Origin of the sequence: Paenibacillus phyllosphaerae (assembly GCF_014192105.1) — a bacterium.
In the GTDB taxonomy this organism is placed as follows: Bacteria; Bacillota; Bacilli; order Paenibacillales; family Paenibacillaceae; genus Paenibacillus_Z; species Paenibacillus_Z phyllosphaerae.
Genome location: NZ_JACHXK010000005.1, coordinates 57,672 through 115,342, shown reverse-complemented (window position 1 = coordinate 115,342; position 57,671 = coordinate 57,672). Strand labels below are relative to the sequence as shown.

General features: G+C 48.8%; 56 protein-coding genes and 1 riboswitch (2 of these 57 cut by a window edge). Of the genes, 54 read left to right on the top strand and 2 right to left on the bottom strand.

The genetic code is table 11. The features are described 5' to 3' along the window. The 53 genes from FHS18_RS13010 to FHS18_RS12750 form a co-directional block, all read left to right on the top strand. On the top strand, nucleotides 1–251 hold the final stretch of the coding sequence (locus tag FHS18_RS13010; protein ID WP_183600501.1) for a manganese efflux pump MntP. It extends 310 nt beyond the left edge of the window; the window shows 251 of its 561 coding nt (coding positions 311–561); its start codon lies off the left edge, out of view; it ends in the stop codon at nucleotides 249–251. A 78-nt stretch (nucleotides 252–329) separates the two neighbouring features. Continuing rightward, nucleotides 330–908, top strand: coding sequence for an arsenate reductase/protein-tyrosine-phosphatase family protein (locus tag FHS18_RS13005; RefSeq protein ID WP_183600500.1), 579 nt, complete (start codon nucleotides 330–332; stop codon nucleotides 906–908). Nucleotides 909–967: 59 nt separating this feature from the next. Next, nucleotides 968–1,050, top strand: a riboswitch (ZMP/ZTP riboswitch). A 122-nt stretch (nucleotides 1,051–1,172) separates the two neighbouring features. Then, nucleotides 1,173–1,631: a ribose 5-phosphate isomerase B gene (rpiB, locus tag FHS18_RS13000; RefSeq protein ID WP_183600499.1), complete on the top strand. Its 459-nt coding sequence runs from the start codon at nucleotides 1,173–1,175 to the stop codon at nucleotides 1,629–1,631. 12 nt (nucleotides 1,632–1,643) lie between these two features. Next, complete coding sequence (locus FHS18_RS12995) at nucleotides 1,644–2,270, top strand: TIGR01440 family protein (protein WP_183600498.1); 627 nt, start codon at nucleotides 1,644–1,646, stop codon at nucleotides 2,268–2,270. A 43-nt stretch (nucleotides 2,271–2,313) separates the two neighbouring features. Beyond that, nucleotides 2,314–3,561, top strand: a complete 1,248-nt coding sequence (locus tag FHS18_RS12990) for a serine hydroxymethyltransferase (protein WP_183600497.1) — start codon at nucleotides 2,314–2,316, stop codon at nucleotides 3,559–3,561. Nucleotides 3,562–3,696: 135 nt separating this feature from the next. Then, nucleotides 3,697–4,794: a glycine-rich domain-containing protein gene (locus tag FHS18_RS12985; protein WP_183600496.1), complete on the top strand. Its 1,098-nt coding sequence runs from the start codon at nucleotides 3,697–3,699 to the stop codon at nucleotides 4,792–4,794. 254 nt (nucleotides 4,795–5,048) lie between these two features. After that, on the top strand, nucleotides 5,049–5,678 hold the full coding sequence (gene upp / locus FHS18_RS12980; RefSeq protein WP_183600495.1) for a uracil phosphoribosyltransferase: 630 nt from the start codon (nucleotides 5,049–5,051) through the stop codon (nucleotides 5,676–5,678). A 39-nt stretch (nucleotides 5,679–5,717) separates the two neighbouring features. Next, on the top strand, nucleotides 5,718–6,866 hold the full coding sequence (gene wecB / locus FHS18_RS12975) for a non-hydrolyzing UDP-N-acetylglucosamine 2-epimerase (RefSeq protein ID WP_281378735.1): 1,149 nt from the start codon (nucleotides 5,718–5,720) through the stop codon (nucleotides 6,864–6,866). Between the two features lie 177 nt (nucleotides 6,867–7,043). Continuing rightward, complete coding sequence (locus tag FHS18_RS12970; protein ID WP_183600494.1) at nucleotides 7,044–7,265, top strand: AtpZ/AtpI family protein; 222 nt, start codon at nucleotides 7,044–7,046, stop codon at nucleotides 7,263–7,265. Further along, entirely contained in the window at nucleotides 7,258–7,626 is a 369-nt protein-coding gene (locus FHS18_RS12965; protein WP_183600493.1) for an ATP synthase subunit I, read from the top strand. The genes FHS18_RS12970 and FHS18_RS12965 overlap by 8 nt, the downstream gene beginning before the upstream one ends. Before the next feature lie 22 nt (nucleotides 7,627–7,648). Continuing rightward, nucleotides 7,649–8,419, top strand: a complete 771-nt coding sequence (gene atpB / locus FHS18_RS12960) for a F0F1 ATP synthase subunit A (RefSeq protein ID WP_183600492.1) — start codon at nucleotides 7,649–7,651, stop codon at nucleotides 8,417–8,419. Between the two features lie 104 nt (nucleotides 8,420–8,523). Then, nucleotides 8,524–8,736: a F0F1 ATP synthase subunit C gene (gene atpE / locus FHS18_RS12955; protein WP_183600491.1), complete on the top strand. Its 213-nt coding sequence runs from the start codon at nucleotides 8,524–8,526 to the stop codon at nucleotides 8,734–8,736. Nucleotides 8,737–8,834: 98 nt separating this feature from the next. After that, nucleotides 8,835–9,317: a F0F1 ATP synthase subunit B gene (atpF, locus tag FHS18_RS12950; RefSeq protein ID WP_183600490.1), complete on the top strand. Its 483-nt coding sequence runs from the start codon at nucleotides 8,835–8,837 to the stop codon at nucleotides 9,315–9,317. Continuing rightward, on the top strand, nucleotides 9,314–9,862 hold the full coding sequence (locus FHS18_RS12945; RefSeq protein WP_183600489.1) for a F0F1 ATP synthase subunit delta: 549 nt from the start codon (nucleotides 9,314–9,316) through the stop codon (nucleotides 9,860–9,862). Before atpF ends, FHS18_RS12945 begins: the two co-directional genes overlap by 4 nt. 16 nt (nucleotides 9,863–9,878) lie before the next feature. After that, complete coding sequence (atpA, locus tag FHS18_RS12940; protein ID WP_183600488.1) at nucleotides 9,879–11,396, top strand: F0F1 ATP synthase subunit alpha; 1,518 nt, start codon at nucleotides 9,879–9,881, stop codon at nucleotides 11,394–11,396. A 132-nt stretch (nucleotides 11,397–11,528) separates the two neighbouring features. Beyond that, nucleotides 11,529–12,389, top strand: a complete 861-nt coding sequence (gene atpG / locus FHS18_RS12935; protein WP_281378733.1) for an ATP synthase F1 subunit gamma — start codon at nucleotides 11,529–11,531, stop codon at nucleotides 12,387–12,389. A gap of 48 nt (nucleotides 12,390–12,437) precedes the next feature. Continuing rightward, nucleotides 12,438–13,856, top strand: coding sequence for a F0F1 ATP synthase subunit beta (gene atpD / locus FHS18_RS12930; protein ID WP_183600487.1), 1,419 nt, complete (start codon nucleotides 12,438–12,440; stop codon nucleotides 13,854–13,856). Between the two features lie 24 nt (nucleotides 13,857–13,880). Then, the gene (locus FHS18_RS12925) at nucleotides 13,881–14,282 is read left to right on the top strand and encodes a F0F1 ATP synthase subunit epsilon (RefSeq protein WP_183600486.1); all 402 of its coding nucleotides are present in this window, start codon (nucleotides 13,881–13,883) and stop codon (nucleotides 14,280–14,282) included. 326 nt (nucleotides 14,283–14,608) lie between these two features. Continuing rightward, nucleotides 14,609–15,394, top strand: coding sequence for a tyrosine-protein phosphatase (locus FHS18_RS12920; RefSeq protein WP_183600485.1), 786 nt, complete (start codon nucleotides 14,609–14,611; stop codon nucleotides 15,392–15,394). An 87-nt stretch (nucleotides 15,395–15,481) separates the two neighbouring features. Then, nucleotides 15,482–17,701 carry an S-layer homology domain-containing protein gene (locus FHS18_RS12915; protein WP_183600484.1) on the top strand — a complete coding sequence of 740 codons (2,220 nt, stop codon included), beginning with the start codon at nucleotides 15,482–15,484 and terminating at the stop codon, nucleotides 17,699–17,701. Nucleotides 17,702–17,758: 57 nt separating this feature from the next. Next, the gene (locus tag FHS18_RS12910) at nucleotides 17,759–18,607 is read left to right on the top strand and encodes a YveK family protein (RefSeq protein ID WP_246427627.1); all 849 of its coding nucleotides are present in this window, start codon (nucleotides 17,759–17,761) and stop codon (nucleotides 18,605–18,607) included. Further along, the gene (locus FHS18_RS12905) at nucleotides 18,588–19,280 is read left to right on the top strand and encodes a CpsD/CapB family tyrosine-protein kinase (protein WP_183600483.1); all 693 of its coding nucleotides are present in this window, start codon (nucleotides 18,588–18,590) and stop codon (nucleotides 19,278–19,280) included. The genes FHS18_RS12910 and FHS18_RS12905 overlap by 20 nt, the downstream gene beginning before the upstream one ends. A gap of 139 nt (nucleotides 19,281–19,419) precedes the next feature. Beyond that, nucleotides 19,420–21,237 (top strand): polysaccharide biosynthesis protein, encoded by a 1,818-nt coding sequence (locus FHS18_RS12900; protein WP_183600482.1) that lies wholly within the window; start codon nucleotides 19,420–19,422, stop codon nucleotides 21,235–21,237. Between the two features lie 698 nt (nucleotides 21,238–21,935). Further along, nucleotides 21,936–22,820: a UTP--glucose-1-phosphate uridylyltransferase GalU gene (gene galU / locus FHS18_RS12895; protein WP_221401303.1), complete on the top strand. Its 885-nt coding sequence runs from the start codon at nucleotides 21,936–21,938 to the stop codon at nucleotides 22,818–22,820. Nucleotides 22,821–22,838: 18 nt separating this feature from the next. Beyond that, nucleotides 22,839–23,954, top strand: a complete 1,116-nt coding sequence (locus FHS18_RS12890; protein WP_183600481.1) for a DegT/DnrJ/EryC1/StrS family aminotransferase — start codon at nucleotides 22,839–22,841, stop codon at nucleotides 23,952–23,954. Nucleotides 23,955–24,001: 47 nt separating this feature from the next. Next, a complete protein-coding gene (locus FHS18_RS12885; RefSeq protein WP_183600480.1) occupies nucleotides 24,002–24,598 on the top strand; it encodes a sugar transferase in 597 nt (198 codons plus the stop codon). Next, the gene (locus FHS18_RS12880; protein ID WP_183600479.1) at nucleotides 24,591–25,574 is read left to right on the top strand and encodes an ATP-grasp domain-containing protein; all 984 of its coding nucleotides are present in this window, start codon (nucleotides 24,591–24,593) and stop codon (nucleotides 25,572–25,574) included. The genes FHS18_RS12885 and FHS18_RS12880 overlap by 8 nt, the downstream gene beginning before the upstream one ends. Beyond that, nucleotides 25,568–26,260 (top strand): HAD family hydrolase, encoded by a 693-nt coding sequence (locus FHS18_RS12875; protein ID WP_183600478.1) that lies wholly within the window; start codon nucleotides 25,568–25,570, stop codon nucleotides 26,258–26,260. Before FHS18_RS12880 ends, FHS18_RS12875 begins: the two co-directional genes overlap by 7 nt. Before the next feature lie 126 nt (nucleotides 26,261–26,386). Beyond that, the gene (locus tag FHS18_RS12870; protein ID WP_183600477.1) at nucleotides 26,387–27,598 is read left to right on the top strand and encodes a glycosyltransferase family 4 protein; all 1,212 of its coding nucleotides are present in this window, start codon (nucleotides 26,387–26,389) and stop codon (nucleotides 27,596–27,598) included. A gap of 23 nt (nucleotides 27,599–27,621) precedes the next feature. Continuing rightward, entirely contained in the window at nucleotides 27,622–28,665 is a 1,044-nt protein-coding gene (locus FHS18_RS12865; protein WP_183600476.1) for a nucleoside-diphosphate sugar epimerase/dehydratase, read from the top strand. Then, nucleotides 28,640–29,749, top strand: a complete 1,110-nt coding sequence (locus tag FHS18_RS12860) for a capsular polysaccharide biosynthesis protein CapF (RefSeq protein WP_183600475.1) — start codon at nucleotides 28,640–28,642, stop codon at nucleotides 29,747–29,749. The genes FHS18_RS12865 and FHS18_RS12860 overlap by 26 nt, the downstream gene beginning before the upstream one ends. 2 nt (nucleotides 29,750–29,751) lie before the next feature. Next, nucleotides 29,752–30,876, top strand: coding sequence for a non-hydrolyzing UDP-N-acetylglucosamine 2-epimerase (wecB, locus tag FHS18_RS12855; RefSeq protein WP_183600474.1), 1,125 nt, complete (start codon nucleotides 29,752–29,754; stop codon nucleotides 30,874–30,876). Between the two features lie 6 nt (nucleotides 30,877–30,882). Then, a complete protein-coding gene (locus FHS18_RS12850) occupies nucleotides 30,883–31,962 on the top strand; it encodes a glycosyltransferase (RefSeq protein WP_183600473.1) in 1,080 nt (359 codons plus the stop codon). A gap of 40 nt (nucleotides 31,963–32,002) precedes the next feature. Beyond that, entirely contained in the window at nucleotides 32,003–33,226 is a 1,224-nt protein-coding gene (locus FHS18_RS12845; RefSeq protein WP_183600472.1) for a glycosyltransferase, read from the top strand. Next, the gene (locus FHS18_RS12840; RefSeq protein WP_183600471.1) at nucleotides 33,223–34,470 is read left to right on the top strand and encodes a hypothetical protein; all 1,248 of its coding nucleotides are present in this window, start codon (nucleotides 33,223–33,225) and stop codon (nucleotides 34,468–34,470) included. The genes FHS18_RS12845 and FHS18_RS12840 overlap by 4 nt, the downstream gene beginning before the upstream one ends. Before the next feature lie 18 nt (nucleotides 34,471–34,488). Further along, the gene (locus FHS18_RS12835; protein WP_183600470.1) at nucleotides 34,489–35,517 is read left to right on the top strand and encodes a glycosyltransferase family 2 protein; all 1,029 of its coding nucleotides are present in this window, start codon (nucleotides 34,489–34,491) and stop codon (nucleotides 35,515–35,517) included. A gap of 5 nt (nucleotides 35,518–35,522) precedes the next feature. Beyond that, nucleotides 35,523–36,713, top strand: a complete 1,191-nt coding sequence (locus FHS18_RS12830; RefSeq protein ID WP_183600469.1) for a glycosyltransferase family 4 protein — start codon at nucleotides 35,523–35,525, stop codon at nucleotides 36,711–36,713. Nucleotides 36,714–36,780: 67 nt separating this feature from the next. Then, nucleotides 36,781–38,244, top strand: coding sequence for a flippase (locus FHS18_RS12825; protein ID WP_183600468.1), 1,464 nt, complete (start codon nucleotides 36,781–36,783; stop codon nucleotides 38,242–38,244). A 35-nt stretch (nucleotides 38,245–38,279) separates the two neighbouring features. Then, on the top strand, nucleotides 38,280–39,392 hold the full coding sequence (glf, locus tag FHS18_RS12820; RefSeq protein WP_183600467.1) for a UDP-galactopyranose mutase: 1,113 nt from the start codon (nucleotides 38,280–38,282) through the stop codon (nucleotides 39,390–39,392). Between the two features lie 31 nt (nucleotides 39,393–39,423). Continuing rightward, complete coding sequence (locus FHS18_RS12815) at nucleotides 39,424–40,773, top strand: UDP-glucose dehydrogenase family protein (RefSeq protein ID WP_183600466.1); 1,350 nt, start codon at nucleotides 39,424–39,426, stop codon at nucleotides 40,771–40,773. A 2-nt stretch (nucleotides 40,774–40,775) separates the two neighbouring features. After that, nucleotides 40,776–41,807, top strand: a complete 1,032-nt coding sequence (locus FHS18_RS12810) for an SDR family NAD(P)-dependent oxidoreductase (RefSeq protein ID WP_281378732.1) — start codon at nucleotides 40,776–40,778, stop codon at nucleotides 41,805–41,807. A 195-nt stretch (nucleotides 41,808–42,002) separates the two neighbouring features. After that, entirely contained in the window at nucleotides 42,003–42,965 is a 963-nt protein-coding gene (locus FHS18_RS12805; RefSeq protein WP_183600464.1) for a stalk domain-containing protein, read from the top strand. Between the two features lie 347 nt (nucleotides 42,966–43,312). Further along, nucleotides 43,313–43,684, top strand: a complete 372-nt coding sequence (locus FHS18_RS12800; protein WP_183600463.1) for an NADH-quinone oxidoreductase subunit A — start codon at nucleotides 43,313–43,315, stop codon at nucleotides 43,682–43,684. After that, complete coding sequence (locus FHS18_RS12795; RefSeq protein WP_183600462.1) at nucleotides 43,669–44,187, top strand: NuoB/complex I 20 kDa subunit family protein; 519 nt, start codon at nucleotides 43,669–43,671, stop codon at nucleotides 44,185–44,187. The genes FHS18_RS12800 and FHS18_RS12795 overlap by 16 nt, the downstream gene beginning before the upstream one ends. Beyond that, complete coding sequence (locus FHS18_RS12790; RefSeq protein WP_183600461.1) at nucleotides 44,184–45,092, top strand: NADH-quinone oxidoreductase subunit C; 909 nt, start codon at nucleotides 44,184–44,186, stop codon at nucleotides 45,090–45,092. The genes FHS18_RS12795 and FHS18_RS12790 overlap by 4 nt, the downstream gene beginning before the upstream one ends. A gap of 6 nt (nucleotides 45,093–45,098) precedes the next feature. Continuing rightward, nucleotides 45,099–46,199, top strand: a complete 1,101-nt coding sequence (locus FHS18_RS12785; RefSeq protein ID WP_183600460.1) for an NADH-quinone oxidoreductase subunit D — start codon at nucleotides 45,099–45,101, stop codon at nucleotides 46,197–46,199. Continuing rightward, nucleotides 46,199–47,209: an NADH-quinone oxidoreductase subunit NuoH gene (gene nuoH / locus FHS18_RS12780; protein ID WP_183600459.1), complete on the top strand. Its 1,011-nt coding sequence runs from the start codon at nucleotides 46,199–46,201 to the stop codon at nucleotides 47,207–47,209. Before FHS18_RS12785 ends, nuoH begins: the two co-directional genes overlap by 1 nt. Before the next feature lie 142 nt (nucleotides 47,210–47,351). Beyond that, nucleotides 47,352–47,807, top strand: coding sequence for an NADH-quinone oxidoreductase subunit NuoI (nuoI, locus tag FHS18_RS12775; RefSeq protein WP_183600458.1), 456 nt, complete (start codon nucleotides 47,352–47,354; stop codon nucleotides 47,805–47,807). 2 nt (nucleotides 47,808–47,809) lie between these two features. Next, entirely contained in the window at nucleotides 47,810–48,325 is a 516-nt protein-coding gene (locus tag FHS18_RS12770; RefSeq protein ID WP_183600457.1) for an NADH-quinone oxidoreductase subunit J, read from the top strand. A gap of 1 nt (nucleotide 48,326) precedes the next feature. Next, nucleotides 48,327–48,629: an NADH-quinone oxidoreductase subunit NuoK gene (gene nuoK / locus FHS18_RS12765; RefSeq protein WP_183600456.1), complete on the top strand. Its 303-nt coding sequence runs from the start codon at nucleotides 48,327–48,329 to the stop codon at nucleotides 48,627–48,629. 3 nt (nucleotides 48,630–48,632) lie between these two features. Further along, nucleotides 48,633–50,513 (top strand): NADH-quinone oxidoreductase subunit L, encoded by a 1,881-nt coding sequence (gene nuoL / locus FHS18_RS12760; RefSeq protein ID WP_183600455.1) that lies wholly within the window; start codon nucleotides 48,633–48,635, stop codon nucleotides 50,511–50,513. Then, entirely contained in the window at nucleotides 50,510–52,135 is a 1,626-nt protein-coding gene (locus FHS18_RS12755) for a complex I subunit 4 family protein (protein WP_183600454.1), read from the top strand. Before nuoL ends, FHS18_RS12755 begins: the two co-directional genes overlap by 4 nt. Beyond that, the gene (locus tag FHS18_RS12750; protein ID WP_183600453.1) at nucleotides 52,132–53,703 is read left to right on the top strand and encodes an NADH-quinone oxidoreductase subunit N; all 1,572 of its coding nucleotides are present in this window, start codon (nucleotides 52,132–52,134) and stop codon (nucleotides 53,701–53,703) included. Before FHS18_RS12755 ends, FHS18_RS12750 begins: the two co-directional genes overlap by 4 nt. Before the next feature lie 87 nt (nucleotides 53,704–53,790). On the opposite strand, the gene rfbD is transcribed toward FHS18_RS12750, so the two are convergent. Continuing rightward, nucleotides 53,791–54,633: a dTDP-4-dehydrorhamnose reductase gene (gene rfbD, locus FHS18_RS12745; protein WP_183600452.1), complete on the bottom strand. Its 843-nt coding sequence runs from the start codon at nucleotides 54,631–54,633 to the stop codon at nucleotides 53,791–53,793. Between the two features lie 128 nt (nucleotides 54,634–54,761). Further along, entirely contained in the window at nucleotides 54,762–55,328 is a 567-nt protein-coding gene (gene rfbC, locus FHS18_RS12740) for a dTDP-4-dehydrorhamnose 3,5-epimerase (RefSeq protein WP_183600451.1), read from the bottom strand. A gap of 567 nt (nucleotides 55,329–55,895) precedes the next feature. Here rfbC and FHS18_RS12735 point away from each other — a divergent pair. Next, nucleotides 55,896–57,671, top strand: partial view of a S8 family peptidase gene (locus tag FHS18_RS12735; protein WP_183600450.1) — the 5' portion only. The gene runs 645 nt beyond the window's last position; the window shows 1,776 of its 2,421 coding nt (coding positions 1–1,776); the start codon lies at nucleotides 55,896–55,898; the stop codon falls past the right edge of the window.

Sequence of the window (57,671 nt, the reverse complement as noted above, 5' to 3'; positions counted from 1 at the left end):
ATCACCGGTCGTTGTTCGGGCTGCTCGTCTTTGCCCTTAGCGTCAGCATCGACTCGTTCTCGGTCGGCATCTCACTCGGGATGTTCGCGACCGACGTGCTGCTGACGGTACTGCTGTTCGGTTTCTTCGGCGGGCTTATGTCCGTTCTCGGCCTGCTGCTAGGGCGGAAGGTCAGCAAAGGGCTTGGCGAATACGGGGAAGCTTGCGGAGGCGTCATTTTGTTTACGTTTGGGCTGTTGTTTATCCTTTAATAACATCGATCTTCGGGGTGCTTGATAGCCTAGCGCAACAAAGCAGCATATCCCAAGATAGAAGGAGTTGTGACCACCGTGAAACGGATTCTATTCGTATGTACAGGCAATACCTGCCGTTCTCCTATGGCCGAGGCCATGCTGAGGGATCAGGCGAAGCGCCGCGGACTTGATGTGGAGGTGCGCTCCGCAGGCGTATCCACGGTCGACGGCCTGCCGGTTTCCGAGCATGCGCGGGCAGCCCTTCGTGAGCGGGGGGTGCCGGATAACGGCAGTTCCTCCGCGCTTGATGGAGGCGCTGTAAGCTGGGCGGACCTCGTGCTGACGATGACGACCGGGCATAAGCGTCATTTGCTGCAGCGGTTCCCGAATGCGGTGGACAAGACCTACACGCTGAAGGAATACGTGGAGAGCGACGAGGCGGTTCTTCGGGACATCGCGGAACTCGAGGCGCTATACACGGAGTGGCATATGAAGCAGGCACTCGGCCAACAGCTGACCGAAGAGGAACGCAGCAGGCTGCTCGAGCTTGAACGCCGCATACCTGGCTTCGATATCGCCGATCCGTTCGGCGGTTCGCTCGACATGTACCAGGAGTGCGCGGACGAGATCGGACAGGCGATGGACAAGCTGATTGTCAAGCTTTTTGGGCGCTGAAATTCGTACCTTGGTGATTGATTTTCGGCCTGCGATGGAGTATCATGAGAACAAATAACGGTTTCCGATGTAACTGGCGACGAGAGTGGATCAAACCACGGTGGAGCATCGGAATATACGGCCGGTCGCCTGGGCAAAGAGCATCGTGCTTTCGAGCACGCTATGCTCTTTTTTCGTCTTTTTAGGGGAAATCGGGTATAATGGGACCATTGTGATTCGACAATTCCCGCGTTCGCACGGGAGACAATCGGGAGGGTTCACCTTATGAAAATCGCTATTGGAGCCGATCATGCGGGCTACCGCTTGAAAGACGAAATCGTGCCGTTCCTTCAATCTTTGGGCCATGAAATCGAAGACTTGGGCTGCGACTGCAATCAATCCGTCGATTATCCGGACTATGCGCTGCCTGTTGCCGAGCGTGTCGCGCAAGGCAAAGCCGATCGCGGCATTCTGATCTGCGGTACGGGCATCGGCATGTCGATCGCGGCGAACAAGGTGCCGGGCATCCGCTGTGCGCTCGTGCACGACATGTTCTCCGCGCAAGCGACGCGCGAGCATAACGATACGAATGTGCTGGCTCTAGGCGAACGCATCATCGGACCAGGGCTTGCGCAGGAGATCGTCCGCATCTGGATCGAGACGCCGTTCTCCGGCGGCGAGCGCCATGCGGGACGGATTCAGAAAGTGATGCAGATCGAAGCTGCGGCATCGGTGCATCCGTAAGGGGGCGGCGCGATGAGCGATCAACAACTGCTTCAAGCGATTGAGTCGGATGTCGCGACTTGCGTGCAGGAACTCGTGCAAGCGGCGAATCTGCGCGCAGGACAGCTGCTCGTGATCGGTACAAGCACAAGCGAGGTGCTCGGCAAGCGGATCGGGACGTCGGGGACGCTCGAGACGGCTGCCGCGATCTTTCGCGGCGTGGAGACCGTTCGGGCAGCGCATGGTTTTATCCCGGTGTATCAATGCTGCGAGCATCTGAACCGCGCGCTCGTGATCGAACGCGAGGCGGCGGAACGGTACGGGCTTGAGCTCGTATCGGCGATTCCGGTTCCGAAGGCGGGCGGCTCGATGGCCGCATACGCGTACAGAACCTTGCAAGAGGCCGTGCTCGCAGAGTCGATCGCGGCGCATGCCGGCATCGACATCGGCGATACGTTCATCGGCATGCATCTGCGCAAGGTAGCCGTTCCGGTTCGCGGGACGGTGAAGTCGATCGGCGAAGCGCATGTCACCATGGCGTACACGCGTCCGAAGCTCATCGGCGGCGAGCGGGCCGTTTATACGCCTGCGGCTGCGGGACTTCCGGACGGCGCAAGTGCACTTAAGGCAACGGATGATTCAAGCAATACCTGCGACTAACGTATTTTGCCGAGCTTTACGATATAGAGGAGGAAGATGAACAATGGAGAATTTGCGTAAACAAGACCCTGCAGTACTGGAAGCGCTTGGCCTCGAGCTGCAGCGCCAGCGTGACAACATCGAGCTGATCGCGTCCGAGAATATCGTCTCCGAAGCGGTACTTGAAGCAGCGGGATCCGTCCTGACGAACAAATACGCAGAAGGCTACCCAAGCAAACGCTACTATGGCGGCTGTGAGCATGTCGACATCGTTGAGGACATCGCGCGTGACCGTGCCAAAGAGATTTTCGGCGCTGAACATGCGAACGTACAGCCTCACTCCGGCGCGCAAGCGAACATGGCGGTTTACCTGGCTGCCCTCAAGCCTGGCGACACGGTCCTCGGCATGAACCTGGCGCACGGCGGCCACTTGACGCACGGCTCTCCGGTTAACGCATCCGGCCTGCTCTATAACTTCGTCGCTTACGGAGTTGACGAGAACAGCTTCACGATCGACTACGAAGAAGTTCGCAAAGCCGCGTTCAAGCACCGCCCTCGCCTGATCGTTGCGGGCGCATCCGCTTACCCGCGCATCATCGATTTCGAGAAACTCGGCAAAATCGCGGAAGACGTAGGTGCGCTGTTCATGGTCGACATGGCGCACATCGCCGGTCTGGTTGCGGCTGGTCTTCATCCGAGCCCAGTGCCTCACGCGCATTTCGTGACGACTACGACGCACAAGACGCTTCGCGGTCCGCGCGGCGGTATGATCCTGTGCCGCCAAGCTTGGGCGCAAGCGATCGACAAGGCGGTATTCCCTGGTTCCCAGGGCGGCCCTCTGATGCACGTTATTGCGGCTAAAGCCGTTGCATTCGGCGAAGTACTGCAACCATCGTTCAAGTCGTATGCACAGAACGTCATCGACAACGCGAAAGCGCTGGCGGAAGAGCTGACGGCGCAAGGTATCAACCTTGTATCCGGCGGCACGGACAACCACCTGATGCTGATCGACCTGCGCAACCTGAACATCACAGGCAAGAAGGCGGAGCATGTTCTTGATTCCGTTCAAATTACGGTCAACAAGAACGCGATTCCGTTCGACCCGACGAGCCCGTTCGTAACGAGCGGTATCCGCATCGGTACGCCTGCGGCTACTTCCCGCGGCATGGACACGGCAGCGATGAAGACGATCGCGCAAGTCATCGCGCTGGTGCTGAAGAACCCGGAAGACGAAGCGACGCTCTCGAAGGCGCGCGGCATGGTATCCGATCTGACGGCGCAATACCCGCTCTACCCTGGCATCACGTACTAATCGCTTGATCACGGCCCCTTGCCTCCTGTTGGAGTGCGAGGGGCTTTTTTTAAGGGGGTTTTTACATAAAAAGGATGCTGCTTCGCGCGCTGCCATGATAGAATAGATGGACTAAACGACAAGCAGGTGATCCGTATGACCGTGATTATTGTCCTTCTAATCGTCGTATTCTCGCTTCTCGTCATTGCCCGATCAGCCGGGGGTTCGTCGCGCAAACAGACAAACGTCGGCGGCGGCGGGCGGCCGGGGAACGGTTCGTCCAGACAGAAGTCGGTACCGTTGTTCCGGGGCACACCGCCTGAAGCGTTGGGCATTCCGGCAGAGCATCCCGCCCGTAAGGCGGCGGAGAGGTTGGAGGCGGCGCTCTCCGGTGACTTCGAGGCGCGCGTCAAGGACCGCGTCATGAAGCCCGCTCTCGGCATTCGCGAGGAAGAGTGGCAGTGGCGCTGGTTCGAGCTGAAGCGATACTTTCTCATGTGCGGCTTACTGCGTTCCGTTCCGATGTACAGCGAGAAGGTCGACGATGTCTGGCATGAGATGCTCATGTTCACGCGGGAATACGAGCAATTCTGCAAGACGTTCTGCGGGCGGCTGATCCATCATGCGCCGCATGCCCCGGGGGCTCAGCCGGAGCAAGGCGAGCGCGCGTGGTTCGATTGGGTATACGGCGAGCTCTTCCCGCTGGCTTGGAGCAGCGAACGGCTGTGGGGCAGGTTCTACAAGACCCGGCTGCCGCGGCAGAGGATCGAGGAATTCGAGCTATGGGACCGCAATGAGTTGCTCCGCCAACGCTTCAATACGGAAGCGATTGAGGCCCATCCCGATCTGGCGCAGGCTGCGGATTACTTGCTTGATCGGGGCAGTAAGCTTGCCGTCTATGCGCGTGAGAACAAAGGGCGTCCATATAAGCGGCGGGATAACACGTGGGACAGTGATACGGTGCTCATGACCGGCGCGATGTCTGGCGTGTTCTTCGCCTCCTCGCTCGAGCCGGAGCATATTTTCGAACAGGAGATGAACCAGGCGCGCGAGGAAGGGCGGCAGCGGGATGATTCGGGAAGCAGCGGCTCGTATTATGCCTGCAGCAGCGGCGACAATGGCTCGAATGACGGCAGCCGTTGCGGCGGAGGGTCAGACTCGGGCGGCAGTTCCGGCGGCGACAGCGGCGGTGGAGGCTCTTCTTGCAGCAGCGGAGGCGGGTCTTCCTGCGGAAGCGGCTGCGGCAGTTCCTAGCGAGATCGCGGCATCGATCGAACCGTTCCGATTGCGGGACGGTTTTTTCTTGCTTCGATGATAGGTGGAACGGTATTTTTCGACAAAATAAGGCAATGAAAGAGAGTAGAGAAACGGGGAAATGACAATTTCGGAAATAATGGCGAACTTGTGCAATTCCTTCGCGTCTGGTGCTATAATATACAAGATTGCCAAGCGGCAACGATTAGGGGTGGACAACCCCCGCGAAGAAGCATCATCAGGAGGACGATATTTTGAGCAAGTTAACCATTTGCGATCACCCGCTTATTCAGCACAAGCTGACTTACATTCGAGACAAGAATACCAACACCAAAGACTTCCGTGAGCTTGTGGATGAGGTCGCAACGATGATGGCGTACGAGATTACACGCGATCTCCCGCTCGAGACGATTCCGGTGGAGACGCCTGTTACGCAGGCTCAAGGCAAAGTCATCTCCGGCCGCATGCTGGGCCTCGTGCCTATTCTGCGCGCAGGGCTTGGCATGGTCGACGGCATGCTGCAGCTGATTCCCTCGGCTAAAGTCGGCCATATCGGCTTGTTCCGCGATCCGGATTCCTTGCAGCCGGTCGAATATTACGTGAACCTGCCTTCCGATGCCACCGAGCGATTGCTCATCGTTATTGACCCGATGCTGGCGACAGGCGGTTCGGCGAATGCGGCGCTCGACATTCTGAAGAAGCGCGGCTGCCTCAACTTGAAGCTGATGTGCCTGATCGCGGCGCCGGAAGGCGTCGAAGCGGTGCAGAAGGCGCATCCCGACGTTGATATTTATATCGCTTCGCTGGACGAATGCCTGAATGACCATGGCTATATCGTGCCAGGGCTCGGCGACGCCGGCGACCGGATGTACGGGACCAAATAAAGCGCCATAAGTGTATGAATGAAATGGGAGTGACAGAGATTGGCTAAACTGAAGGTAATGACCATCTTCGGCACCCGCCCGGAGGCCGTGAAGATGGCTCCGCTCGTGCTCGAGCTGCAGAAGTATGAGGACGAGATTCAATCGATCGTCTGCGTTACGGCCCAGCATCGTCAGATGCTCGACCAGGTGCTCGATTTCTTCGAGATCGTGCCGAACTATGACCTGAACGTCATGAAGGAACGCCAGACGTTGATGGAGACGACGACGCGCGTGTTGGAAGGGCTGGATCCCGTTCTTCGCGAGGCGAAGCCGGATATCGTGCTCGTCCATGGGGATACGCAGACGACGTTCCTTGCGAGCTATTCCGCGTTCCTGCAGCAAATCCAGATTGGCCATGTCGAGGCGGGACTTCGCACGTGGAACAAAATGTCCCCGTATCCGGAAGAGATGAACCGCCAGCTGGCCGGCGTGCTTTCGGACATCCATTTTGCGCCGACCGATTGGTCTGCCGACAATCTTCGCAAGGAGAACAAGTCGGAAGCGACCATCTACGTGACGGGCAATACGGCTGCCGACGTGTTCCAGTACACGGTTGACCCGTCCTTCTCGCATCCGGTGATCGAGTGGGCCAAGGGCAAGCGTCTCATTCTGATGACCGCGCACCGACGCGAATCGCTTGGCGAACCGCATCGGAATATTTTCCGCGCCGTGAAGCGCATCGCCGACGAGTTCGAGGATGTGGCGTTCGTCTATGCCGTCCACCCGAATCCGGCGGTACGCGAGCCGGCCAATGAGATCTTGGGCGATCATCCGCGCATTAAGCTGATCGATCCGCTTGACGTGTTCGAGTTCCATAATTTCTACCCGCACACGTACATGATTATGACCGATTCCGGCGGCATGCAGGAAGAGGCTCCGTCGTTCGGCGTACCTACGCTGGTACTGCGGGATACGACCGAGCGTCCGGAAGGCATCGAGGCAGGCACGCTGGAGCTTGTAGGCACCGACGAAGAGACGGTATACAGCCGCGCGAAGGCGCTTCTGACCGAGTCCGCGCTCTATGAGAAAATGAGCAAATCGGCCAATCCGTACGGCGATGGAGAGGCTTCCGTGCGCATCGTACAGGCGATTCTGCATCATTTTGGCAGAAGAGAACGAAGGCCGGAACCGTTCACAAAACGTTCATAGTTGACGCGTTAAAGCGGGCAAGTCCTTGAAGTTCACAGCATACAGTTATGCTGTATGGTTTTGGTGGGGCGAAAACCCAGTGAAATCAAGGGTTTTCACCAAATGTTTCATTTTATCTGAATTGACAAACCTTCTCAAGCTTCGATAAAATGTTAGAGGATTGACAGGGGACAAACCATGAAACCAAAGAGCAGTGGGGATAACCCGTGGCGAGCACTCGCCTTGGTCGGTGCAATGGGCTTTCAGGTCGCAATCTGTACTCTGCTGGGTTACTTGATTGCCAATTGGGTCTTCGGAACAACGGCATGGTTGATCGTCGGGATTTTCGTCGGTCTTGCAGCCGGAATACTAGCCTCAGTTTGGCTCATCAAGAAAGTGCTGGTGGATTCAGATGGATGAAATGTTCAGGAAAGCAACGCGGATGGCGATTTATGTCATCGCAGTATCGCTCATGGCGTGGGCTTTCGCGCCGACGTGGCGTACCGTTGCGGCAGGCATTGTTTTGGGTGTGTCGGCAAGTTTGATGAATGCGCTGTTATTGCGCAGGAGAGTGGATTGGCTCGGGAAGATTACGGTGGAGCAAGGACCGCGCAAGCTGGGCCTTGGCATGGCCGGCAGGCTGGCTACCGTGCTGCTTGCTGTCTTGATCGCACATCGCTACCCCGACGATATTCACTTGCCAACGACGCTGTTCGCATGCTTCTTCATGCCCTTTGCAAGTTTGATATTCGCTTTGATTCAAAGCAAACGACAACTCTAGCGGAAAGGGGTGAAAACACGGTATGCATTTATTTCCGGTTATAACGATCGGAGGATTGAACATTGACCTGTCGTCGTTCATCGCGATTACAGTGTCTGCGATCATCACTTTTGTGCTCGCGCGGCTTGCAGTTCGCAACTTGTCGGTCGATAAACCGGGCCGATTGCAGAACTTCATGGAATGGGTTGCTGAATTCGTTCACAACACAATCGCAAGCGCGATGCCGCTCAACAAGGTCAAGCCATTCATGTCGCTCGGCATGACGCTGATCATGTTCATTTTCATCTCTAACTTGCTCGGTCTTCCGTTCGGTATTGTGACTGAGACCCATCACGTTAACGAGACTTTCGGCATTACGCAGGAAGTATTGGATGAGCACGAAGGACACGCGGAGATTGCGTGGTGGAAGTCGCCTACAGCGGATATTTCCGTTACGGCTGGTCTTGCACTTATCGTCTTCTTCCTCATTAACTTCCTCGGTCTGAAGATGAATACGAAAGGTTACTTGAAGTCGTACTTCGAGCCTTATTGGTTCTTCTTCCCGCTTAAGCTTATTGAGGAGATCGCGAAACCGCTTACGCTTGCGCTCCGGCTTTATGCCAACATCTTCGCAGGCGAGGTTCTGATCGCTACGATTCTGATGCTGGGCGTGATCGGTACGCCGTTCATGATCTTATGGCAAGGCTTCAGTTTGTTCGTCGGCGCGATCCAAGCGTTCTTGTTCACAATCCTTACGATGGTGTACATCTCGCACGCGATCGTATCGCATCACGACGAAGAGCACGAGCATTAAAAGCAGCTATGGCTCCGTTAGCGTTCGGCTAGCAAGCCGCAATCGAGCGGAGATAATGGTATAACCTTATTCAAATTTAATTACTCTTGAGGAGGATTTTAACAATGGAAGTATTGGCAGCAGCGATTGCAGTTGGTTTGGGCGCACTTGGCGCAGGTATTGGTAACGGTCTGATCGTCAGCAAAACGGTAGAAGGTATTGCTCGTCAGCCAGAAAACGCTGGTAAACTGCAAACTACAATGTTCATCGGTGTAGGTATCGTCGAAGTTGTGCCTATCATCGGCGTTGTTATCGGCTTCTTGGCGTTCTTCAGCTAATAGAAACAAATCGACTGCAACGATGGCGGGGAAGGCCTTAGCCCTCCACGCCATCGTTTTGATTAAGAGCAATCCGCGAACGGAAAGGAGTTGCAGCTATGTCCTTCCATTGGGAGTCGACAGTCTACGCGATCGTAGCGTTTTTAATTCTGTATTGGCTGTTGAATAAATACGCTTTCGGCCCGCTTTTCAGCATTATGGAAAAACGCCGCGAGCTGGTTCTGGAACAAATGAGTGCAGCCGAAACTGCACGTAAGCAAGCTGCAGTGCAAATGGAAGAGCAGAAGCAAGCCCTTCAAGAGGCTCGCAAAGAAGCTTACGACATCATCGAGAAGGCTCGTGCGACAAGCGCGAAGCAAGCTGACGATATCGTCCAGACTGCGAAGAACGAAGCAGGCCGCCTGAAAGAAGAAGCTGTGCGTGACATCGAGAGCGAAAAAGGCAAAGCAATCGCGTCGCTTCGCGGCGAAGTTGCCGGCATGTCCGTCGCTATCGCTTCGAAGATCATCGAGAAGCAAATCGACGAGAAATCGCAAGAGCAGCTTATTAATCAATACCTGAAAGAGGTTGGAAGCAAATGAGCCGGGCGAATGTCGTAGCTAAGCGTTATGCCCAGGCGCTATACGAGGTAGCGGCGCAACAGAACATCGTCGCAGAAGTTCTGGACCAGCTGAAACTCGTTGTGGACACCTTGAAATCGGATGCCGAGATCGAGAAATTCCTCTCGTTCCCAAGCATCGAGACGAACGTGAAGATCGAGCTCGTCCGTAAGGCCTTCGCCGACCGGATCTCGGCTACGCTCCTGAACACACTAGAGATGGTTATCGTCAAAGGTCGCCAGAATCTGTTGAGCAATATTTATTCCAGCTATGTCAAAATTGCGGGAGAATCGCTCGGCCAAGCGCAAGCGACGGTCTATACGGCGAAGCTCCTGAACGAAGAAGAGCTGAAGAACGTGGAAGCGACATTCGGCGCGCTTGCGGGCAAACGCATCGTGGCGGATCAAATCGTGGAACCTTCTTTACTCGGCGGTGTGCAGGTGCGCATCGGCGACCGTCTGTACGACGGCAGTCTCTCCAGCAAGCTGGCACGTCTTGAAAAATCGTTGAAAAGTCAAGCACTGTAGATAGGGGTGAGCGGAATTGAGTATCAGACCTGATGAAATCAGCACGCTGATTAAACAACAGATCGAACAATATAAATCCGAGATTCAAGTCGTCGATGTCGGTACGGTCATCCAAGTCGGTGACGGTATCGCTCGTGTACATGGCCTCGAGAACGCAATGGCAGGCGAGTTGCTCGAATTCTCCAACGGCGTTGTAGGCATGGCCCTCAACCTGGAAGAAAGCAACGTCGGTGTCGTTATCATGGGTCCTTACACAGGCATCCGCGAAGGCGACCAAGTAAAACGCACTGGCCGCATCATGGAAGTACCGGTTGGCGAAGCGCTCCTCGGCCGCGTCGTGAACGCACTGGGTGAGCCGGTTGACGGCAACGGCCCGATCAACACGACTTCCTTCCGTCCAATCGAATCGCCGGCACCAGGCGTTATGGCTCGTAAATCGGTATTTGAGCCAATGCAAACCGGCATTAAAGCGATCGACGCGATGATTCCAATCGGCCGCGGCCAACGGGAACTTATCATCGGCGACCGCCAAACAGGTAAGACGCAAATCGCGATCGACACGATCGTGAACCAAAAAGGCAACGGCGTTATTTGTATCTACGTTGCTATCGGTCAAAAGCAATCCACCGTTCGTACGGTTGTTGAGTCCCTTCGTAAACAAGGCGCTCTCGATTACACGATCGTCGTAACAGCAAGTGCTTCCGAGCCTTCGCCGCTCCTGTACATCGCGCCTTACACAGGCTGCTCCATGGGCGAGTACTTCATGTACAACGGCAAGCACGTTCTGGTTATCTATGATGACCTTTCCAAACAAGCGGCAGCATACCGTGAGCTTTCCTTGCTGCTCCGCCGTCCTCCAGGTCGCGAAGCTTACCCTGGTGACGTATTCTACCTGCACTCCCGTCTGCTGGAGCGCGCAGCGAAGCTGAACGACGAGCTTGGCGGCGGTTCCCTGACAGCTCTGCCATTCATCGAGACGCAAGCGGGCGATATCTCCGCTTACATCCCGACGAACGTAATCTCGATTACGGACGGCCAGATCTTCCTTGAGTCCGACCTGTTCTACTCCGGTCAACGTCCAGCGGTTAACGTTGGTAACTCCGTATCCCGCGTAGGTAGCTCGGCTCAAATCAAAGCGATGAAGAAAGTTGCGGGCACGCTGAAGTTGGACCTTGCGCAATACCGCGAACTTGCGGCATTCGCCCAATTCGGCTCCGATCTCGATAAAGTAACGCAATCCCGTCTGAACCGCGGTGAGCGTACGCTTGAAATTCTGAAGCAAGGCGTTAACCAACCGCTTGCTGTAGAACGCCAAGTCGTATCCCTCTACACGGTAACAAGAGGACATGTCGACGATATTCCGGTACAAGACGTACGCCGCTTCGAGCAAGAGTTCCTTGCTTATGTGGATGCGAACAAACCAGAAATCTTCGCATCGATCCGCGATACGAAAGACTTGACTTCCGATAACGAGAAAGTGCTTGTTGATGCGATCAGCACCTTCAAAAGAGGCTTCTCCGTTTCGGCTCAATAATACCAGGGAATGAAACGCGGCTGGCCGTCGCTGACGATGACAGCTCGTTTCACCTTGATTAAGGCGTCTAATGTGCCGGGGCAAGCCCTTCTCGCCAGAGGGGAATCCCCGGTAATAAGGTGGTGACAACGATTGGCTAAAGGAATGCGCGAAATTAAACGCCAGATTAAGAGTAAGCAGAACACGAAGCAGATTACGAAGGCGATGGAGATGGTCGCAGCCTCCAAGCTGAGACGCGCGCAAGAAGCTGCGGTTGCGGCTAGGCCGTACACCGACAAGATTCTTGAAGTGGTCTCCGGCATTGCGTCGAGCGGCGGTTCCGTGAAGCATCCGATGCTTCAGACCCGCGAAGTGAAACGCACCGCTTACCTCGTCATCACTTCGGATCGCGGTCTCGCTGGCGGTTACAATGTCAACGTGCTTCGTAAAGTGACGACTGCTCTGCGCGAGAACCACAAGTCGGCCAGCGAGTACGCAATCTATGTAGTTGGACGCAAAGGCCGTGACTTCTTGAGTCGCCGCGGCATCGCCATTGCAGAAGAAGTAACCGGTCTATCCGATTCGCCGAAGTTCTCCGATATCAAGCAGGTTGCCGCTTCCGCGGTACGCGGCTTTGAAGAAGGAGCCTTCGACGAACTCTATATCGTTTATAACCAGTTCCATAATGCCATTACGCAAACTCCAGTGCTCAAGAAGCTTCTGCCGCTGGGCGAGATCAAATCGACGGGCGAGAAAGCGGACTACGAGTACGAGCCTTCACCGGAAGAAGTGCTGAACGTGCTGCTTCCAAAATACGCGGAGACGGTGATCTACAGCGCGATTTTGGAAGGTAAAGCAAGTGAGTTCGGAGCGCGTATGACGGCAATGGGCAACGCAACGAAGAACGCGACGAAGATGATTGCAGGACTTACGCTCACGTACAACCGTGCACGTCAGGCAGCAATTACGCAGGAAATCGCGGAGATCGTCGGCGGAGCGAACGCACAGCAATAAACTACAGTTTGGCCCTCGAAGCCAATCTAACATATAGGAGGGACATACATGAGCAACGGACGCGTTGTCCAGGTAACAGGTCCAGTCGTCGATATTGCTTTCGACAATGGCCATTTGCCGGACATCCTTAATGCGATCAGAATTGAGAAGAAAGCTCAAAGCGCTAATGAACGCGATATCCAACTGACTGTCGAAGTGGCAACCCACCTCGGCGACAACACGGTTCGCTGCGTAGCGATGTCTTCCACGGACGGTCTGGTTCGTGGTACAGAAGCAGTCGATACAGGCAAGCCAATCACAGTACCAGTAGGTCCATCAACGCTTGGCCGCGTATTCAACGTACTGGGTGAGCCGATTGACAACAACGGTGCGGTGGATATGTCGGTTGCAAATCCGATCCACCGTCAAGCTCCAGTATTCGAAGAGCTGTCGACACAGCAAGAGATTCTGGAAACAGGCATCAAGGTTATCGACCTGATGGCTCCATACTCGAAGGGCGGCAAGATCGGTCTCTTCGGCGGCGCGGGCGTAGGTAAAACGGTAACGATGCAAGAACTGATCCACAACATCGCACAAGAGCACGGCGGTATCTCCGTATTCGCCGGCGTTGGTGAGCGTACTCGTGAAGGTAACGACCTTTACCACGAGATGAGCGACTCCGGCGTTATCGCTAAGACGGCGATGGTATTCGGCCAGATGAACGAACCGCCAGGCGCGCGTCTTCGCGTAGCCCTGACAGGTCTGACAATGGCTGAATACTTCCGTGATGAAGAAGGACGCGACGTTCTTCTGTTCGTCGACAACATCTTCCGCTTCACGCAAGCAGGTTCTGAAGTATCCGCCCTCCTCGGCCGTATGCCATCTGCCGTAGGTTACCAGCCAACACTGGCAACTGAGATGGGTCAGCTGCAAGAGCGGATCACTTCGACGAAGAAAGGTTCCGTAACGTCCATCCAGGCGATCTACGTTCCTGCCGATGACTATACGGATCCGGCTCCAGCAACAGCGTTCGCTCACTTGGACGCTACGACGAACCTTGAGCGTAACATCGCTGCTATGGGTATCTTCCCAGCCGTTGACCCGCTCGCATCGTCCTCGCGTATCCTTGCTCCAGAGATTCTGGGCGATGAGCATTACCAAGTCGCGCAAGGCGTTAAGAAACTTCTTCAACGTTATAAAGAACTTCAAGACATCATTGCGATCCTCGGTATGGACGAGTTGTCCGAAGAAGATAAGCAAGTCGTACTTCGTGCGCGCCGCATTCAGTTGTTCCTGTCGCAGCCGCTGCACGTTGCCGAAGCGTTCAACGGTATCCCGGGCGTATACGTACCGGTTAAAGAAACTGTACGCAGCTTCAAAGAGATTCTCGAAGGTAAGCATGACGATCTTCCAGAACCGGCATTCCACAACGTCGGATCGATCGAAGAAGCAGTGGAAAAGGCGAAGAAGCTCGCTCAAGGGCTGTAATACGCCGCTGATGGAGGTATCCGCATGAGCACCTTTACATTAGAAGTCGTTACGCCTGAGCGTAAGGTATACGCTGAGGTTGTCAATATGGTGATCGTGAAAGGCACAGAGGGCGAGATGGGCATCCTGCCTAACCACGTTCCTCTCGTATCGCCGCTCAAGATCGCTCCAATTATCATTAAGAAAGACCGTTCGGAGGAAGTTCTCGCCGTTGGCGGCGGGTTCGTCGAGATCCGGAAGGATAAAGTGGTTATTCTAGCCGAGAGCGCTGAACGTGCGGCAGACATCGATGCTGCACGCGCACAAGAAGCGAAGAAACGCGCTGAGAAGCGTCTCTCCGGCAAGAGCGACGAGTACGATTTCCGCCGCGCTGAGCTTGCGCTCCAGCGTGCGATGAATCGTCTCAACGTGAAGCAAGGCCGCTAAGCTTTCATCAATAGCACTGTCGCCATGTTATGTGCGCACATAACTTGGTGGCGGTGCTTTTTTTGTTTTGTGTATTTGTTTTTTTGTACACATGTGGATAGAGGGGAGATGCGCTAGTTATCCGCAGGTAATGTGGATATTGTGGGTATAGTGTGGATAAAGTTGTGGATAAGTTAGTGAAGATGCAGTGTCTGTTAATCTCCCGAAGCAAATAAGCAAAATTTATAAAGGGAGGTAATATGTTTAGATCAAGTCTAGATCTAAACAGGACTACCGAAAGCATCGCTGTGATATAATCATGAAAAAATAAAGTTTCCGGAGGTATCATGATAGATATTCATACGCATATTTTACCGGGAATCGATGATGGAGCTGTAAATTGGGAGATGGCCATGAAGATGGCTGAAACTGCGGTGGGGGAAGGCATAACAGACGTCATCGCGACACCACATCATGCGAATGGTAAATATGATAACTATCCAAACGATATTCGAGCACTTATTATGGAGATGCAACAGCGACTGAAGGGAAATGCAATACCGCTTAACATTCATCCGGGTCAAGAAATCCGGTTTCATGAAGGTTTCCTAGATTCATGGACAGAGCAAGAACTGCTTACGTTAGGGCAATCCAACTATGTTCTGATCGAAATGCCTACATCTAATATTCCGAGCCGACTAATTGAACTTATACACGAGTTAAGAATAATGGGCATACAGCCTATTATTGCGCATCCAGAGCGGAATGCAGAAGTCATTAAGCATCCAGATCGCTATCGTGAGCTCATTCATGCGGGAGCATATGGTCAGGTTACCTCTCACTCATTGCTTGGTGAATTTGGAAATAAGATTGAAAAGATATCTTGGGAACTGTGTTCAGAGGGACTTATACATTTCGTGTCTTCAGATGCTCATAATTTGAATGCAAGAGGCTTTCGCTTAAAAGATGCCTATGAAAAAGTTACTATGAAATTAGGTAGCGAAGTTACCGATATATATAGATATAATGCAAAGGCTATACTTGGTGGAGAGGAGGTTAAACTGGTCTCAAATACCTATAACAAGGAACCTATTATCAGGAAGTTTTTCCTAAAGTTAATTGGTAAACATTGACCTTATTCGACGAAAAGTGATAAAATCACTAGAGATTTTAAGCAATTGTTAAGCGTATGTCGATATTACAACCGAGGTGACTATTTAATGACGTTTAAGAAGAAGATTCTCGTCTCTACAATGGCTGTTAGTGTAACAGCTTCCGCTTTTGCAGGAATTCCTTTTAGTGAAAAAGGACTAGCAGAAAAGCTAGGTCTTGCTACAGTTGCATCAGCTGCAACTGTAAGTTTCTCGGATGACACGACACTGAAGTATTTGACAGAACTGCATGATAAGTTGGCAGAAACATCTGGTGCTCTCGATAAAGTAGGCGCAGCTCGCGATTTGATCCGTACTGAGATCAACAAGCAAATCGATGCAGGTAATGCGGATCTTGTTCAACCGCTTATCGACAAAGTAAATGCTAAGCTCTCCGATGACATCACAACAGAAGAAGCTAAGACGCTCCTTCAAATTATTCGCGATACAGTTTCTCTGAACTATGATCCGAACGCAGCTAGTCTGGAAGAACTTCGCACGGATGAAACGGTAAGAGCGCTTATCCAACGTCTCGCTGAGGCGGCTAGCGTCTCTACGGTTACAATGACGGACTTCACGACATTCCTTTATGGCAATGGAAGTCTGAAAGGTATCAAAGGCGAATTTGAGTCGCGCATCGAAGGCAAGAGCCTGACTGCGCTGCTTACAATCGCTTCTGATTCGACACAACGTAATGCACTCATTGAGGATTCCTTGAAAGCGGTTCTTGATAACTCTTCTTATAAGTTCAGTAATGTTGCAAGCTATTACGCTATTGATAAAGCTACACTGGCTTCTGTATACAACTCCGTTCTGGATGCCGTTGTTAGCGGCGCGACTCCATCGGAGATCACGACGAAGAAGAACGTTATCAAGCAAGCGGCATTGCTTGTTGCGGGTGCTTACTACGAGCTTTACCTTGCTGAAGACGACGATGATGACAACAATTCGGGCGGTGGAAGCAGCAGCGTCGTTGTGACTACGCCTTCGACTGCGGATACAGCAGTTAAAGGACTAGAGGCGTTAAAGGATGCCATAGCTAAAGCGACAGGCGCAGAAAAGGACAAGCTTATTGCTGAGGCTGTACAACAAGCGGCAAAAGCGATCGCTACGTTGTCGAGCCTGGATCTCTCGAAGAACGTAACTGTAGCAAACGGGAAAGCTTCGCTTACCGTTACAAAGGCTCAAGTAGAAAAAGCACTGGCTGACATCGAAGCGGTTAAAAAAGCACTTGAGTCTGCTGCTGCTGGTTCGTCGTCCAAGCTTCCGAAGCTTATCATCAAAATTAATGCAGGTACTATTGCGGTAAACGAGACTAATGTGGCTCTCGAGAAAGATTTGGTTGATCTGGCTGCAAGTAACGGCGTATCCGGTTTTGACCTTCAGATCTCGAGCCTGAGCGTAACCGTTCCGGTCGGCGGATCGTTCACTGGTGCTATCGGCTTTGGCGTGAAGAATGAAACGCCTGCAGCTGGCACAACAGGAACACTTACATCTGTTTCCGACGTTTACGATTTCTCCCTAACAGTTGACGGTAAAGCTGTCTCGGAATTTGATCAGCCGATCGTCGTTAAGATTCCACTCAAAAACGCGAGCGGTGTAGATAAAGAATTGCTTTCCGTTGCAAAAATCGTTGATGGCAAGCTGCTGTTCCAAGGCGGAGTTGTGGAAGGCGATACAATCACTGAACCACGCAGCTCCTTCTCCTCGTATGTGGTTGTGGAGAACAAGGTAAACTTCAATGACGTAGCATCTGTTCAGGCATGGGCAGGTCGTCAAATTCAAGTTATGGCTGCAAAAGGTGCAATCGAAGGTCGCGGTCAAGGTAACTTTGATCCTAAAGCAACCGTAACGCGTGCTGAGTTCGCTGCTATGCTCGTTCGCGGTTTGAATCTGGATAGCAACAGCACAAAAGAAAACTTTGCGGACGTACAAGGTACAGAATGGTTCGTACCGTTCGTAGCTGCTGCAGTAGAGAAAGGCATCATTAACGGTCGCAGTGCCGATCTGTTTGCGCCTAATGCAACGATTACTCGTGCAGAGATGGCTACTATGGTATCGCGCGCACTGAAGTTCTCGAAAGACGCTCAATTGACAGAGGACGTTAATACAGCTCTGCAATCTTTCTCTGACGCTGATACGATCCAGTCTTCCCTCAAAGAAGGCGTAGCATTCGCGGCAGAAAAAGGTTTGGTTGTTGGAAACAACGGTAAATTCTCGCCAAGCGCAACCGCAACTCGTGCGGAAGCAGCAGTTATTATCTATCGTGCGTTTAACTTCGCTGAATAATAGCAGTATTGTTTATTGATATGTATATACATCCTCCTGCTCTACTGGGGCAGGGGGATGTATATTGCTTTTTTAAGTCGAATTTTAGCAAAAATTGCTGATACATCTAGAAATTTGGGGGTTAATAGCGTGCAAATGGAATTGGAACTCCGGGATTACGTTCGAATCGTACGCAAGCACATTTGGAAACTGATCAGCATTGTTCTTATCAGTACAGTTGTGGCCGGGGTATACAGCTTTTACTTCGTGGAACCTACGTATGAAGCCAGCACCAAAATTATCGTCAATCGGACAGCGACTCAAACTTCAGTTACCACACTTGATTTGAATGAAATCAACTCGAACTTGAGACTAATTGATACGTACAAAGAAATCATTCGCACACCTGCTATCATGGATGTCGTTGCTGAGCGTTATCCGCAATTCGGAATGACGGCTGAAGAACTGACGAATAAAGTTGTCGTGAGCTCTGTGAATAACACGCAAGTTATGACGCTCGTTGTCCAAGATCTTTCGTACCAGAAGGCAGCTCAAATCGTTAACGCGATATCGGAAGTATTCAAAGAACAAATTCCTTCCATTTTCCAAGTCGAGAATGTTTCGATTCTTAATTTAGCTAACGAAAATCCGGAGAAGCAGCCGGCACCTGTAAAGCCAAACAAAATGCTGAATATGGCATTGGCGTTCATCGTCTCTCTGATGCTTTCGGTCGGTATTGCCTTCCTTATCGAATATATGGATGACACGATTAAAAACGAAGCAGACGTGAAACGGCTCTTGGACCTGCCTACGGTAGGGCAAATCGCAAGGCTTAGTGCGGAGGAGCTTCAATCAGGCCAGGAGAAAGAGAAAAAGCCGCAACAGCTGAGAGGAGAAATGAAGAGCAATGTCCAAATTGGAAAATAAACGCCCGCTCATTTCGCTGCTAAATCCCAAATCACCTGTCGCTGAAGCCTATCGCAGCGTGCGTACGAATATCGATTTCTCATCGCTGGACACTTCCATGCAAGTGGTTATGGTCACATCAGCTACACCGGGAGAGGGTAAATCTACGACGATCGGAAACCTGGCCGTCGTATATGCTCAAGCCGACAAACGGGTTTTGCTGATCGACGCCGACATGCGAAAACCTACTGTTCATCATACCTTCAGGCTTTCCAATCGGGTTGGCCTCTCCTCTGTCATCTCTCGTCAGGCAGAGGTGAAGGCGGCTATTCAGGAGACCGATATTCCGAACTTATTCACGCTCCCATCGGGACCGATTCCACCGAATCCATCCGAGATGTTAGGTTCCAATCGAATGACGACATTAATCGATGAGCTAAGAGGGCAATTCGATCTTATACTGATCGATACTCCTCCAGTCCTTGCGGTTACGGATGCGCAAATAATGGCAACCAAAAGTGACGGTGTATTGTTGGTACTCGAGGCAGGCAGAGTGAAAAGGGATATGGCACTCAAAGCCAAACAGCAAATGATGCAAGTAAAGGCGAACATTATCGGTGTCGTACTTAATAATGTGAAAAAGAAAAATAGCGAAGGTTACTACTATTATCAGTACGAAAGTAGTGAATCTTAAACGACATTTTAGGTATTTCGATCGAATTGGCGCGAAATTTGTCCCAATTGGGTATGTCCAGTAATGTCGAATGTTGGTACAATTGCATATGGAACAACTTCTCATTACTAGGAACTTTATCATCCGGGGGCTTGAATTCATGAGGACAAGAAGACGGGCATTATTAGTACTGCTATTAGATCTATCGATCATCTGGTTTAGTATAGTTACGTCCTATTTATTTCGATTTGATGGGCAGATTCCGGAACATTACTTCAACCAGATGATCATCTACAGTGTCATCAGTTCCGTTATCAGTGCGGCTACGTTGCTTTATTTTCGCCTGTACTCACGGTTGTGGCAATACGCCAGTATTGAAGAGATTCTTGCCATCATCGCTGCGGTTCTCTCAAGTTGGGGAATTTCGCTTGTGTGTATGATGCTGCTCTTCGGAGAGCGGATACCGCTATCGATATCGATGCGAACCGTAGAGACGATGCTGCTCTGTATTGGCGGCACACGTTTCGGCTGGAGACTTATTAATCGATATCGTATTAAGAAGCATCAAAAGCGTAAAGCACTTATCTTCGGAGCTGGTGATTGTGGCGTTCTCATTGCAAAGGAAATCATGAACAACCCTAACTCTGATCTCAATATAGTAGGCTTTATTGACGATGATATTGCTAAGTATAGAAAACGCGTTTTTGGGATTTCTGTACTTGGCAATCGCGATGTAATTGAGCAAGCTGTGCTTGAAACCAAAGCGGAAGAGATCATTATTGCAATCCCATCGGCAGGTAATCACAGCATTACGGATATTATTAATATCTGTAAAAAAACACCGGCTAAAGTCAAGATCATACCTGGTCTAAGCGATCTGATCTCTGGCAAAGTATCGGTCACTTCCATTCGCGATGTCGATGTTGAAGATTTGCTCGGGCGAGAACCTGTACGCCCTGATTTGGATGGAATCGCAAGTTATGTTTCGGGGAAAACCGTAATCGTAACTGGTGCTGGCGGATCGATTGGTTCAGAGTTGTCGCGGCAAATTGCTTCCTTCAAGCCGGACAAACTTCTGTTGCTGGGACACGGTGAAAACAGTATCTATTCGATCGAAATGGAGTTGCGGTTTAATTACCCTCAACTCGCGCTTGAGACGATTATTGCGGATATTCAAGATCGTCAGCGTATTGACGAAGTGTTCCGTGTCTTTAAGCCGCATGTCGTATTCCATGCAGCTGCGCATAAGCATGTTCCCTTAATGGAACGCAATCCTGCAGAAGCGGTTAAAAACAATGTTTTCGGTTCGAAAAACGTTGCGGATGCGGCCGATAAATATGGGGTAGATCGATTCGTATTGATATCTTCCGATAAAGCCGTTAATCCCTCGAGCATCATGGGGGCAACGAAGCGGATTGCAGAGATGTACATTCAAAGCTTGGATAAAACGAGCAAAACGAAATTTGCTGCCGTACGCTTCGGTAATGTATTGGGCAGTCGGGGCAGTGTGATTCCTCGCTTCCGTGAACAAATTGCAAGCGGCGGTCCGGTAACAGTCACGCATCCTGATATGGTGCGATACTTCATGACGATTCCAGAGGCGGTTCAGCTTGTTATACAAGCTGGGGCATTCGCAGAAGGCGGCGAAGTATTCGTTCTGGACATGGGCGCGCCAGTAAGGATTCTTAACCTTGCAGAGGATGTAATCCGATTGTCGGGTTTTGATCCGTATAAGGACATTGATATTGAGTTTACGGGTATGCGTGAAGGGGAAAAGCTCTTTGAGGAGCTGCTTCTGAGCGAAGAGGATATCAAGAAGACGAAGCATGATCGTATTTTCATCGGCCAACCACTTGTCATTAACAGAGGTGAGTTGGAACTACAGTTTAAACGTTTAGACCGCGCTATCGGGGAGAATGCTCAAGTTGTTCGAGAGGTAATTGAATACATTGTACCTTTGTATAAGCACGTCTCGTAGCACGAGAAATGTCGATTTCGGCAGTTGATAAGCCATGGTTAAAGGTGAATAGTGGTTAGAGATCATGCGATGGAAAAAGGTTATGCTTTGGTTTTGTTCGATCATCGTTATACTAGGGTATAGGCGGAATAATTGCCGACAACTATGTCGTTTGTAAATTACCCAAGTTGATGGCTTAGAATCAAGCAAGGGTTGATAATGTACTTTTTTGACAAAGCCAACTGGGACTGCGAAAGACGTGGGAGATAACCTAGCAGACAGCTCGAATGACAAAGCAAAGGATATATAAGCCGATGTTACGATTTTTGTAGACACAGCCAAGGTTATATCTATTCTAGCTAGGCAGCTGATAGATTCTGCTATGAAGAAGCTGTAGCAGCTTACAGTGGATGGCAGAGCGTAGATGAAACGAGTGAAGCGCACAGCCCTCTGTTGTTGGATAAGCTTTCACCAAGTGAATACATTTCACTATCCTCTTTTGTCTAAGTATGGGGCAAACGAAGGACGGACGCATGAGCAGGTATCGGAAGAGGAAGCTGCAGTTAAATAGAGGCGTTGTGATAAGGATTCGTACTGCCACGTGCATGGTACAGATGATGAGAGATCCTGTTTGACGTCTGCAAATTAACAGAGACGTCACCAGGGGTGACGTTTTCGTTTTATATTGAACTGTAGAGAAGAGATTGGAGATAGATATAATGAGCGTCCGAAAAGCGATCATCCCGGCAGCGGGATTAGGTACGCGTTTTTTACCGGCAACAAAAGCGATGCCAAAGGAAATGCTGCCCATTTTAGATAAACCAACGATTCAGTACATTGTCGAGGAGGCAGTGGAATCAGGTATTGAGGATATTATCATTGTAACGGGAAAAGGTAAACGGGCTATCGAGGATCATTTTGATAATTCTTTTGAGTTAGAACATAACTTACTCGAGAAAGGTAAGCTCGAATTGCTAAGCGAAGTTCAAAAATCGTCGAAGATGGTAGATATTCATTATATTAGGCAGAAAGAAGCCAAAGGGCTGGGTCATGCAATATGGTGTGCACGCAAATTTATCGGAGACGAGCCATTTGCTGTGTTATTAGGAGATGACATAGTTAAGGCTGATAAACCCTGCTTAAAGCAAATGATCGAACAGTACGATAGATATAAGTCATCGATTATTGGTGTACAGCAGGTTGCTGATGATGAGATTCCAAGATATGGAATTATTGATGGTAAGGAATTTGATGATAGGCTTTTTCGCGTCAGTAACTTGGTTGAGAAGCCCTCTAAGTCGGATGCTCCATCAAATATTGCAATTCTAGGACGGTATATCCTCAGTCCAAGAATCTTCGGGATTTTGGATAACCAAGAGCCAGGGGCTGGGGGCGAAATACAACTAACTGATGCGATCGCGCAATTGAATCGTCATGAGGCGGTATATGCCTATAATTTTGAAGGTGTACGATATGATGTGGGTGAAAAGCTGGGTTTTATTAAGACAACATTGGATTTTGCCCTACAGCATGAAGAACTTAAAAAATCAGTATTAGAATATATTGAGAAGTTAGTCGATGCAGAACGTATGCTCCGCAGCTAGAGGAAGGAAGAATTAACGATGGCAAACCGAATATTCCTATCATCGCCGCATATGAGTGATGAAGGCTATGAAATGCAATATGTAAAAGAAGCTTTCGATACAAATTGGATTGCTCCGTTAGGGGAAAATGTAAATAGCTTTGAGAAGGAATTGGCAACAAGGGTTGGCTCGAAAGCTGCTGCTGCACTTTCCTCAGGAACTGCAGCCCTCCATCTTGCATTAAGAGCTGCTGCTGTCGGAGAGGGCGATATCGTCTTCTGCCAGTCGCTTACATTCTCGGCGACAGCAAATCCGATTATATATCAACAGGCAATCCCTGTATTCATTGATAGCGATTATGCAACTTGGAATATGTGCCCGAGCTCATTGGAAGAAGCCTTTGAGAAGTATCCCAATGTGAAGGCTATTATCGTTGTGCATCTGTACGGACTATCTGCTGATATGGATAAAATTGTGGAACTCTGCAATAAATATCAGGTTACACTGATTGAAGATGCTGCGGAGTCACTTGGAACTTATTATAAAGGCAAGCAAACTGGCACTTTTGGGGATTATGGTATTTTTTCGTTTAATGGAAACAAGATTATAACGACTTCGAGTGGCGGCATGCTTGTCTCGAACAATGAGGAGCGAGTAGCTAAAGCAAGATTCTGGGCAACACAATCCAGGGATGCAGCCAGACATTATCAGCATAGCGAATTAGGCTTTAATTATCGAATGAGCAATGTTGTCGCTGGGATTGGGAGAGGCCAGCTTAAGGTACTAGATCAGAGAGTGAAGAAGAAGAATGACATCTATAATTGTTATAAGAAAGGTTTAAGTGACCTCGAAGGCATTAGTTTTATGCCTAATAACGAGTGGGATTCTCCTAATTATTGGTTGAGTTCAATTATATTAACCGGTCAAGTTCGACCAACCGATATTATGGATGTCTTGGAAAAGGAGAATATCGAGTCGAGGCCAGTATGGAAGCCCATGCATAAGCAGCCATACTTCGAACGATTTGATTATGTTGGATCGGACGTAGCAGAGACGTTGTTTGAGAATGGAATCTGCTTGCCATCAGATACAAAGATGAGCGATCGTGATATTGAACGCGTGATCGATATTATTAGAGGGTTGTGGGAAAAGTGAGTAAGCCATCTAAGGATGGGGTTTATAGAAGATTTGTAAAGAGGCCGATGGATATGGTATTAGCAGCGGTCGCTATCGTGCTCCTAAGCATTCCTTTGCTAGTAATTGCTATTCTGGTAAGAACGAAACTGGGAAGCCCTGTTATTTTCAAGCAGCAACGGCCAGGGCTTAACGGAAGAGTATTTATGCTATATAAGTTTAGGACAATGACCGATAAGAAAGATAGTAAAGGCGCATTGCTACCGGATCATGTCCGCTTAACTGAATTCGGTAAATTGCTTCGTGCCACGTCACTTGATGAACTGCCTGAACTATTCAATATCATCAAAGGTGATATGTCTCTCGTTGGACCTCGACCATTACTGGTACAGTACCTTTCCCTTTATAACGAGCATCAGCGACGCCGACATGAAGTGAGACCGGGTTTATCCGGGTTAGCACAGGTAAGCGGACGAAATACGATTAGTTGGGAAGAGAAGTTTGATCTCGACGTTACCTATGTAGACAACATGAGCTTCAAAGAAGACTGGCGAATTATAATTATGACGATAAAAAAGGTATTCATAAGAGAAGGCATCAACTCGACAAATGCAGCAACAATGGAGTATTTCGAAGGAAGCAAGGTGAAGATGGAAAATGAGTAATACAAATGTTTTATTGTTAAGTGCAGGCAGACGCGTCGAATTATTGAGATGCTTTCAAAAAGCGGCTAGAAGATTGAATCTTAACAATGCAATTATTGCAGGAGATTGTTCGGAAACAGCACCAACATTATATTTTTCGGATAAATCTTGTCTTTTGCCGAAAATAGATGATCCAGATTATATTGAATCCATTATTTCTATATGTCTTCAAGAAGAAGTTGCATTAATAGTGCCGACAATCGATACTGATTTATTACTTCTTGCAGAGAATAAGGAGTATATAGAAGAAAGAACAGCAGCAAGGGTATTAGTATCTGATACAAGAGTGATAACAATCTGTAGAGATAAAATTAAAACACAGAGATTTATGGAGGAAAACGGATTCGGTGTACCTGCAATGTACACAGAAGAGCAAGTTATTGGCGGAAATCTTACATTCCCTTTGTTTATTAAACCGAAATCAGGAAGCTCGAGTGTTAATGCGTTTAAAGTGAATAATTATAACGAGCTTGTGATGTATCAAAGTATAATCCAACAGCCTATTATTCAAGATTTTGTTGATGGTCAAGAATATACAGTAGATGTGTTTCTAGATTTTGAAAGTACTATTATTACTGTAGTTCCACGCTTAAGAATAGCGACTCGTAGTGGAGAAATATTAAAAGGAAAGATAGTAAAAGATCAGGAAATTATGGATGATGTGACTCGATTAATGAATCTACTTAAACCTGTTGGACATATAACTGTACAGCTCATGAAGACGAGCAAAGGAGTTAAGTATATCGAAATTAATCCAAGATTCGGTGGTGGAGCACCGATGAGTATCCAATGTGGTGCAGACTCCTGCGAAAATTTATTCCGCTTACTTTTGGGTGAGCGGTTAAAGTATAACGAGAATTATAGAGATAACGTTACGTTTATGAGATTTGACAGTAGCATTTGTATTGATGAGAATCAGGAATTAGTGCAATGGTAAAAGCCGTCGTCTTTGATTTGGATGATACATTGATTTCAGAAAGAAGATATATTGAGAGTGGCTTTCGGCATATTTCAAAAATACTAAGCGCAAGATACAGGTTGAATGAGCAGGAAATAAGCCAGCTATTAATCGAGTTATTTGAGAGTAGTCCTAAGAATGTATTTAATAGAGTTTTAGAACAGAACGGTATTCCTTATACACCAAAAGAGATAGCGGATCTCATTGAATCCTATCGTGAGCATACACCGGACATCTGTTTTTATGATGATGTACTTCTATGTCTAAGACAGTTGAAACAAAGTAATGTGAAATTAGGGATAATAACAGACGGTTACGCCAATGCACAATATCAAAAACTTCTAGCAATTAATGCCTTTGATTGTTTTGACGAGATTATTATTACAGATCAATTAGGCAGGGAATACTGGAAGCCGCATCCTAGAGCGTTTGAGATGATGAAAGAGAGAATGAATCTTAGTTATTCCGAAATGGTTTATGTAGGCGATAATGTTAGCAAAGATTTTGTTTCACCTAATAAGCTTGGGATGATGTCGATTCATATGCGTAGAGAAAAAGGTATTTATTCAACGACTACGTTGCAGTACGACGCAGAATATTACGCGAAGTACTCCATAAATAGTATGAATGAATTACTTATCATCTTAACGGAGTTAGCTCAGTGAATAAAGACCTAATTATGATATACATCAGATGTTGTGCCAATTGAATGAGCTAATTGTATCCTTGGCAGGAACAGTGTATATCGGATTCGCATCATAAGGTGGGATTCCGGTGAGGAGATTATGGCAATGAATATATTATTTTTAACCCTTTTAGATTTTTCCTCCATAGAGGAGAGTGGCATCTATACCGATTTGATACGTCAATTCATTGATAATGAGCATCGTGTTTATATTATATCCCCAACGGAAAAAAAGAAGAATCAGCCAACTCACATGGTTGATTGCGGAAATTATAAGGTGCTCAAATTGCAAATTGGAAACACACAAAAGACCAATGTGATTGAAAAAGGCATCTCCATGCTTACATTGGAGTCTTTATTCTTAAAAGGAATAAAAAATTATTTTTCGGATGTGAAGTTTGACTTAATCGTTTATACAACACCGCCGATAACATTGCAAAAAGCAATTGCATATGTGAAAAAACGAGATAAATGTAAAACATATCTTCTCTTGAAAGATATTTTTCCGCAGAATGCTGTCGATCTCGGAATGTTGAAGCGTTCGGGCCCTAAAGGCCTGTTATATGCTTATTTTAGATACAAGGAAAAAAAGTTATATAATCTATCCGATTATATTGGCTGCATGTCGCAAGCTAATGTGGATTTTATACAAAAGAATAACCCATACCTTCGTTCCAAAGTGATCGAGGTTTGTCCAAATAGCATTGAACCGCAATTGATAATAAATGATGAACAAGAGCTACTAAAGATTAGAAGTAAATACGGTATCCCTAGTGATAAGGTTGTATTTATCTATGGTGGAAACTTGGGAAAGCCACAGGGGATCGATTTTCTGATCGATTGCTTAAAGACAAATAAGGGGAATGACGAGGTGTTCTTCGTTATTGCCGGTTCAGGTACGGAGTTTAATAAACTAAAAGCTTTTTTTGAGTCAGAACAGCTTACCAATGCCCGATTATATAATTATATTCCGAAAGAAGATTATGATTTGTTAGTTAGTGCATGCGATGTAGGGCTGATATTTCTGGACAATCGATTCACCATTCCGAACTTTCCTTCCAGACTGCTTTCTTATATGGAAGCTTCAATTCCAGTGTTAGCAGCGACTGACGCTAATACTGATCTTGGAATCGTTATTGAAAAAGGTGGATTTGGTTATTGGTGTCAAAGCAATGATATTGAAAATTTCAGTACGAAAGTAAACCGTCTAGTAGACATCAATTTACGAAAACAGATGGGATTAAATGCAAGAAAGTATTTAGAAGACAACTATACAAGTCAACACTCCTACGAAATCATGATGAAGCATTTTAAATAACTAACATTGAAAGAGGTAACTATATGTTTAAAGATAAAACGTTATTGATTACAGGTGGAACAGGCTCTTTTGGGAATGCTGTTATGAAGAGATTTCTTGATACAGACATCAAAGAAATTCGTATTTTTTCAAGAGATGAGAAAAAACAAGATGATATGCGGAAGCTATATAAAAACGATAAACTTAAGTTTTATCTAGGTGATGTACGGGATCTGGGCAGCGTGAATAATGCCATGTATGGTGTTGATTATATTTTCCACGCTGCAGCGCTCAAGCAAGTTCCTTCTTGTGAGTTCTTTCCACTAGAAGCTGTCAAAACCAACATTATCGGAACGGATAATGTTTTAACAAGCGCAATTGAACATGATATAAAAAAAGTGATCTGCCTATCGACGGATAAAGCAGCCTATCCGATTAATGCAATGGGCATCTCGAAGGCAATGATGGAGAAGGTCTTCGTCGCGAAGGGGAAGACGGTTGACCCTAACAGAACATTGATCTGCGGCACCCGGTACGGTAATGTCATGGCATCGCGAGGCTCAGTCATTCCTCTGTTTATTGAACAAATTAAACGAGGCGAGCCGATTACAGTGACAGATCCGAATATGACTCGATTTCTTATGAGTCTTGAAGAGGCGGTCGAGTTAGTCGTATTTGCTTTTGGAAATGCCGAATCCGGAGATATTATGGTGCAGAAATCACCAGCATCAACTATTGGAGATTTAGCACAAGCATTGAAAGAACTGTTTGATGCTGATAATGAAGTTAAAGTTATAGGAACGCGTCATGGTGAAAAACTGTATGAAACGCTACTTACCAGAGAAGAACATGTAGTAGCACAAGATTTAGGAGGCTACTATCGCGTTCCAGCGGATAAAAGGGACTTGAATTACGATAAATATTTCTCGGAAGGCGACGAGAAATTGTCTTCTGAAATGGAGTATAACTCGCATAATACGAAGCGGCTAACGGTAGAAGAGATTAAGGATAAATTATTAATGCTCGATTATGTTCAGGAAGAATTGAAAGGGTGGAAGCAGCATGAACATTCTGATAACAGGTTCTAAAGGTTTTGTTGGACAAAACCTTATCGCGGAATTGAAAAACCGCAAGTATGAACATATTTTTGAATACCATCGGGAGACCGAACCAGAATTGCTTGAAGAATATTGCCAAAAGGCAGACTTCGTTTTTCACCTTGCCGGGGTTAACCGTCCCAAGGATCAAGCAGAATTTATGGATGTAAACTATGGTTTAACAGAAACACTTCTGGAAAAAATGAAGAAGTATAATAATAAAAGCCCGATTGTTATTTCTTCTTCCACACATGCAGCGTTTGAATCTTCATATGGTATTAGTAAGAGAGCGTCTGAAGATTTATTGTTCGATTATAGCAAACAAACAGGGGCTATCGTGCATATATACAGATTTCCGAACATCTTTGGGAAGTGGTGTAAACCGAATTATAACAGTGCTGTCGCGACATTTTGTCATAACATTGCGAACGGCCTTCCGATTACCGTTAATGACCCTTCTGTTGAGATGTCGCTCATCTATATTGATGATGTGGTCGAAGAGCTTCTTCAAGCGCTAAATGGAAAGCCGACTCAAGCAGGCGAATATTGCGAAGTCAGCACCATTCATAAGATCACGCTAGGTGAGATTGCCGATCTGATCTATTCCTTTAAGAATAGCCGAGAAGAGCGCTCGATTCCTGTTTTGTCTGATGCTTTGACAAAGAAATTATATAGCACTTATTTAAGCTATCTGCCGGAGTCACAATTTAGTTATGAACTCAAAATGAATGTAGATTCGCGCGGCTCCTTTACAGAGTTTATTAAAACCCCGGATCGGGGACAGGTTTCAATCAATGTATCGAAACCCGGTATAACAAAAGGGAATCATTGGCATCATACGAAAAATGAAAAATTCCTTGTCGTAAGCGGTAAAGGGGTAATCAGGTTTCGTAAGATCGATTCGGAGCAAGTCATTGAATATTTTGTGAGCGGGGATAAATTAGAGGTAGTTGATATACCCGTTGGATATACCCACAACATCGAAAACTTAGGCGATACCGACTTGGTTACCGTTATGTGGGCTAATGAATATTTTGACCCGAAGAAGCCAGATACGTATTATTTGGAGGTATAGCAGTGACCAAATTAAAAGTAATGACCGTAGTCGGCACTAGGCCGGAGATTATTCGATTGTCAGCTGTAATTAATAAACTGGAGGAATCCGAGGCAATCGAACATACACTGGTTCATACGGGGCAAAACTATGATTATGAACTAAACGAAGTGTTCTTTCGAGATTTCAAGTTAGGAAAGCCAAAATATTTCCTCAATGCAGCGACCGGCGGTGCAGTTGAAACGATAGGCAATATCCTTATTAATATTGATCCTATTTTAGACGCCGTTAAGCCGGATGCGCTGTTAATATTGGGCGATACAAATAGTTGTCTATGCGCCATTGCAGCGAAGAGAAGACGGATTCCAATTTTCCATATGGAAGCCGGCAATAGATGCTTCGACCAACGAGTACCGGAAGAAACCAATCGAAAAATTGTCGATCATATTGCAGATATGAACTTAACGTACAGCGATATTGCCCGGGAGTATTTATTAAGAGAAGGATTGCCGGCAGATCGGATTATAAAAACCGGAAGCCCTATGTTTGAGGTGCTTCATTCTAGAAAAGAGGATATCGCACAATCTGATGTGCTCGATAGACTTGAATTGAAAGAGAATGGTTACTTTGTTGTATCTGCGCATCGAGAAGAAAATATTAATTCCGAAACTAATTTTCTTGATTTAGTCGATAGTCTAAATACGATAGCTGAAATTTACAAACTGCCGGTTATCGTTTCAACGCATCCGAGAACAAGGAACATGATCGAAGCGAAAGGAATTACCTTTAACCCGCTGGTTAGAACGTTGAAACCTTTAGGATTCAACGACTATATCAAGCTGCAACTTCATGCAAAAGCCGTTCTCAGCGATAGCGGCACGATCAGCGAAGAGGCATCCATTCTTGGGCTGAAGGCACTTAATATTAGACAAGCCCATGAAAGACCGGAGGCAATGGAAGAAGCAAGTGTTATGATGGTTGGATTAAAGAAGGATCGGATATTGCAAGGGCTAACCATATTAGAAACACAGCACGAGACGATGTTAAGACTCGTCGGGGACTACAGTATGCCTAATGTATCGGATAAAGTCCTCAGAATTATCGTATCGTATACCGATTATGTGAAATCGACGGTTTGGCGGGAGTAGATGATATTGAATATTATTGTTTTTAATGTTCCTGCTGAACACGGAGGAGCACTTTCTATATTGAACGATTTCTATAAGGAAGTCTGCTCATACAGCGACAGCAATATAAAGTGGATATTTGTGCTCAGCAAACCCCAATTTGAGGAAACCGAAAATGTAAAAGTTATTCGGTTTCCTTGGATTAAAAAAAGCTGGATACATCGCAGCCTATTCGATTATGTTGTAGCACCATATTTGGTACGGAAAAATAAGGCGCATAAAATTTTTTCGTTGCAAAATCTAACCATTCCATTTACGAATGTGCCACAAACGGTCTATGTTCATCAGCCATTGCCATTTATCGAGCATCAGTTTTCTTTTTCAGAAAACAAGCTTTTTTGGCTTTATCAAAAAGTCATTGGAAGAAAAATAATCAAATCAATTAAACATGCGAATAAAGTCATTGTTCAAACAAAGTGGATGAAAAAGGCGTGCATGGAGCAATCAGAGGAGAGCAGAGTCAAATTTGATGTCATTCCGCCCAAAATATCGATGCATGCCGCATCTGTTTTTAAGCCGAGCGATCATGCTCAATCGACCTTTTTTTATCCAGCAAGCGCAATCATGTATAAGAATCATCGACTCATAGTAGAAGCATGTAAATTGTTAGATCGAGCTTTGTTGAACGAGATCAAGATAATTTTCACGCTGAATAAAGATGAGAGTGATTATTGCGCGAGTCTATATAAAGAAGTTGAGGAACTACAATTGCCTATAGATTTCGTTGGCCATTTGACAAGAGACGAAGTCTACGATCAATATACAAAATCCGTACTTCTGTTTCCTTCCTATATAGAAACGTACGGGCTGCCGTTAAAAGAGGCGAAAACACTTAAAGGGATGATTGCCGCATCCGATTGTGCTTTCTCTCGCGAAATATTAGATGATTACCCCAATGCTACTTTTTTTAACCCTTTTGATGCAAACTCGCTAGCAATTGTTATGGAGGATATCGTCAAGCGGAATATTAAATATGTTAAAGTTGAAGCTTCCCACGATAAGGATTTCGAAATTAATCAGTTAGTAACAGCGGTAATAAATTCTTAATCGGGATTGGCTGTGATGGTTAAGGATAAAAGGAGCATACATGAAAATCTTATATTATGGCAGTGCGTGCGAAAAAGAGTGGTTCGATAAGATTTCGAAGGAAAAGAATCTTTTACCCTTTAACGTTGCTCAGTATAATTTTGAAATGGCATTGTTAGATGGAATAGCCCAGATCGACAATGTGGATATGAAGATTTATTATCTTCCTCAAGAATCTTACTACCCTAAAGGTTCTTTATTCAAAAAAGTAAAAAAGGCGATGTTGAATTTAAAGTATTCTGTTTCACATATGTTTGTATGGAATTTGCCTTTAGCGAAAGAGTTATTGATGTTTTTTCAAGGCATGTACTTAACTTTAGTCTGGGCGTTGATGAATATTGGGGAAAAAGACAAGTATATTCTGACGCCGTTTAACTATCCGCCATTAAGTTTAGGCGTACTGATTGTTTCCAAACTATTCAACATAAAAAGAGTCAATATTTTCACGGATTTATCCAATGATATTTTAGGGACGGATCGACAAAACGATATGGTATGGGTGAAACGTAAAATTTTACCTATCTATAAAAACGTAGTGAAAAAAATAGATCAAAGTTATGATTATTATATTTTATTTACAAAGGCGATGAATGACGTTGTTAATCCGCATAACAGGCCTTTTATTGTAATGGAAGGGATATATAATAATAACCTTGATTTAACTTATAAATCTAAAGAAAAAGCTCTCATGTATGCCGGAACATTATCTTATGAATATGGCATAAAAAATATTATTAATGCATTTGACAAAATTGAAGATAAAGATTTGCAACTGTGGTTGTTTGGCAGCGGGGATATGAAGAAAGACATTGAAGAGCTAAGTGTCAAGAATCCAAGAATTAAATACTTCGGCTTTATGCCTAGAGAAGACGTGTTTGAATATGAAAAAAAAGCAAGTCTCTTAATCAATATACGAAATCCAAACGATCGGTATACGAAATATTCGTTCCCATCCAAAACTTTTGAGTACATGGTGTCAGGTACACCTTTCCTAACAACAAAACTGGAAGGAATACCGGATGAATATTATAACTATTTATTCACGCTCAATGACTTTGATATTGATGTTTTGAAGACAAAAATAGAAGAGATTTTTTCAAAGGATCAACAGGAATTAGACCATTTCGGAGAGCAAGCAAGACAATTTATTCTTCTACAAAAAGGAAGTCTTAATCAGGCTAGAAAGATTATGAATTTGATCACAATAAAAGGTGAAGGTAAATGATATCCACCATTGTTATAGTATTGCTAAGTTTTCTAATTATTTATTTCCCTCCTCTTGTCGGTATTAATACACTGCATATTGTCGGCGTATTATCCTGGATAGGAATTATCCATTACAATAAAAACATTCAAACGACGTTAAAAATCAATAAAGTAATTAGTCTGTTCAATTATATAGCTCTCTTCATGGTATATTTACTGTTCATAGCTGTCTTTAATAGTACATCCAGTTCAATTGTCTCAAGAATGTTGTTTTGGGCTATTGATGTGATACCAGCGTGTATTTTAATTTCCCATATTTGTTTAAAGAAGAAGTATCAATTGATCGATATGTTGAAGTTATTATTGATTGTAGGGAATATTCAAGGGCTTATTGCTTTGATTACTTTTATTTTCCCACCTGTGCAATCTCTGATTATTGAACGAATGGTTTCATTAGGTTTTCGGGATATCTTCTTGCAATTAGCCGAGCATAGGATGTATGGATGGTCTTCCAGTCTGACTTTTTCGACCCCAATTGCTCAAGGAATGTTTGCAGTTATTGCAGTGTATCTTTCTATAAATAAAAGTATGAAATACCTGTTATTTACCCCGTTGCTATTGTTTTCTGCGGTTATTAATGCACGTAGTTCGCTTGTAATTATTTTAATCGGACTGCTTTTGATCTTCCTGGTAGCCTTGAAGTTGAGAAAAATAAAAAGCTTTTACAGACTTTTTATTATCGGCGCAATCACAACGGTTCTGGTTTTAGTTATGTTTCAAATTATTAAAACAAGTGCCCCTCAGACTTATGAATGGATTGTTGAGGGAGGACAAGAAATCACATACTTTTTGCGCGGAGATAACGTAGGTTATTTTACCTATGTAACAGACAGCACGAAGTATACGATGCCTACAGGTACGGGATTTTGGTTTGGGGAAGGCGTTTCAAATATTAGTGAGTACCATTCTAGCTTGCAGTCTGACGTCGGGTGGACGAATGATATGTGGTTAGGCGGACTCTTTTATTCGGTATTAATTGGATTATTCTTCGTTCGAAAATTGTATCAAATTCAACTGCAGCGAAATGATGAAGATTTGAAATCTTTACAGTTGAATAAGTTCATTGCCTATTTCATTTTTGCTGTATTTATTACTGGCAATTTCAAAGGGATTATGTTCAGCATAAATGAGGTTGTTACGCTAGTCTTTCTATTTTATGTATTCATTGTTTGCAGGAAGGACGACAACCTAGTTGTTAGATAGCTGTGAAAGGATGTAAATATGGGCGAATGTCTAGTTTCGGTAATTGTACCTGTTTATAATGCCGAGAAGTATTTAGATAAGTGCATCAAGAGTGTTATTAATCAAACATTTACAAAGATTGAAATTATATTGGTCAATGATGGATCTACAGATGCCTCAATAAATATTTGTAATTCTTATTCTAATGATCCTCGCGTGAAAATCATTAATAAAAAGAATGAGGGTTTGAGCGCTGCTCGACAATCCGGGATAGACATCGCCGCGGGAACGTTTTTTTGTACGATTGATGCTGATGATTATATGGAAGAGCACTATATAGAGACTTTATATTCAAAGATCGTTGAAGAATCAGCTGATATTTGCGTCTGTGCTACTGTGCATCATAGAGGGGACAATAGTAAAATTTTCGGGTTTAATCCTCATTTATCAACAAAACAGATGACAAAATCAGATATTGAGAATGAATATTCTCAGTTACTGCAGACCTATTATATGAGTGACTCATGGAACAAATTATATAGAAAAGAGTTTGTAACTAAGAGTGGAGTTAAGTTTTGTCTGCCCAAAGAATATAAAGGCAATGATCTGTTGTTCAATCATTTATTAATGCTGCATTTACCTAAAATCGCTGTCGTGAATGAAGCATTGTATCATTACTTCGTACTGGAGGGGACTTTGTCCAGGCGTAAGAATGAACGGCTGCAACAAGGCTTTATGTTTATACTGGATAAGTTGGTAAAAGAAGTTGAACAGCTGGATTATTCACTAAAACTGGGCAAAGAACTTGGCAAACTATATGTTATGTACATGTATTTGGTAGTTCTGGAGCATTATAAATACGAGAGTGTATCAAAGAAAAGAAAAGATGCGATAAGGAATTTTCAACTCGTAAATGACGCATTTTTGAAAGCCAACAAAATGATTCTTATCGAAATAAGGAAACTCCATCATATCTCTCTAAAGATTGTAGCATTCTTCCTGAAGACGAAGAGCACGCATCTATTTCTATTTTTCTTGAGAGCGAGACAGTTAGGTAAAGGGGAGTAAGAGAGATGAAGACAAGAAAGATCCTCATCATCGCCGCGGATTTCTATCCCAACAATACTGGATTTTCAAATGCAACTTTGAATCTAGTCAATGCGGTGCAGGAGTATTCGAGTCATATAGAGGTTCATGTTTTTACAACCGTAGCTTTGAAGAATCATGAAGAGATTTCTACGGCAAAGGTAATCCGCTATGTAGATAAATATAGCAAAAAACAACCTTTCGCAACATTTTCGAAGTATGCGAAGTTTAATTTCTTGAAAAGCTATATTTATGAGAATCAGATTGATTTAATACTGCTCGAAACGAATACTTTTACAATACTGCAGAATTTATTGTATAAGGAATTTAAACATAAGTTAGCGGTAAGAATCCATTCGACAGCAGATACGGAAGTATTGATTCATGAGAAACCAAGCGGGTTGCCATCAAAGATTCAGAAGAAACTAGATACTCGTTTCATGGAACAAGTGAACAATATCATTTCAACCAATAATTATCATCTCGATTTTGTGAAAAAGTGGTTCTATAAGGACAATGTATATACCATTTGGGCGGACAAGGAATACTTCATACTTCCTAATACAATGCCAGTAAGTAAACGAGCTGATATAGGTTACCAGAGTGAAAATTATATACTCACTCTCGGAAAATTATCCAGGAACGGTTATGTGCAAAAGGGGCTTAAAGACTTATTGAAAGCGATCTATCATCTCAAGATTACGAAGCAAATTCCATCTAATTTTAAACTTAAATTAGTAGGCGATGGCGAGATGAGAAAGGACCTAATCGCATATGTAACTAAATTAGGCGTCACGGACTACATTGATTTTATTAAGGAAACCAAGCATGAAGAGACCTTGGATTTAATAAATAAAGCGAAGGCGATTGTTCTTCTTTCAAGATATGAGGGGCAATCTATGTTCATAACGGAAGCATTGGCACTAGGTAAGCCGATTATTATTACTCGAAACAACGGCATGAAGGATATGCTGGTACACGGTAAGAATGGTTTCGGCGTTGATGAAGGCGACTATAAGGAAGCCAGCGAAGCAATAATAAAGCTCTATCGTATGAACGCAGAGGAGCTAGCAGAAATGGGAAGAGAGTCCCTCGCTATATTTGATGAGAAATTCCATCCCGAAGAAGTAGCGCATACATTTGCTGCGATTTTAGATATGATAAACCCAAGAGATTGAGATTGGAAGCGGTCGTTTCTGTCTTCATTAACTCTAGACTCTATTTAGCAAATGAGGGAAAGAATGATTGACAAATCAAAGTACAGTAAGAAAGAATTTTCTGTATAATACGTTACTAAAATATCTTAATGTTTTATTTCCGCTGATTACATTTCCTTACGTAGCAAGGGTATTATCTGCAGAAGGTATTGGTCAAGTCGATTTTTCATTATCGGTCATTCAGTATTTTATTTTATTCTCTCAATTAGGCATTCCCACCTATGCGATACGCGAATGTGCCAGGTATAGAGATGACAAAGAGAAATTGACCAAAACCGTTCAAGAAATTTTGATTATAAATGCTGTCATGATCGGCTTATCCTATCTTATATTCGCATTTATGTTGTATAGGGTAGATGTTTTTGAAGCGAACAGCACATTGTTAATCATTATGAGCATAAGTATTATTTCTACAAGCTTGGGGATTGAATGGTTTTTCCAAGCGATAGAAGATTACCGCTATATAACGATAAGAAGCACGATGGTTAAACTCGTTTCACTAGTGCTCGTGTTTGTTCTTGTAAATCAAGAAAGCGATTATGTTATCTACGGGAGTATTAGTATAGTAGCTGTATCGCTGGGATATGTTTACAACCTGATTTATGCCAACCGAATAATTCCCCTTTTTAGACGGAGTTCTAATTATGATGTGAAAAGACACATTAAACCGATCTTGACATTCTTCGGTTTAAGTTTATCGATAAGCATATACGCGAATCTGAATAAGGTCATGCTCGGGCTGATCTCAGGTAACTATTCCGTAGGCTTATATACAGTGGCTGACAAGATGGTAAGGGTTGTATTGCCGTTGGTAACTTCGCTGGGGGTCGTGCTGGTCCCAAGAATTGCTTACAATATTAAAAATGGAAAGCAGAAAGAAGCTGACGAATTAATTGAAAAAGCTCTTCATTTTGTAACCATGATCTCAATTCCAGCCATTGTAGGTATATATTTGCTTGCAAAACCGATATTAATATTGTTTGCAGGGTCGACTTATTTAGAATCAGTTACAGCATTAAGAATTATTAGTCCGATATTGATCATCATCGCACTAAGTAACTTAATTGGGATTGCCATTCTCGTCGCACATGGGAAAGAAAAAATTACGTTACTCTCAACGACAGTTGGCGCTATAGTGAATTTTCTTATTAATTTATTCTTAATTCCACGGTTGAATCAAGATGGTGCAGCTATAGGGACGCTCGCTGCCGAACTCGCGGTTCTCCTAGTTCAACTGATCTTCGCCTATAGGTATATTAAAGGAAATATTAATTATAGGAATGTATTAAGTTATTTAGCTGGCGGATTATTGGTATTTATTAATTGTTCCTTATTGAAGCTGCTTCATTATAATGAAATTTTTGAGCTGCTTCTGGCGACCGCTACATCTGCCGTTATCTACTTTGGCTTTTTATATGTAATTAAAGATAGCTTTATATACCCGACTGTAAATCGATCCGTCTCAAAGCTGGGGTTCATTAAGAAATCGTAAGAGATGCTCAATATATGACAAGGATGAGGTAAGCCATGAACAAACAGTACGATTATTTGGTTATAGGTGCAGGATTGTTTGGAGCAACCTTTGCCTTTGAAGCAACTAAGAGAGGTAAAAAGGTATTAGTGATTGATCGCCGGAAGCATACAGGAGGAAATGTCTACTGCGAGAATATTGAAGGAATTAATGTACACAAATATGGCGCACATATCTTTCATACAAGCAGTAAAGAAATTTGGGATTACGTCAACCAATTTGCTGATTTCAACAGATACACGAATGCTCCGATAGCCAATTATAACGGTGAGATTTACAACCTTCCATTCAATATGAATACGTTCAACAAGCTTTGGGGTGTAGTTACGCCTAAAGAAGCGATGGATAAGATCGATGAGCAGAGAACAAATGCAAAGATCGGCAGACCTAGTAACTTGGAAGAGCAAGCCATCTCATTGGTAGGAACAGATATTTATGAAAAATTAATTAAAGGTTACACGGAAAAACAGTGGGGCAGAAAAGCGACGGAACTGCCTGCTTTTATCATTAAACGCCTGCCCGTCCGATTCAATTACGATAATAATTATTTCAATGATAAATATCAGGGTATTCCAGAAGGCGGCTATAATAAAATCATCGATAAAATGCTTGACGGTGTGGACGTGAAATTAAATATGGATTTCTTCAAACATCGCGAGACGTTAGAGTCTCAGACTGAAAAAATCGTATTTACAGGCATGATTGATGAGTACTTTAACTATAAATTTGGCAAATTGGAATACCGTAGCCTTCGATTCGAAAACGAAATTTTAGATGAAGAAAACTATCAAGGGAATGCCGTAGTTAATTACACGGACAGGGAGACCCCTTATACTCGAGTCATTGAACATAAACATTTTGAGTTTGGCACGCAGCAAAAGACAGTCATTACGAAAGAGTATCCAGTTGAGTGGTCTGCTGGCGATGAGCCATACTACCCCATTAATAATGACAGAAACGATCAAATCTATAAATTGTATAAAGATTTGGCCGATAAACAAGGCAATATCATCTTTGGCGGAAGATTGGCCACGTATAAGTATTACGATATGCATCAAGTCATTGCGGCTGCTTTGACTGCGGTAGAGAAAGAGTTTGTGAATAGATAAAGGCTTTGTATAGGAAGGTTGTGTGGATATCATGCACAAGTTAGCAGTTGCGGGCACAGGCTATGTCGGCTTAGTCGCCGGTGTATGTTTTGCAGAAGTCGGTCACCAGGTGACGTGTGTAGATATTGATGAAAACAAAGTGAAAACTATGAGAAACGGCATTTCTCCGATTTATGAAGCTGGGCTTGAGGAGTTAATGCGAAAAAATTATGCTACCGGAAGAATCGACTACACCACCGATTACAAGGCTGCTTATAAAGATGCCGATGTCATATTTATCGGTGTTGGTACCCCAGAACAACCGGATGGATCAGCCAACTTATCTTATATCGCTACGGTTGCAAGACAGATTGCCGAATCTGTTGAAAATGACTGTCTTGTTGTGGTTAAATCGACTGTACCTGTTGGAACGAACGATAAGGTTGAGCAATTCATTCAGGACTTTTTGGTTCATGATGTAAAAGTAGAGGTAGCATCGAATCCTGAATTTTTGGCTCAAGGGTCAGCTGTAAATGACACGCTGCACGCAGAACGAATCATTATCGGGACAGAGAGCAAATGGGCCGAGGAACGGCTGATGGCGGTTTATGAACCCTTTCATTTACCTGTTGTTTCGGTCAATAGAAGGTCAGCGGAAATGATTAAGTACGCTTCGAATGATTTTCTGGCCTTGAAGATTTCTTATATGAACGATATTGCAAATCTTTGCGAGCTTGTCGGTGCAGATATCCAGGATGTTGCCAAAGGGATGAGTTATGACGACCGCATCGGAAAAAAATTTCTGAATGCAGGGATTGGCTTTGGCGGCTCCTGTTTCCCGAAGGATACCAAAGCGCTTGAATATATCGCTAGGCAGCATGGTTACGAGTTAAAGACAGTTAAAGCCGCTATAGATGTCAACAAAGATCAAAAGCTGAGCTTGTATAAAAAAGCCAGTAAGCGGCTTATTACGTTTAATGGTCTCAAAGTAGCGGTTTTAGGGCTAACATTCAAACCTGGAACGGATGATTTGCGGGAAGCTGCCTCTCTTGAGAATATTCCTTTACTATTAGAACAAGGTGCCGATCTGTATGCCTACGATCCAGTTGGGGCTAATAATTTTGCAGCACATTATCCCGCAGGGAAACATGGAAAAGGCAGTATGACGTATGTTGCTAACGTAGAGCAGGCGTTAGAGGGGGCAAATGTTTGCTTTATTTTTACGGAATGGAGAGAAATAAAAGCGGTGGCTCCCGAAGCGTATAAAAGATTCATGCGAACTCCGTTAGTATTCGATGGCCGGAATATTTACCGTGTCGAGGATATGCAAGAAGCGGGAGTTGAGTACCACTCCATTGGAAGAAAAGTTACGGATCGAAAAGTGCTTAAAGGAGTCGAATGAGCTTGGATCACAGTCATCTAGATACAAGTAAAGTCTATCTTATCACCGGGGCAGCAGGCTTCATTGGATATTTCTTATCTAAGAGACTACTAGAACAGGGCTGTAACGTGGTGGGTGTCGATATTGTTAATGATTACTATGACGTTAATCTCAAATACACCCGATTGAAGCAATTGGAGTTTCATGATAACTTCACGTTTATTAAAGGGGATATATCCGATAAAGAGATGTTGAATAGCATCTTTGAAGCCCACAAGCCTAATGTCGTCGTGAATCTGGCAGCTCAAGCAGGCGTACGGTATTCGATTGATAATCCTGATGTGTATATGCAAAGCAACATTATTGGATTCTACAATATATTAGAATCTTGCAGAAACTATCCTGTAGATCATTTGATATATGCATCCTCTAGTTCGGTATATGGAGCGAACAAAAAGGTGCCATTCGAGGAAACCGACTCTGTAGATAATCCGGTATCCTTATATGCATCAACGAAGAAGTCCAATGAACTAATGGCCCATACCTATAGCCATCTTTATCGAATTCCAGCCACAGGTCTGCGTTTCTTCACCGTCTATGGTCCGATGGGACGGCCAGATATGGCGTACTTTGGATTTGTGGATAAGTATTTTGCAGGGCAGCCGATCAAGATTTTTAACAACGGCGACTTTAATAATGATCTCTATCGTGACTTTACGTATATCGACGATATTGTTGAAGGGATTGTACGGCTTCTTAACAATCCTTCAAAAGAAGAAAATAAAGTGTCTCACAGGATCTTCAACATTGGGAATAACAGACCCGAGAAGTTAATGAGTTTTATTGGGACTCTAGAGAATTGTTTAAGCCGCTCTTTAGGCAGAGAAGTACAGTTCGAGAAAGTGTTTGAGCCTATTAAACCAGGCGATGTACCTGCGACGTACGCATCGACCGATCGTTTGCAGGAAGCAGTCGGTTTTAAACCGGAGACGTCTATAGAGGATGGATTACAGGGATTTACCGATTGGTATGTGAACTATTATAAGGTTAAATAAGAGTCTATTCACGCTAAGCCACGCGTGATGCTATCTCCATGTGCTGAAACGCGTGAAGGTTGAAAAGCAGTAAGTTAGGGGAAGGAAAAGATATTCCTATAATTATAGGATAGGTAATAATTTAGGATAGATTTGGTTTATAACCTATCACGTGTTACTATAAGGAGTTCATTTATAACAAAGAGGTGAAAGACAGTGATTACTAGGAAACGCACAAAAACAGCATTGCTTTCGTTGGTGCTTTTAGCTCTCGTTCTTACAATCAATTCCATTGTAGCAGCTGCTCCATCCACTAATGTAAAAGTCAAATCCTCCTCCATTCAACTCGTCTTCGACGGCAAAACACTAGTACTGCCTGAAGGACAATACATCTTCACGGTCAACAACAGCACATACGTGCCTTTGCGGTTTGTATCGTATGCACTGCAAAAAAGCGTGAAGTGGGATTCGAAGACAACGACGGTTGCGGTAGCGGAACCGTCGAAGAGCGAAACTGTTGCGCTAAAGGAATATTTGCTGAATGCAACAGGACAGACTGGAGCAAAATCGGCTAAAGGCGGCAACGCGATTGCGGTTTCGCCAATTGCAGCGAAGTTTACTTTTGACGGAACTACCAAGGCGCTTGCAAAGGGTCAATCCAGCTATATGTTGAATGGAACTATCTATGTACCACTTCGTTTTGTGTCGGAATCTGTCGGGAAAGTAGTGCTTTGGGATCCGGTTAAGGGACAGATTAGTGCTACGACGAAAGCTTCGGAGGGAACCGAGGGCGATACTCAAACAGGGGAAACAACAGAAGAAGGTACTGGTGGAGTTGTAGGAGGCGGCGGTACTGTATCGACTAAACCTACCTATGAGTCCATTACGTCTTCAGCTGAGCGTCAATTGAAGACGCTGCAGAGCGCATGTGAAGCGGATTTGACAGCGATCGCATTCAATTATCTCGGTGCAACAACGGCGGCTGATAAAGAGAAGTATATCCAACAAGGGCAGACGAAATTTGCTGCCTGCGAGTCCAAATTCGAATCCATAATGACGGACACCGAATCGAAGCTGACTGCTAATGGTTACAGTACCGCAATTCTGGCTGAGTATAGGGCAGAATATGCACAATCCATTGGCGAGGGTAAAGCAATTCTAGATAGTATGGCAAATTAGTTCATACCATTTCAGCCTTCAGGGGCTTTATGCCCCAGAAGGCTTTTTGTGCATTGTATGAATTCCCAAAAAACAACAAAAGATAGTTGGGTAGATTGAAAGGTGATAACGCATTCGTTTTGCGCATACACTTTTAACCCCGACTTTCTTCTGCATGTAGGTCTCTAGATAAGTTTGGGGTTACACTCCAGCTATGCGCCTAAGCGCATCATAGACGCAACTGTAAGCCTTTGCTATAATGTGGAGGTAAATTTACCCTTATAAGTAATCGGAATCACCGTGTGCAAGTATCTTCTGTTGGATCATGGTCCATACAATGAATTGATCGACACGGGAGGCGATTGTCGATGGAGAGTTACGTCAACAATTATGTAATTGTCGCAATCTTCATTCTGCTTGGGATTCTGCTTCCTGTTGTTGCGTTGACTGCGGGCCGGTTGCTGAGGCCGCATAAGCCGACGGATGAGAAGAAGACGACGTATGAGAGCGGGAATGAGCCGGTTGGCGAAGGGCATGTTCGGTTTAATGTGCGCTACTACGTGTATGCGCTCATGTTTGTCGTGTTTGATGTCGAAACCGTTTTCCTATATCCATGGGCCGTTGCTTACAAGCAGCTCGGCCTATTCGTGCTTGTCGAGATGGCGATCTTCGTGGCGCTGCTGCTGATCGGCCTTCTGTATGCCTGGAGGAAGAAGGTGCTCAAATGGGATTCGATCTAGAGTCGATTACGCCGGAGGAACGGCGGGAGCTTGAACGGAATGTATTCGTCGGCACGCTAGAGCAGCTGAAAGCGTGGGCGCGCAGCAATTCGTTATGGCCGCTGACCTTTGGTCTGGCCTGTTGCGCCATCGAGATGATGGGAACCGGCGCCTCGCACTACGACCTGGACCGTTTCGGCGTCATGTTCCGCACGTCGCCGAGGCAGTCCGATGTGATGATCGTTGCGGGGACGGTAACGAAGAAGATGGGGCCGCTGCTACGCCGCCTCTATGACCAGATGCCGGAGCCCAAATGGGTCATTGCGATGGGCTCATGCGCCACGGCTGGCGGGCCTTATGTGAAGTCCTACGCGGTCATGAAAGGCGTGGACCAGATCGTGCCCGTGGATGTCTACATACCAGGCTGTCCGCCGAATCCTGCCGCGCTCATCTATGGCATCAACAAGCTGCAGGAGAAGATCCGCTACGAGGCCAAGACGGGGAAGCGGGTGACAAGCCGATGAGCGAGGAGAAGGAGCGCCCGTCTGAGCAGGCAGGAACGGAAGCGAAGCAGGAAACAGAGGCGCATACAGCGGATTCGCCTCCGGAAGCCCCCAAGGACCCTGAGGTCGTTGAGAAAAATGAAAGTTCAGCTGCACACGAGACGAAGCCATCAGCCGCGCCAGTCGACCCCGAACGCGAAGCAAAGCTGAAGGCCGCGGCAGAAGCGAGAGCCGCGCGAGCAGCGGCAAAGGCCGCAGCCGAAGGCGGCCAGCCGTCCGCGCCGGATGCCACCGCCGCCCCAGTCGACCCTGAACGCGAGGCAAAGCTGAAAGCCGCGGCAGAAGCAAGAGCCGCGCGAGCAGCTGCGAAGGCTGCAGCCGAAGGCGGAACTCCCGGCGGCACATCGGCCTCAGCAGGCGAGACGCCGGCAGAACCGAAAGCGCCTTCGCCGAAGCAGCCGGAGCTGGATGAGCTGCTGGTCCACTTGCGTACGCAGGTCGGCGATTCGGCCGTAGAGGAAGCTTCCATTAATGAGCTGAACGGACATATGCCGATGCTGACGGTGAGGCCGGAGCAGTGGTTGGCCGCCGCGCAAACACTCCGATCCACCGATGGCGGCACTTTTGACTACTTACGCAATGTATCCGGCGTCGACTATGAGACTCACCTGGAGGTCGTCTACCATCTCGTCTCGCTGGTGACGAAGCGCGAAGCAACCATTAAAGTAAAAACCAACCGCGAACAGCCATCCGTCCCTTCGGTAACGCCGATCTGGGCGACGGCCAATTGGAACGAGCGCGAAATCTATGATCTCTTGGGCGTTGCGTTCCCGGGCCATCCGGATCTCAGGCGGATTATGATGCCGGACGATTGGGTCGGCCATCCACTGCGCAAAGACTATGTGTCATTGGACTCGGAGGTGTGACAAGCCGTGATTCGTACAGAAGAGCTGCTGCTTAACGTAGGCCCCCAGCATCCGAGCACGCATGGCGTGTTCCGCATCATCGTGAAGCTCGATGGCGAGGTGATTATCGAGGCGACGCCGGTCATGGGCTATTTGCACCGGGGGACGGAGAAGCTTGCCGAGGATTTGAGCTACACCCAGATTATCCCGTATACGGACCGGATGGATTACGTCTCGGCGATGACGAACAACTATGTGCTCGTCCATGCGGTGGAGACGATGATGGAGCTTGCGGTGCCGGAGCGTGCGGAATATCTCCGCCTGGTGGTCATGGAGCTGCAGCGGATTGCGAGCCATCTCGTCTGGTGGGGCACCTACCTGCTGGATATCGGGGCGATGAGTCCGTTCCTGTATGCTTTCCGCGACCGGGAGACGATCGTGAACCTGTTCAACGAGCTGTGCGGCGCGCGGCTGACCTACAATTACATGCGTGTCGGCGGGGTCAAATGGGATGCGTCGGACGCGTGGTTGGATAAGGTGCGCGACTTCATTCCTTATATGGAAAAGAAGCTGATCGAGTACGACAAGCTCGTCAGCGGCAACGAAATCTTCCTGGCGCGCATTCGCGGCGTCGGGGCCTATGACGCGAAGACGGCGATCGATTACGGGCTCTCCGGCGCGAATCTGCGCTGTACCGGCGTCGATTGGGATATTCGCAGAGCGAAGCCGTACAGCCTGTACGACCGCTTCGACTTCGATATTCCACTCGGCACCAATGGCGACTGCTACGACCGTTATCTCATCCGGCTGGAGGAGATCCGACAGTCGTTACGGATCCTTACCCAAGCCCTCCAGCAATTCCCTTCGGGCGGCGAGACGATGGGCAAAGTGCCGCGCGTCATCCGGCCGCCGGCTGGTGAAGTATACGTCAGCATCGAGTCGCCGCGCGGGGAGATCGGCTGCCATATCGTTTCGAAGGGCAAGCAGGAGCCGTACCGGCTCAAGTTCCGCCGTCCGTCGTTCGTGAATCTGCAGATTCTGCCGAAGCTGTTGGTCGGCGAGACGATGACGAACCTTATTACGATCCTGGGCGGAATCGATATCGTCGTCGGGGAGGTCGATTGCTGATGGGCGATCGGTTGAACGAGAGCTTGTCGTGGGGCAACGCGCTCATCTTCACGCTGTGGGGCGTCGTGCTGCTCATCCTGGTGCTCGGCTTCGTCACCTACGCGATCTACTTCGAGCGCAAAGTCATTGGCTGGATGCAGCACCGCATCGGCCCGAATCGGGTCGGTCCGCTAGGCTTGCTACAAACGGTAGCCGATATTCTGAAGCTACTCATCAAAGAGGATACGATTCCGCGCAAAGCGGATCGGGTATTATTCATTCTCGCCCCGGCGCTCGCGTACGTCCCGGCTTTCGGGGTATTGGCGGTAATTCCGTATACGCAAAATCTATATTTTGCAGACATTAACGTCGGTTTGTTGTATTATGTTGCATTGTCAGGGATTACCACGATTGCGATCGTACTCGGGGGTTGGGCCTCGAATAATAAATACGCGCTGCTCGGGGGGATGCGCTCCGCGGCGCAGATGATCAGTTACGAAGTGCCGCTCGTCATCTCGGTCGTCGGGGTCATTATGGTATCGGGCACGATGAACTTGCGCTCGATCGGCGAGCAGCAAGGGGATTGGTTCTGGCAGTGGAACTTCTTGCCGCAGATCATCGGCTTCGTCGTCTTCATCATCGCCGCGGTATCCGAACTCAACCGGACGCCGTTCGATCTGCCGGAAGCGGAATCGGAGCTGGTCGCGGGCTACCATGTCGAGTATAGCGGCTTCCGCTTCGCCTTCTTCATGTTAACGGAATACGTGTATGTGTACGCGATTGCGGCTCTCACGACGGTGTTGTTCCTCGGCGGCTGGCAAGCGCCGCTGGCCTTCCTGGATTTTGTGCCGGGAATCATCTGGTTCCTGCTGAAATTCGCATCGGTCGTCTTCTTCCTGATCTGGCTTCGAGCGACGATGCCGAGGATCCGGGTGGACCAGCTGATGGGGCTCGGGTGGAAGGTGCTGCTGCCGCTGTCGCTGGCGAATGTGTTCATTACGGCCGTCTATCTGGAGCTGTTCGTGAAATGACGACTTCTTGTGTTATTATTGCGCAGGAAATAATAGGCCATGGCGCGTCAACACAAATGGCAGGCATTGGCAACCAACGGAGAACGCGCGCAGGCAAGCAGCAGCTTCATGAGGCGATTATGGATTCCAGGAGGGTGAAGGAATGAAAGGTCTCTTCAAAGGACTTGGCGTCACGTTCAAAGCGATGACCGAGAAAAAGGTTACCACTTCCTACCCTGACGAGCCGATTGTCATGCCGGACCGATTCCGGGGGATTCAGCATTTTATCCCGGAACTGTGCATCGTCTGCAACCAGTGCGCGCGCATCTGCCCGACCGATTGCATTACGCTGACCGGCAAGCTGAATCCCGACCCGGAGAAGAAGGGCAAAGTGATCGACACGTTCGATATTAACTTCGAAATCTGTATCCTGTGCGATCTGTGTACGGAGGTATGTCCGACGGAAGCGATCGTGATGACGAATCATTTTGAGTTGGCGGCTTATAGCAGGGACGATCTGTTCAAGGACCGCGAGTGGCTGCATAACAACAATACGAAAGTACGCGAGGACAACAATAATATTGGAGCGCCTCAAGGTGGCAAAGGGGGCGCGAAGTAGGCATGTGGAATGTGGAGCTGACAGGGGAGTTCATCGCTTTCTTCGTCTTCGCGGTCATGATCATTACCGGAGCGGTGATGATGCTGAGTCTGACGCAGGTGGTGCATATGGTGCTGTCGCTGCTGGCGGCCTTCATCGGCATGGCGGGGATGTTCGTGCTGCTGCAAGCCGAATTCCTCGCCTTCGTCCAGGTGCTGATCTATGCCGGCGCGGTCACGATCCTGATGATCTTCGGCATCATGATGACCAACCATCAGGGCGAGGGAGCGGAATTCCCGCGCGCGTGGCATGAAGGCCTGGCAGCGGTCGGAGCGCTCGCGCTGTTCGGCCTGCTGTTCTATGCGATTCGCCAGGCGGATTTCTCGCAGGTGACCGCCTATGCACCCGCCGAAGACAATACGCTTGCTATCGGCAAGCTGCTGTTCACGGGCTATGTCGTGCCGTTCGAGCTGGTCTCGGTGCTGCTGACGGTCGCTTTTATCGGGGCTATCGTGTTGGCCAAGAAGGAGGCGGACTAACATGTTGGCATCTTATCTGACCATGGCCGCCATTTTATTCTGTATCGGACTGTACGGCGCGTTAACCAAACGCAATGCGGTGATCGTCCTGCTGTCGATCGAGCTGATGCTCAATGCCGCGAATTTGAATTTGGTCGCCTTCTCGAAGTACGGCCTCGCCCCTTCGCTTAAAGGCCAAATTTTCTCGCTGTTCTCCATTACGGTGGGAGCAGCCGAGGCGGCGGTCGGCATCGCGGTGCTGATCGCGCTGTTCCGGGCGCGGGGGTCCGTGAACGTGGACGACTACGACGAGATGAGGAGGTAGGGCATGAATACGATTTTTACCCAATACGCATGGCTCGTGCCGCTATTTCCGCTCGCCGCCTTCGTCCTCCTCACTGCGTTCGGCCGCGGTTTCCGGGGGCCGGGGATCGTGATCGGGACGCTCGGCTCGCTCGCCTCGTTCCTGCTCGCGCTGCTTATCCTATTCGAACGGATCGGCGCGGAAGCCGAGGATTACCGGGATGGCTTCACGTGGCTGGATGTCGGACAGATGCAAGTGACGATCGGGTACGAGGTGACGAATCTATCCACGCTGATGCTGGTCATCGTGACGCTGGTAGGGTTCTTGGTGCATGTATATTCGATGGGCTACATGAAGAATGATGAACGCATTACGGTCTTTTACAGCTATCTTTCGTTATTTACTTTCTCTATGCTCGGCCTGGTGCTCGCGGATAATCTGCTGGCGCTCTATATCTTCTGGGAGCTGGTCGGCGTTTGTTCGTTCCTGTTGATCGGCTTCTGGTTCACGAGGCCGGAAGCGAGGGCCGCGGCGAAAAAGGCGTTCATCGTGACGCGGATCGGCGATGCCGGACTGTTCTTGGGCATCGTGCTGCTCTACTGGCAGATGCCGAATCACGCGCTCGATTTCGCGAGCATCCAGAACGTATTCGAAGGGCAGCCCGGCGCCATTGCGGCTGGGATGACCACGCTGATCGCGCTGCTTATTTTTCTCGGGGCGGTCGGCAAATCCGGCCAGTTCCCGCTGCATGTCTGGCTGCCGGACGCGATGGAAGGACCTACACCCGTCAGTGCGCTGATCCATGCCGCAACAATGGTCGCCGCAGGCGTCTACTTGGTCGCCCGTACGTTCGATATCTTCGAGGCTTCGCAGGCGGCGATGGATACGGTCGCTTATATCGGCGCCTTCACGGCGATCTTCGCGGCGACGATTGCGACGGTACAGAATGACATCAAGCGGATTCTCGCTTACTCGACGGTCAGTCAGCTCGGCTATATGATGCTGGGACTAGGGCTGGGCTCGTTAACCGGCGGGATTTTCCACCTGATGACGCATGCGTTCTTCAAGGCGATGCTCTTCCTGGCTGCGGGCAACGTCATTCATGCGCTGCATGTCCAGAACGTGCAGGAGATGGGAGGTTTGCGGTCCCGGATGAGAGTGACGGCCGTCGTCTTCGGCGTTGGCGTGCTGGCGATATCGGGCATACCGCCGTTATCCGGCTTCTGGTCGAAAGATGCGATCTTGCATACGGCGCTGCAGGAGAACACGGCTTTGTTCGTCGTCGGCCTCGCGGCTGCGTTCTTGACGGCCTTCTATATGGCGCGGTTGTTCTTCCTGGTCTTCTGGGGCAAGCCGAGGAGCGAAGCCGCGGTGAACGCGCAGGAACAGCCGTGGGTCATGACGGTCCCGCTGATCATTCTCGCCATTCCCGCCGTGCTTGCAGGGGGAATTGAGACGCCATGGAACAACAATCTGGGGAAATGGCTGTCCGGCGGCGAAGGCGCATTCCATACCGGCGGAGGGCTCGTCATGGTCGTCTCCGCCGCAGTAGGCGCCCTCGGAATCTATGTAAGCTGGCTCGTGTTCGCCAAAGGCACGATTGCCAAGGATACCGTGTCGGCCCGGTTGCCATGGCTCATCCGTTTGCTCGAGAAGAGCTTTTATCTGGATGGGCTCTACAAAATCGTGGTGGTACGCGGCTTGCAGCTGCTCGGCCTGCTGCTCATGGCGATCGATAAGATCGTCATCGCTGGCGCCGTGCGTCTCGTCGGCAGCACGGCCGTGTTATTGGGCCGGGGCGGCACCCGTCTCCAGAACGGCCAAGTGCAGACGTATGGCGTCATTACGCTGCTCGGCCTCGTGTTGCTGCTTATCGTCATCGTCGGAAGGAGGCTGTGGTCATGATCGCGGATATTCCGATTCTGTCGATGATTGTGTTCTCTCCGCTGCTGGGTCTGCTGGCGGTCGCGCTGCTGCCGAAGTCTTACGCGCATTACGCCAAGTGGATCGCGTTCGGTGCCACGTTAATTCCGCTGGGGCTTACGTTATGGCTCTACGCGGCTTACGATGCCGGAACCGGCGGGACCAAGTACGCGGAGCTGGCTACCTGGGTGAATGCATCACTCAATAAGGAGTTCCTCGGGGATGTGGCCTCGTATACGTTCAAGCTGCAGTATCAGCTGGGCGTCGACGGGCTGTCGCTGCCGCTCTTGCTGCTGACCACGGTGGTGGCCTCGATGGCCGCGCTCGCTTCCGTCCATATCAAGAAGCGCCGCAAATCGTTCTATCTATGGTTTCTCGTGCTCGAGGTAGGCATGCTCGGCGTGTTCCTGGCGCGGGATTTGATCTTGTTCTTTATGTTCTTCGAATTGACGCTTATTCCGATGTTCTTCTTGATCGGCATCTGGGGGTTCTTCGGCCGCGAAAAAGCGGCGAGCCGTTTCCTGATCTACAACGGCTTAGGCTCCGCGATCATGCTGGTCGCCTTCCTGCTCTTGGTCGTCACGGCCGGCTTTCAGGTCGAACAGACCGGGCAGCAGGCGGTCCAACTATCCTACAGCGGGAGTTACGACGTGCTGCTGCGTAATTTTGCCGATCCGAATGCCTACGTCAATCTTGTGCCGGATGCGGTGCAGGGCGGTACGCCGTTCTACATGTCCGAGTCGATGCGATGGACCGTGTTCCTGCTGCTCTTGGCGGCCTTCGGCATTAAGCTGCCGGTCTTCCCGTTTCATACGTGGATGCTGAAGGTGCACGTGGAAGCTCCGCCTTCGATCGTCATGGTGCATTCCGGCGTGCTGCTGAAGATGGGGGCTTACGGCTTGCTGCGGTTCGGGATCTTCCTATTCCCCGCGCAGGTCGAATCGTTCTCGTTCGTGCTCGCGCTGCTCGGCGTGATCAACCTGCTGTACGGAGCGATACTCGCTTTTGTGCAAAAAGATTTCAAGCTCGTCCTGGCCTACTCCTCGATCAGCCATATGGGGATCGTGTTGCTCGGGCTGGCGTCGCTGAACGGAATCGGCCTTAACGGCGCGGTCATTCAGCTTGTCTCGCACGGCTTGATCTCGGCGCTGTTGTTCCTCGTCGTCGGCAGCCTGCAGGAGCGGGCAGGGACGACCGACCTGCAGGAGCTCGGCGGCTTTGCACGGAGCATGCCGTTCATGAGCGGAATTTTGCTCGCTGCGGGTCTTGCCTCGATCGGACTGCCGGGATTGTCGGGCTTCGTCGGCGAGCTGCTGGCTCTGCTCGGACTGTACGATACGCAGCCGGCGCTTACCGCCGTTGCCGTCCTGGGGATTATCCTCTCGGCTGCCTATATGCTGCGAAGCGTTCTGGCGATCACGTTCGGCCAGGTCCAGGAGCGATTCACGACCTTCCGCGATGCGCGGCTAGTCGAAGCGGTGCCGATGATCGTGCTGCTGGCGCTCATCGTGCTGATCGGCGTCTATCCGGCGGTCCTTACTTCGCCGCTCAAGCATAGTTTCGATTTCCTGCTCGGGCAGCTGTCAGGAGGTGGCGATTCATGAGTCCGGATACCGTATCGAACGAGTTGGCCCCGCTATCGTGGGCGGATGCGGCATACTTCGCGCCGGAATGGATTCTGTTGGCCTTTTTCATCCTGCTCGCCGTTCTCGATCTGTTCCTTGCGCGCAGCACAAGCCGTGCGGTTATCGGTTACCTGACCTTAACGGGTCTCGTCGCTTCCATGGGTGCCGTGCTCTGGCGCCTGATCGACAGGGATCAGGCGGGGAGCGGGGAGGGCGAACCTGTGGCAGACGTCATTCGTTTGCTCGCGGACAGCTATCGGATCGATGACTTTGCAAGCATGCTGAAGCTGGTGTTCCTGGCCGCGGCCGCGCTGATCGTATTGATGAGCCTGGGGACGGTGAAGCAGGAGGAGGTGCCGAACCGCGGCGAATTCTACTATCTGCTGCTGCCGGCGGTCGTCGGCGCGATGATGATGGCCTCTGCGGGCGACCTCATTACGCTGTACGTGGGGCTGGAGCTGCTGAGCGTGACGACGTATGTGCTGGTGGGCTTACGGAAGCGGGAGGTCAAGTCGGCGGAAGCGGCGTTTAAGTACGTCGTGACCGGCGGTATCGCCTCCGCGTTCATTCTGTTCGGCATGTCCTACTTGTACGGCTTGACGGGAGCGACGAATTTCGGGGCGATCGCGCAAGCGTTCCAATCGCAGCAGGCGATTGCGGCGCCCGAGCTGCTCTATGCCGGATTGTTCCTCCTGCTGGGGGGCTTCGGCGTCAAAATAGCGGCTGCTCCGTTCCATGCCTGGGCACCGGACGTGTATCAAGGCGCGCCGACGCCGATCACCGCATTCCTGGCGGTCGTGGCCAAAGGGGCCTCGCTTGCCGCGATGTTCCGTCTCGTCTTCAGCATCGGGTTCTTCGCCTCTGCGCCGGGATGGCCGATCGCCGATGATATCTTCCTCCTGCTGCTTGTACTGGCCGCCGCGGCGATGATCGTCGGGACGACGGCGGCGCTGGTGCAGCGCAATATGAAGCGGCTGCTCGCCCTGTCAGGCGTTGCGAACGCCGGCTACTTGCTTATCCCGATCGGGCTGTCGCTGCAGGATATGCATGCTTCGAATACAGGCGAATTCGGCTTTTACCTGATCGCCTACATGTTAATGAACATCGGGGCATTCGCGGTCGTTTCGCTCGTCGAGCGGTCGCGCGGCGAGGAGCTGCTCGGCGGCTTCGCCGGCATGTATCACCGGGCGCCATGGACCGCGATTGCAATGCTGATCTTCTTGCTCTCGCTCGCAGGTCTGCCGGTGACGGGCGGCTTCTTCGGGAAGCTGTTCATTCTGCTCGGGGCTGCGCAGAGCGGGGCGTACTGGATTCTGGCCGTCATGGTCGCCAGCAGCGTCATCTCGTACTACTTCTACTTCGCGATTGCGAGGCAAATGTTCATGCGGAGCCTCGGCGACGACACGCCGATCCCGGTTCCGGTCACGACGGGCATCGTCATTTGGATCTGTGCGGCACTAACGCTGGTGTTAGGCATTGTGCCGACGCCGCTATTGAGCTGGATGAACGAGCACATCTCGATCGTGACGGATCTGTTGGTACGTTAGGCAAAAGAAACAAGGATCGCTGCGCGATCACATGAAAGAGCCGCCTTCTCGTCATGAAGATGAGAGAGGGCGGCTTTTCTGCGTGAGTTAGCTTTCCTCTTCCTGCAGCATGCGGATGAGCGCATCTCGCCAAGAAGGCAGATCGGTGAAGCCGTTCGCGCGGATGGCGTCATGGCCAAGCACGGAATAAGCGGGCCGTTGCGCCTTGCTGGCGAATTCCGCTGACGAGCAAGGCGATAATTGCGCCGCAAGACCGCTCTCCTCGAAGATCGCTTCGGCGAAGGCGTACCAGGAGCAAGTGCCGCTGTTCGTCGCATGGTAGATGCCGTAACGGTCGGACTGTACTAGCTCCAGCAGGAAGCGTGCAAGGTCATGCGTGTACGTAGGTGAGCCCACCTGATCATCGACTACCCTTAGCGGCTTGCCCTCGCGCGCGAGCCTGAGCATCGTTTTGACGAAATTGGGCCCGTAACGACCGAATACCCAAGAGGTGCGGACGATGTAATAGCGATCGAGCAGGCTTGCGACCTCCGCTTCTCCGGCCTGTTTGGATTGGCCATAGACCGTCTGCGGATTCACGGCATCGCTTTCTTGATAAGGGCGGGTGCCTTGACCGTCAAAAACGTAGTCGGTGCTGACGTAGCACAATTTGGCCCCCGTTTCTTGCGCGGCGAGGGCGAGATTGCGGGTACCGAGGTGATTGACGGCGAACGCTTGGCTCGGTTCGTCCTCCGCCCGGTCGACCGCGGTGTAGGCCGCGCAATGAATCACGCCGTCTGGCTTGATCTGCTTAAGCGCCTCCCGGCATTGGGCCGGATCGGTAATATCCAGCGCTGTACGCGCCAAGCCGATCAGCTCATGCCGGCTATCCTGGAAGCGCACGAGCTCGGTGCCGAGCTGGCCGCCTGCTCCGGTGACGAGTATTCTCATCTCTAGCTTCCTTCCCCGTTCAACTATTAGTAGCAAGCAGTTCGATAGAGCGATAGAGGCCGTCTCTCATTCGTTTGCGGCATAGGCATCACGCCCCTAGTGCACGCCTCTAGTGCAAAAAGGGCAGTCTATCGTTCATCCTCCTGATAGACGAAGTCCAACTCGGCATCTGAGAGGGAGGGATAGATTTGATCCTTCGCCGATAGCGTCGGGTTCGTCACCGGCCAGTCGATCGACAGAGCCGGATCGTTCCAGGCGATGCCCCGTTCGTGGGTGGGCGAGTACACCTCGTCAACCTTGTACAGCACCTCGGTGTTCGCTTCCAAGGTGCAGAAGCCATGCGCGAAACCGACCGGCACCAGCAGCTGACGTTTGTTAGCGGCGGACAGCACGAAGCTTTCCCATTGCCCGAACGTGGGAGAACCGCTGCGCAGATCGACCACGACATCGAGAATGCTGCCTGCAACGACGCGGACAAGCTTCGTCTGCGCCTTCGGATGAAGCTGATAGTGCAGTCCGCGGAGGACACCTGCTTCGGCAGACAGGGAATGATTGTCCTGCACGAAGGTAGCCGCGATGCCATTGCGCGCATATTCCGCTGCGTTATAACTCTCCATGAAGAATCCGCGGTGATCTTCAAACACCGTAGGTTCGATCCATTTGACTCCAGCCAATCGTGCGGGTTGAACTTTCATTGGACTCGCATGCCTCCCTATAGATCGATGCTCTAATGACTTTTCGTTATATATATGCCGGTCACCGCCAAAGAGCGAATCGGGGGTAATTTTCTTCCCCCACGCGGCCGGTCGATGCTCCAATCTAGGGGAGATATATATTCCACGGACAGCATGCTTATGCAGGAAAACGAAGTCGGGCATAGGCGGATCCCGTTGCTCATGATCCGTCGCAAGCACATTTCATGCCCTCAGAATGCTATGCCCATAAAATATCCGATCGTGCTGCAACATTCCCCGCTAGCCGTTACGTTACATACGCAAGAAGACTTTTTATTACGGCGGTGTAGCAGCCGGGGAAAGTGTGTAATAGAACCTAAGGTGAACGGCGTGAGGCGCTTCACCGAAGGCGAGCTATACCGAAAATTAAAACTAACCCGCTCTCCTGCCGCATACATATCGGGTGACGGTGTTAGCTCACGTAGGTCGTTCGTCCTCTTTATCCGGGCGGAAGGCAGGAGGACAAGGAAAAGAGGACTTCCGGCGCGAAAAGTTTCATATGAACAAAATGCGGGTTAAAGGCTGAATATGATGAAGCACATGGGCACGAACCAGACCGATCAAACGAACCACCGCCGCGCCGCGAACCGGCGCGCGGCGCTCTACCGCGCTGCGCGGCTGCTGCTTAGCGCCGCACTCGCCGCGCTGCTGCTGCTCGGCGGCGCCGATCCGGCGGGCTACGCCCCCGCCGGCGATCGCGCCGCCCGCGCCGCGGAGGAGCCGAGTACCTGGCTCCTCAAATGGCGCGATGGCGCGCAGGCTTCGCCGCTGCCCGCCACGCGCACGCTCCACCGCCAGACGCACCCGGCGGTGGTCGATACGGTCCGCCCGGCAGACCCCGGGGCGGACACGGCGGAATGGCTCGCGCGGCTAAGCGCCATTCCGGGCGTCGAGTACGTGCAGCCGAACCAGGCGGTCGGGCTGCTCGCGGCGGCCGGTAGCGCCTCCGGCTCCGGTAAGGTCGGCGCCAAGCAGCGCTACTTGGAGCAGATCGGCGCGCCGGAGGCGTGGAAGATCGCGAGGGATCAGACGAAACTGATCATCGCGCTCATCGATACGGGCGTCGATCTGGACCATCCCGACCTGAAGGGAAGCCTCGTCAAAGGGATCAACCTGATCGACGAGGCGAAGCCGCCGGAGGACGATAACGGCCACGGTACCAATGTGGCTGGCATTCTCGCCGGTCATGGCAGCCCGGAAAGAGGCAACGTGACGGGGATTATCCGATCGGCGCGCATTATGCCGATTAAAGCGCTTGACAAACAAGGGTATGGCGACGAAGAGCGGCTCGGCAAGGCGATCATGTACGCCGTGTCGCATGGCGCGCGCATCGTCGTGTTGTCCGTCGGCCTGTACAGGTACTCGCCGTATCTGGCGGACATCGCGGTATATGCCGAGAAGATGGGCGTGCTGCTCGTCGCGGCGAGCGGCAACGACGGGCTGGCGCTCGGATCGCTGGCGGAAGTCAAATACCCGGCCGCGTTCCCGACCGTGCTTGCCGTAGGCGGCGCGACGGCATCGAGCAAACCGGAGCCGCGCTCCAATCCCGGACCGGAGGTGGATGTGGTTGCGCCGTGGCGCGTCTTCACGACAGCCCGCGGCGGCGGCTACGAGGAAGAGCAAGGCACCTCGATGGCCGCGCCTCAGGCGGCAGCGGCAGCGGCGCTCATCTGGGCCGTTCATCCGACGCTGGCGCCGTATCAGGTGCGGGAGCTGCTGAGGCAGAGCGCGCAGGATATCGGGACGGCTGGCGTGGACGACGCGACCGGCTACGGGCTGCTCCGCATTGACCGCTCATTGAAGCAGCCGCTCAAGCCGGATGCATACGAGCCGAACAATACCCGGGCGCAATCGCGGCGGTTCCCGCTCGGCAGCGCAATCGCAGGGGAGCTCGCCGGCGGCGCGGATCGCGATTGGTTCAAGATCAGCGTGCCGTATGACGGCGAGCTGACGCTTACGTTCCAATCGAAGGCCAAAGGCAGCGCCATGCCGCAAGTCCAGCTGGTGCAGTACTCGAGCGCGCTTGCGCGAAGCACCAAAGGGACGAAGCTTGGCAATCAGACCGTGACATGGAAGGTCAAGAAGGGGATCAACTACATCGAGGTTGGATTTTACAACAGCCAAGTGGAGCTTGACCTGCCTTATCTATTAACAACCGGCTTCCGCCATACCGCCGACGCTTATGAAGTGAACGACAAGCCGTATCAGGCTTATACGCTCGCATCGCGCACGCAGACGATCACCGGCAATTTTCATGCCGCTGGGGATCGGGATTGGTTCATCCTCCATGTCGAGACGGGCGGC

What these genes read in the sequence shown, in the direction of transcription:
- rfbD (WP_183600452.1), bottom strand. Translation starts at nt 54,633, where the DNA reads ATGAGAATACTCGTCACCGGAGCAGGCGGCCAGCTCGGCACCGAGCTC.
- atpB (WP_183600492.1), top strand. Translation starts at nt 7,649, where the DNA reads ATGCATTTATTTCCGGTTATAACGATCGGAGGATTGAACATTGACCTG.
- FHS18_RS12770 (WP_183600457.1), top strand. Translation starts at nt 47,810, where the DNA reads ATGTGGAATGTGGAGCTGACAGGGGAGTTCATCGCTTTCTTCGTCTTC.
- FHS18_RS12880 (WP_183600479.1), top strand. Translation starts at nt 24,591, where the DNA reads ATGAGTAATACAAATGTTTTATTGTTAAGTGCAGGCAGACGCGTCGAA.
- FHS18_RS12800 (WP_183600463.1), top strand. Translation starts at nt 43,313, where the DNA reads ATGGAGAGTTACGTCAACAATTATGTAATTGTCGCAATCTTCATTCTG.
- FHS18_RS12840 (WP_183600471.1), top strand. Translation starts at nt 33,223, where the DNA reads ATGATATCCACCATTGTTATAGTATTGCTAAGTTTTCTAATTATTTAT.
- FHS18_RS12970 (WP_183600494.1), top strand. Translation starts at nt 7,044, where the DNA reads ATGAAACCAAAGAGCAGTGGGGATAACCCGTGGCGAGCACTCGCCTTG.
- FHS18_RS12750 (WP_183600453.1), top strand. Translation starts at nt 52,132, where the DNA reads ATGAGTCCGGATACCGTATCGAACGAGTTGGCCCCGCTATCGTGGGCG.
- FHS18_RS12870 (WP_183600477.1), top strand. Translation starts at nt 26,387, where the DNA reads ATGAATATATTATTTTTAACCCTTTTAGATTTTTCCTCCATAGAGGAG.
- FHS18_RS12905 (WP_183600483.1), top strand. Translation starts at nt 18,588, where the DNA reads ATGTCCAAATTGGAAAATAAACGCCCGCTCATTTCGCTGCTAAATCCC.
- FHS18_RS12860 (WP_183600475.1), top strand. Translation starts at nt 28,640, where the DNA reads ATGAACATTCTGATAACAGGTTCTAAAGGTTTTGTTGGACAAAACCTT.
- FHS18_RS12915 (WP_183600484.1), top strand. Translation starts at nt 15,482, where the DNA reads ATGACGTTTAAGAAGAAGATTCTCGTCTCTACAATGGCTGTTAGTGTA.
- atpD (WP_183600487.1), top strand. Translation starts at nt 12,438, where the DNA reads ATGAGCAACGGACGCGTTGTCCAGGTAACAGGTCCAGTCGTCGATATT.
- nuoK (WP_183600456.1), top strand. Translation starts at nt 48,327, where the DNA reads ATGTTGGCATCTTATCTGACCATGGCCGCCATTTTATTCTGTATCGGA.
- FHS18_RS12900 (WP_183600482.1), top strand. Translation starts at nt 19,420, where the DNA reads ATGAGGACAAGAAGACGGGCATTATTAGTACTGCTATTAGATCTATCG.
- FHS18_RS12865 (WP_183600476.1), top strand. Translation starts at nt 27,622, where the DNA reads ATGTTTAAAGATAAAACGTTATTGATTACAGGTGGAACAGGCTCTTTT.
- rpiB (WP_183600499.1), top strand. Translation starts at nt 1,173, where the DNA reads ATGAAAATCGCTATTGGAGCCGATCATGCGGGCTACCGCTTGAAAGAC.
- nuoH (WP_183600459.1), top strand. Translation starts at nt 46,199, where the DNA reads ATGGGCGATCGGTTGAACGAGAGCTTGTCGTGGGGCAACGCGCTCATC.
- FHS18_RS12795 (WP_183600462.1), top strand. Translation starts at nt 43,669, where the DNA reads ATGGGATTCGATCTAGAGTCGATTACGCCGGAGGAACGGCGGGAGCTT.
- FHS18_RS12815 (WP_183600466.1), top strand. Translation starts at nt 39,424, where the DNA reads ATGCACAAGTTAGCAGTTGCGGGCACAGGCTATGTCGGCTTAGTCGCC.
- nuoI (WP_183600458.1), top strand. Translation starts at nt 47,352, where the DNA reads ATGAAAGGTCTCTTCAAAGGACTTGGCGTCACGTTCAAAGCGATGACC.
- nuoL (WP_183600455.1), top strand. Translation starts at nt 48,633, where the DNA reads ATGAATACGATTTTTACCCAATACGCATGGCTCGTGCCGCTATTTCCG.
- FHS18_RS12845 (WP_183600472.1), top strand. Translation starts at nt 32,003, where the DNA reads ATGAAAATCTTATATTATGGCAGTGCGTGCGAAAAAGAGTGGTTCGAT.
- rfbC (WP_183600451.1), bottom strand. Translation starts at nt 55,328, where the DNA reads ATGAAAGTTCAACCCGCACGATTGGCTGGAGTCAAATGGATCGAACCT.
- FHS18_RS12985 (WP_183600496.1), top strand. Translation starts at nt 3,697, where the DNA reads ATGACCGTGATTATTGTCCTTCTAATCGTCGTATTCTCGCTTCTCGTC.
- atpE (WP_183600491.1), top strand. Translation starts at nt 8,524, where the DNA reads ATGGAAGTATTGGCAGCAGCGATTGCAGTTGGTTTGGGCGCACTTGGC.
- galU (WP_221401303.1), top strand. Translation starts at nt 21,936, where the DNA reads ATGAGCGTCCGAAAAGCGATCATCCCGGCAGCGGGATTAGGTACGCGT.
- atpF (WP_183600490.1), top strand. Translation starts at nt 8,835, where the DNA reads ATGTCCTTCCATTGGGAGTCGACAGTCTACGCGATCGTAGCGTTTTTA.
- FHS18_RS12920 (WP_183600485.1), top strand. Translation starts at nt 14,609, where the DNA reads ATGATAGATATTCATACGCATATTTTACCGGGAATCGATGATGGAGCT.
- FHS18_RS12910 (WP_246427627.1), top strand. Translation starts at nt 17,759, where the DNA reads ATGTATATTGCTTTTTTAAGTCGAATTTTAGCAAAAATTGCTGATACA.
- FHS18_RS12835 (WP_183600470.1), top strand. Translation starts at nt 34,489, where the DNA reads ATGGGCGAATGTCTAGTTTCGGTAATTGTACCTGTTTATAATGCCGAG.
- FHS18_RS12990 (WP_183600497.1), top strand. Translation starts at nt 2,314, where the DNA reads ATGGAGAATTTGCGTAAACAAGACCCTGCAGTACTGGAAGCGCTTGGC.
- FHS18_RS12965 (WP_183600493.1), top strand. Translation starts at nt 7,258, where the DNA reads ATGGATGAAATGTTCAGGAAAGCAACGCGGATGGCGATTTATGTCATC.
- FHS18_RS12790 (WP_183600461.1), top strand. Translation starts at nt 44,184, where the DNA reads ATGAGCGAGGAGAAGGAGCGCCCGTCTGAGCAGGCAGGAACGGAAGCG.
- FHS18_RS12995 (WP_183600498.1), top strand. Translation starts at nt 1,644, where the DNA reads ATGAGCGATCAACAACTGCTTCAAGCGATTGAGTCGGATGTCGCGACT.
- FHS18_RS12830 (WP_183600469.1), top strand. Translation starts at nt 35,523, where the DNA reads ATGAAGACAAGAAAGATCCTCATCATCGCCGCGGATTTCTATCCCAAC.
- FHS18_RS12875 (WP_183600478.1), top strand. Translation starts at nt 25,568, where the DNA reads ATGGTAAAAGCCGTCGTCTTTGATTTGGATGATACATTGATTTCAGAA.
- glf (WP_183600467.1), top strand. Translation starts at nt 38,280, where the DNA reads ATGAACAAACAGTACGATTATTTGGTTATAGGTGCAGGATTGTTTGGA.
- FHS18_RS12945 (WP_183600489.1), top strand. Translation starts at nt 9,314, where the DNA reads ATGAGCCGGGCGAATGTCGTAGCTAAGCGTTATGCCCAGGCGCTATAC.
- FHS18_RS12890 (WP_183600481.1), top strand. Translation starts at nt 22,839, where the DNA reads ATGGCAAACCGAATATTCCTATCATCGCCGCATATGAGTGATGAAGGC.
- FHS18_RS12885 (WP_183600480.1), top strand. Translation starts at nt 24,002, where the DNA reads ATGGATATGGTATTAGCAGCGGTCGCTATCGTGCTCCTAAGCATTCCT.
- FHS18_RS12925 (WP_183600486.1), top strand. Translation starts at nt 13,881, where the DNA reads ATGAGCACCTTTACATTAGAAGTCGTTACGCCTGAGCGTAAGGTATAC.
- FHS18_RS12755 (WP_183600454.1), top strand. Translation starts at nt 50,510, where the DNA reads ATGATCGCGGATATTCCGATTCTGTCGATGATTGTGTTCTCTCCGCTG.